Below are 57426 nucleotides of genomic sequence, written 5' to 3'. Positions count from 1 at the left end.
GTGGCGAACTCGGGCCATGGGCTTCTACCTGATTACTCTTCGCTGGTGTGCACTTTGCGGTGCAGGATCGCCTGGAACTCGTCGGCGAAGGTGTAGTAACGGCCGATCAGCACTTCGCTGCGTGCGGCGAAACGGTTGTAGGCGATAACCGCAGGGATTGCCGCGAACAGGCCGATTGCGGTGGCGATCAGGGCTTCGGCGATACCTGGGGCAACCGTGGCCAAAGTGGCCTGCTGGGCGCTGGCCAGGCCGCGGAAGGAGTTCATGATGCCCCACACGGTACCGAACAAGCCGATGTACGGGCTGGTCGAACCGACAGTGGCGAGGAACGGCAGGCTCTGCTCGAGCTTTTCTTCCTCACGCGAGATGGCCACGCGCATGGCCCGGCCAACGCCTTCCATGACCGCGTCCGGGTCTACGCCAGGCTGCTGGCGCAGGCGCGAAAACTCCTTGAAACCTGCGCGGAAGACTTGCTCCACGCCCGAATCAGGGTCCGGGTTACTGCCTGCCTGACGGTACAGCTTGGACAGGTCGATGCCCGACCAGAAGCGCTCCTCGAAGGCATCCAGCGCACGACGACCGGCGCGCAGCATGGTGCTGCGCTGAAAGATCATGATCCATGAGGTGACCGAGGCGGCCACCAGGATCAGCATTACCAGCTGTACCACCACGCTGGCATTGCTGACCAGACTCCACATGGAGGTATGGTCGACGACGTTAGCTTCCACGCTTATTCTCCTGCATTCGATTGAGTACCCGAGCCGTCCGCCACAAAGGCGTCGCGCAGCTTGGGGGGTATGGCTCGGGGTTTGAAAGTGTCGGCGCGCACGGCGGCCACCAGGAACTGCCCCTCGCAGAGCAGCGTTTCATCCTTTTCCCGCCAGACCTGCTGCACGAAGCGCAGGCTGGCACGATTGAGTTCAAGTACTTGCGCGGTGACCCGTAGCTCATCGTCCAGCCGCGCCGGCGCGTGGTAGCGCGCCTCGCTGGAATGGACCACGAACAACAGGTTTTCACCGGCCAGCTGCGACTGGGAAAAGCCCAGGTGCCGCAACCGCTCGGTACGCGCGCGCTCCATGAATTTCAGGTAGTTGACGTAATACACCACGCCGCCCGCATCGGTGTCTTCGTAATAGACGCGACAACGGTGGGCGAACGGTTCGAGCTGATTTTGCGCGCGCATACTCTAGTGCTTACTCCTCAGCTTGCCAATCCGCTGCGGCAACTGTTTTTTCTTCATTAATGTCTTATTGCCAGCGCGCCTGTGGCATGCCAGCGGTAGGACCACAAAAAGCCGGTTTTGATCTGTCATTCATCGCCTGGCTCGGAAAAATCACTACCCTCCCCCAGGCGTCCGGGAACATTCAGGCCAAAGTGCAGGTAGGCATGCCGGGTGACCACACGGCCGCGCGGCGTGCGCATGATGTAACCCTGCTGGATCAGGTAGGGCTCGAGCACGTCCTCGATGGTGTGACGCTCTTCGCTGATGGCTGCCGCAAGGTTGTCCACCCCCACCGGGCCACCGTCGAATTTCTCGATCATGGTCAACAGCAGGCGGCGGTCGGAGTGGTCGAAACCACGCTCGTCGACGTCAAGCAGGTTCAGCGCAAGGTCTGCCACGGCCTTGGTGATCTGGCCCTTGCCGCGCACCTCGGCGTAGTCGCGCACACGGCGCAGCAAGCGGTTGGCGATACGTGGCGTGCCACGGGCACGCCGGGCGATCTCGAAGGCGCCCTGGTCTTCGATGACCAGGCCCAGGATACCGGCGGAACGGCTGACAATGGTCGCCAGGTCCTTGTCGCTGTAGAACTCCAGGCGCTGAACAATGCCGAAACGGTCGCGCAAGGGGTTGGTCAGCATGCCGGCACGGGTGGTGGCCCCCACCAGGGTGAAGGGCGGCAGGTCGAGCTTGATCGAGCGTGCGGCGGGCCCCTCGCCGATCATGATGTCGAGCTGGAAGTCTTCCATTGCCGGGTAGAGCACCTCTTCGACGACCGGCGAAAGCCGGTGAATTTCGTCGATGAACAGCACGTCATGGGGCTCAAGGTTGGTCAGCATCGCCGCCAGGTCGCCCGGGCGCTCGAGAATTGGCCCCGAGGTACTCTTGACCGACACGCCCATTTCCTGGGCGATGATGTTGGCCAGGGTGGTCTTGCCCAGCCCTGGCGGGCCGAAGATCAAGGTATGGTCAAGCGACTCGCTGCGGCCACGCGCGGCCTGGATGAACAGCGCCATCTGCTCGCGCACCACGGGCTGCCCAATGTAGTCGTCCAGGCGCAAGGGGCGGATCGCGCGGTCCTGGACCTCTTCGCGGTCACGCCCACTGGCGGCGATCAGACGGTCGGCTTCGATCACTTGGTAATCATCCCTTTGAGGCTGCGGCGGATCAGCTCTTCACTGCTCAGGCCGGCCTTGTCCTTGATGGCGGACACTGCCTTGCTGGCTTCCTGGGGTTTGTAGCCCAGGGAAACCAATGCACTGACCGCATCGGCCTCGGCTGAGGAGTCGCCGCTGGCCGGTACCGGCCCGTCGGACACCAGGGTGAACATGGCCGGCGAGGTCTCCCAGGCCTTGAAGCGGTCCTTGAGTTCGACCAGCAGGCGTTCGGCGGTCTTCTTGCCAACACCCGGCACGCGCACCAGGGCCGAGGTGTCCTGGGCCTGCACGCAGCGCACCAATTCGTCGGCTTCCAGGCCCGACATCAATGCCAGCGCCAGCTTCGGCCCGACGCCATTGAGGCGAATGAGTTCGCGGAACAGTTCGCGCTCGCGCTTTTCGTGGAAGCCATAGAGCAAGTGGGCGTCTTCACGTACCACCAGGTGGGTGTGCACGGTCACCGTTTCGCCAACCTTCGGCAGGCGATACAGGGTGGTCATGGGCACTTCCAGCTCGTAGCCCACGCCATTGACGTCGATAATCAGGTGCGGCGGTTGTTTTTCCGCCAGGGTGCCGCGCAAACGTCCAATCACGTTCCGATCCTTCCTCTCGGGGAGCCGGTCAAAGACCGCTCAACCCTATCAGCAAATGCGCCGGGTGAACCTGCCACCCGAACAAAATGTGTATCAGCGCATGAAGCGCTTACAGACGCAAGCGCCCACCGCGTCGGCGTGCCGTGGCCAAGCCATGTGGCACCAGGCTGGAGCGGGTATGGGCATGGCACAGGGCGATGGCGAGGGCGTCGGAGGCGTCGATCTGCGGCTTTTGCGTCAGCTTGAGCAGGTGCATGACCATCATCATCACTTGCTCCTTGTTGGCACCGCCCGTGCCCGCGACGGCCTGCTTGACCTGGGTGGCACTGTATTCGGCGATTTCCAGCCCCGCCTCGGCCGCCGCCACGATCGCCGCACCGCGGGCCTGGCCGAGCTTGAGCGCCGAGTCGGGGTTGCGGGCCATGAACACCCGTTCGATGCCCATGGTTACCGGTTCGTGCAGCCTGATGACCTCGCCGACACCGCGAAAGACGATCTGCAGACGTTCATGCAACTCGCCACTGCCCGTGCGGATACAACCCGACGCCACATACTCGCAACCACGGGCCGTTTGGCGAACCACGCCGTAACCGGTGATCCGCGAGCCGGGGTCGATACCAAGAATCAGAGTCATAACGCCTGTCGTATTTAGGGATGCATTTTTGCAAACTGCACCGGCCCTTTCGCGGGGCGAGCCCGCCCCCACAGGTACCCCGCTGGCCTTAAGGATGGCAGGGACCTGTGGGAGCGGGCTCGCCCCGCGAAAGGGCCGGTACAGACGCTGAAAAACTCACATGCCGGGCTTGATCCGCCAGCACACCTTAGCCGAGTTTTTCCATGATCTCGTCAGAAATCTGCGCATTGGAATAGACGTTCTGCACGTCGTCCAGGTCCTCGAGCATGTCGATCAGCTTGAGCACCTTTTCTGCGCCTTCCAGGTCGAGTTCGGCGCTGGTGGTCGGCTGCATGACGATTTCGGCGTCATTGGCATTGAAGCCGGCCTCTTCCAGGGCATTACGCACAGCGTAGAAGCTGTTGAAGGAAGTGAAGACGTCGAACGAGCCATCGTCATTGCTCACCACGTCGTCGGCATCGGCCTCCATCGCGGCTTCCATCAAGGCGTCTTCATCCACCCCCGGCGCGAAGCTGATCTGGCCCTTGCGCTCGAACAGGTAGGCCACCGAGCCATCGGTACCGAGGTTGCCACCACACTTGGTGAAGGCATGACGCACGGCCGCGGCAGTACGGTTGCGGTTGTCGGTCATGGCCTCGACCATGATCGCCACGCCACCTGGGCCGTAACCCTCGTAGCTGAGCTCTTCGACGTTGTCGCTTTCGTTGGTGCCAGCACCACGGGCAACAGCGCGGTCGATGATATCGCGGCTCATGTTGGCGCCAAGGGCCTTGTCCAGCGCCAGACGCAGGCGCGGGTTGGACGCCGGGTCACCGCCGCCCTGCTTGGCTGCAACGGTCAGCTCGCGGATCCACTTGGTGAAGACCTTGCCTCTCTTGGCATCCTGGCGCTCTTTGCGGTGCTTGATGTTCGCCCACTTGGAATGACCAGCCATAACGACTCCAAATTCTTTGAAACACAAACAATGGCGCCCCTGACGGGGCGCAACGACAAAAAAACCTGCGCCGTAACGCAAAGGCGCATCCATGTGGATGCGCCTGGGGCCCGCTTACTCGACCTTGGTCTGTTCGCGCAGGCGGATGTGCAGCTCGCGCAAGGCCTTGGCGTCGACCATGCCTGGGGCCTGGGTCATGACGCAGGCAGCGCTCTGGGTTTTCGGGAAGGCGATCACTTCACGGATCGACTGGGCGCCGGTCATCAGCATGACCAGGCGATCCAGGCCGAAGGCCAGGCCACCGTGAGGCGGGGCGCCGAACTTCAGGGCGTCGAGCAGGAAGCCGAACTTCTCTTCCTGTTCTGCCGCTTCGATACCCAGCAGACGGAACACCGCCTGTTGCATCTCTTTGCGGTGGATACGGATCGAGCCGCCACCCAGTTCGGTGCCGTTCAGCACCATGTCATAAGCACGCGACAGCGCGGTGGCCGGGTTGGCCTCCAGCTCTTGCGGGGAGCACTTCGGTGCAGTGAACGGGTGGTGCAGCGCAGTGAAGCTGCCGTCGTCGTTCTCTTCGAACATCGGGAAGTCGACAACCCACATCGGCGCCCATTCGCAAGTGTGCAGGTTGAAGTCGTTACCCACCTTGATCCGCAGCGCGCCCAGGGCTTCGCTGACGATCTTGGCCTTGTCGGCGCCGAAGAACACGATGTCGCCATCGACTGCGCCCACGCGATCGAGGATCACGTTGAGGTTGGCCTCAGGGATGTTCTTGACGATCGGCGACTGCAGGCCTTCGACGCCTTTGGCGCGCTCGTTGACCTTGATGTACGCCAGGCCCTTGGCACCATAGATGCCGACGAACTTGGTGTACTCGTCGATCTTGCTGCGCGGCATGCTGGCGCCGCCTGGCAGACGCAGGGCGGTAACGCGGCACTTAGGATCGTTGGCCGGGCCTGCGAAGACCTTGAACTCGACGTCCTTGAGCTGATCGGCAACGTCGACCAGTTCCAGCGGGTTACGCAGGTCTGGCTTGTCGGAACCGTAACGGCGCATGGCTTCTTCGAAGGTCATGTGCGGGAATTCACCGAACTCCAGGTCCAGGACTTCCTTGAACAGCTTGCGGATCATGCTCTCGGTGAGGCCCATGATCTCGGCTTCATCGAGGAAGCTGGTCTCGATGTCGATCTGGGTGAATTCCGGCTGGCGGTCAGCACGCAGGTCTTCGTCACGGAAGCATTTGGCGATCTGGTAGTAACGGTCGAAACCGGCAACCATCAGCAACTGCTTGAACAGCTGGGGCGACTGCGGCAGGGCAAAGAAGCTGCCAGCGTGGGTGCGGCTCGGCACCAGGTAGTCACGCGCGCCTTCTGGGGTGGCGCGGGTGAGGATCGGCGTCTCGACGTCAAGGAAGCCGTTCTCGTCGAGGAAGCGACGGATGCTGCTGGTGATGCGCGAACGCAGACGCAGCTTGTCGGCCATTTCCGGACGACGCAGGTCGATGAAGCGGTAGCGCAGGCGGGTTTCCTCGCCGACGTCGGAGTATTCGTTGAGCGGGAACGGCGGCGTTTCGGCCTCGTTGAGCACCTGCAGCTCGTAGCCCAGCACTTCGATGCCACCGGAGGCCATGTTCGGGTTGACCGCGCCTTCCGGACGGCGGCGTACCTTGCCGGTGATCTGCACGACGTACTCGCTGCGCACACGGTCGGCGGCAGCGAAGGTTTCGGCGCGATCAGGGTCGAATACGACCTGGGCCATGCCCTCGCGGTCACGGATGTCGAGGAAGATCACCCCGCCGTGGTCGCGGCGACGATGGACCCAGCCGCAAAGGGTGACTTCCTGGCCGTCCAGGCTCTCGTTCAGTTGGCCGCAATAATGGCTGCGCATCATGATGGTGGTTTCGCTTCTCGTGATTCGTGTATTCGGTGGAGGCCTTGGCCGCCCAGAGGGCTAATACTGCAAGACCCGGTCACAGCATTCAACTCAGTCGGCCTTGTCGCCGCCTGCCAGATTCTTTTTTGCCCCGGTCTTGAAGTCGGTTTCGTACCAACCGGTGCCGCTCAGGCGAAAGCCTGGGACAGACAGCAGCTTCTTCAGTGCCGGCGCCTGACAGGCCGGGCAATCGGTCAGCGGCGCGGCGCTGATCTTCTGCAGCGCTTCCATGCGGTGCTCGCAGGACGCACATTGATAGTCATAAAGGGGCATGGGTGTCTCTCGTCAACCATAACGCTGGCTGCCGGGGCAGCAAAAAGCGGGATTATATATGGTTAGCAAGCACTGCGCAGCCCGCCTGGCGATCAGCGTGCACTCGGCGGGTCGAGCAGCCAGGCGACGCAGATCACGCGGATCAGGCCGCTGAAGTTGCGCACCCCACCCTGGCGCAGATGCACCTCGCGGTCCACATACGACAGCACCGCACTGACCGAACAGCGGTTGGCCTCGGCGATACGCTCCAGAATGCCCCAGTAGACTGCTTCCAGCCGCAGGCAGGTTGAAAACCCATTGAGCCGGACCGAGCGTGACACCGGCCTGACCTGCAGCATGTCGAAATCGGCCTTGAAGGGGTCGACGCATTGCTTGCCTGGCCACCCCCCCCGACCAGCGCCCCGCTTGTCCACCTGCCACATACTCGCCATCGGGCCACTCCATCCATCGACTGTCATTGCCCTGCACCCAGGGCTACGGCAGCCATGAAGCGCCAGCCTGCGCATCCGCAGCAGCGGCAAAACCTTCCCGCAGAAATGCAGAAAGCCCGGTTGCCGTGACGGCAACCGGGCTTTTCAGGCATTTCTGACGCTACGGCGGCTATTTACCGTCAAGCAACACGCGCAGCATCCAGGCAGTCTTTTCGTGCACCTGCATGCGCTGGGTCAGCAAGTCGGCGGTCGGCTCATCGCTGACCTTATCCACCACCGGGAAGATGCTGCGCGCCGTGCGCACGACCGCTTCCTGGCCTTGCACCAACTGACGGATCATCTCATCCGCCACCGGCACGCCCTCCTCCTCCTTGATCGAAGAATGCCGCGCATAAAATGCATAGGACCCCGGTGCCGGGAAGCCCAGGGCTCGAATCCGCTCGGCGATCGAGTCGACCGCCAGGGCCAGCTCGTTGTATTGCTCTTCGAACATCAGGTGCAGGGTGCGAAACGAAGGGCCGGTGACGTTCCAATGAAAATTATGGGTTTTCAGATACAGCACATAGGTATCCGACAACAGGCGCGACAGCCCGTCGACGATGGACTTGCGATCTTCTTCACTGATACCGATATCGATTGCCATGAAGTTCCCCTTTCCATAAGGCTTGATGATCAAGCGGGCCCTTGACACTGTATCAACACTTGGCAAAAGCCGCCTGTGACATGGCGCAACACATCGGCTGCGCAGACCTGCGGTTTGAGTAGCCTGCGCCTTTGCTGTTAAATAGGCAGGGTGCCACCCGTGCGGATTGTCATTGCCGGGTGCATAGGCTGGCCCATCACGTGTTCGCGCTTTACACCTCATGCGCACCGTGTCGCCAGCTCTTCCTGTGATCAGCTTGTCAACTGTGAGCCAACCCCATGTTCAAGATCGTCCATCTGGTGACGGGCGTAGCGGCTTTGCTGCTATCGCTCATGCCCAGCCTGAAAACCGATGCAACACCCTTCCTGCAGCAACCCGATGCGGTCTACCTGGCACTGCTCGGCCTGCTTAACCTGGTATTGGCCCCGGTCGTGCCGCTGTACTACCGAGGTGCACGGCAACAGCTGCAACACTTGGCTTGCGCCTTGCTGGTGGTCGCCGTGGTACTGCAGACACTGACCCTGCTGGCTCGCCCCGAGATGGGCAACCTGGCTGCACTGGTGTGCGCGGTGCTGGCCGTGGCCCTGCACCTGGCCGCAGGTTTCGCCCGCAGCCCCCGCAAGGCCCGCAGCAGCCAGAGCGCCCCACTGGAGGCCGGCAACCGCGATACGGGCACCGTGAAGTGGTTCAATACTTCCAAAGGCTTTGGCTTTATTTCCCGCGATTCGGGCGATGACATCTTCGTGCACTTTCGCGCTATTCGCGGCGAAGGCCACCGTATTCTGGTGGAAGGCCAGCGCGTCGAGTTTTCGGTCATGCACCGTGACAAAGGCCTGCAGGCCGAAGATGTGGTGGCAGTAACCCGTCGCTGACCTTGCCAGCCCTGGTGCAATGCCAGGGCTGCCTGAACTCAATAATGAGGGGGCGGCGCCTCTTCTCCCTCGCTGCCGTACTGCCCTACCATTTCTTCGTAACGCTTGAGCAGTTCGGCCATCTGCAGTTGCAAGCGGTCGATCACACGCCCCTGCTCGACCACCACATCATTCAACGCCTGGAGCGTGTCGTCCTGGAACGCCTGGCGGGTTTCAAGCTCGATAATTCGCGATTCAGGTGACATATCAGGCCTCCCGGTAATCGTTGTCGAGCAGCGTGCGAAGGCGTTGACGAATGGCGTCGACCTGCCCAGGCGCATACTCGCCCGCAGGCACCTTGCCCCACACCGGCGCAGGCCAGGCCACATCGCCATGGCGGCGAACGATGACATGCATGTGCAACTGGCTGACCACGTTACCCAGCGTGGCAACGTTCATCTTGTCAGCCTTGAACTCACCCTTGAGCGCCTGCGACAGGTCCGTGGTTTCCTTGAACAGCTGGGCCTGGTCTTCCTGACTCAAGTCGAACACTTCGCTCACGCCGGCGCGCCTGGGCACCAGGATGAACCAGGGGTAATTGGCATCTTTGCTGAGCAGCAGACGGCACAACGGGAAGTCTCCAAGCACCAGGCAATCCTGCTGCAAACGCGTATCCATCTCAAACACTGCAAAACCTCCAACAGACAAAAACGGGCCCGCCCTACACGGGGCATCGGGCAAGGATACCTTGCTTCGCAGGCGCCGGCATGCAAGCGCTGCCCTGCGCTGCACACTTTAAGTTCATCTATGCCCCCCGCCTGCACAACGGCGGTAACACAGCGCTACTTTTCGCACCAAAATGAGGCCGCAAACGAGCACACCACTACGCTTTTACCCACTCGAATGACACTGCATTAACAGTGGCCGGTAACACATTGACTTTTATGACAGCTTTTGGGTTTCAAACGCCTAACTTATCTGGCACACCATCAGACAAGCTTCAGCCCGTGTTTTCGGTACTTTCCGACCTTCGGCACCCCGATTTGTGAAAATTTCATGAACCGGGGTTAATTTTGTGCACGCTTGTTGCATTCCCTCCACACCAAGTCGGCACGACATCTGCATCAAGGGATGTACGCGACAAATAACAACAGCCGCTTTGGATACACCAGGGAGTTTCCCTAGCCGGAATCTGTAGTTACAGATTCGTTACGGTGACAGGAACGGCGCTGGCGTTGTACGGCTCGGGAATCCGGGACGTGATTTGCGACATGGAATTACCTACAAGCGACATGACCATAAAGATCCCGAAAGGTTCTATATGCCCATATCGCCAACAACAGTCAGCGTGCTATACATTTCCGCCGACATAACAAGAAAGAGCTGCCCCATATAACTAAAAGACTTGGGCGCAGCGGTACTCTTCCTAAAAACCAAAGGAGCAAATCACGATGCGCGTGATGAAGTGGAGCATGATCGCCCTGGCCGTTTCGGCAGGGACCTCGCAATTGGCCTTCGCCTCTGCACAAGACGAGTCCAAGGGTTTCATCGAAGACAGCCAGCTGAACGTCAAAACTCGCATGCTGTACTTCAGCCGTGACTTCCGCAACAACCCAGCCGGCACCCAGAGCCGCGTGGAAGAAACCGGCCTTGGCTTCCTCGGCACTTACGAATCGGGCTTCACCCAGGGCACCGTAGGCTTCGGCGTCGACGCCATCGGCATGCTTGGTCTGAAGCTGGACAGCGGCCGTGGCCGTGCCGGCACCGGCCTGTTCCCACAAGGCTCCGACGGTCGCTCGCAAGATGATTACTCCGAAGGCGGTGGCGCTGTAAAAATGCGCATCTCCAATACCGTGCTGAAGTTCGGCGACCAGTTCACCGCCATGCCAGTATTCGCCACCGACGACAGCCGACTGCTGCCGGAAGTTGCCGAAGGCGGCCTGATCACCAGCAACGAGATCAGCGGCCTGACCTTGAACGCCGGTCACTTCACCGCGATGAATGCCCAGGCTCAGACCTACCACGACAGCCTGAACCTGAGCGAAGCCAACATCTTCGGTGGCACCTACGCCTTTACCGACAGCCTCAGCACCAGCATCTACTACTCGCGCGTCGAAGATCACTTCCGCAAGTGGTACGGCAACGTGAACTGGGCGCTGCCGATCAGCGACAAGCAAGGCCTGGTGTTCGACTTCAACATCTATGACACCAAGTCCATCGGCGACAACCGCACTGGCGCGTTCGTCACCAAGTCCGACGGCAGCAACGAACTCGACAACATCGCAGCCAGCCTGTCCGGCGCCTACAACATCGGCGCCCACACCTTTACCCTGGCCTACCAGAAGGTCAGCGGTGACGGCGACTACGCCTACGGCGTAGACGGCGGCGGTACCGTGTTCCTGGCCAACTCCATCGCCCGTTCCGACTTCAACGCCGAAGACGAGAAGTCCTGGCAGGCGCGCTACGACCTGAACTTCGCCGAGTTCGGCGTACCAGGCCTGACCTTCATGACCCGTTATGCTCGCGGTAGCGGTGCAACCACCCGCACCACCGACAACGGCAAGGAATGGGAACGCGACATCGACGTCAAGTACGTCATGCAGAGCGGCCCAGCGAAAGACCTGAGCTTCCGTGTCCGTCAGGCCACTTACCGTTCCAGCGACGGTGTGTACTACGGTTCGAGCTCGATCGACGAACTGCGTCTGATCGTCGAGTACCCGCTGAGCATCCTGTAAGCCTCGCTTATAGTGCCCCGTACCTGAAAAAGCCCGGCACGATTGCCGGGCTTTTTCTTGGCTGACAATTGCCACGCCCTGGGGCATCCTGTACGCCTTCGTTTCACCCCCGTACAATGCGGGGTCATTTCAACGTCTTAGGCAATCGACACGGCCCACCATGCGCACCAGTCAATATTTGCTCGCCACCCAGAAAGAAACCCCTGCCGACGCAGTGGTCATCAGCCACCAGCTCATGCTGCGCGCCGGCATGATCCGCAAACTGGCCTCGGGCCTGTACACCTGGCTGCCGATGGGCTTGCGAGTAATGCGCAAGGTCGAAGCCGTGGTCCGCGAAGAAATGAACGCCGCCGGCGCCCTGGAAGTGCTGATGCCAAGCATCCAGCCCGCCGAACTGTGGCAGGAATCCGGCCGCTGGGAGCAGTATGGCCCCGAGCTGCTGCGCCTCAAAGACCGCCACAACCGTGATTTCTGCGTTGGCCCGACCCACGAAGAAGTCATCACCGACCTGGCCCGTAACGAGCTGTCCAGCTATAAACAGCTGCCGCTCAACATGTACCAGATCCAGACCAAATTCCGTGACGAGATCCGCCCGCGCTTCGGCCTGATGCGCGGCCGCGAGTTCATCATGAAGGACGCCTACTCCTTCCATGCCGACCAGGCTTCCCTGCAGGAAACCTACGACCGCATGCACCAGGCGTACACCAACATATTTACCCGCCTGGGCCTGGACTTCCGCCCGGTGCAGGCCGATACCGGCTCCATCGGTGGCAGCTATTCGCACGAATTCCACGTGTTGGCCGAGTCCGGCGAAGACGATGTGATCTTCAGCGACAGCTCCGACTACGCCGCCAACATCGAGAAGGCCGAGGCCATCCCGCGTGAAACCGTGCGCCCTGCCCCTGCCGAGGAGCTGCGCCTGGTCGACACCCCGGACGCCAAGACCATCGCGCAACTGGTCGAGCAGTTCGGCCTGCCGATCGAGAAAACCGTCAAGACCTTGATCGTGCGCGGCGCCGAAGAAGGCAAGCTGATCGCCCTGATCGTCCGTGGTGACCACGAGCTCAACGAAATCAAGGCCACCAAACTGGAACAGGTTGCCGACCCGCTGGTCATGGCCACCGAAGCCGAACTGCACGACGCCATTGGCGCCGGCGCAGGTTCGCTCGGCCCGCTGAACCTGCCGCTGGAATGCATCATCGACCGTTCGGTTGCCCTGATGAGCGACTTCGGCATTGGCGCCAACATCGACGACAAGCACTACTTCGGCGTCAACTGGGAACGCGACCTGCCGGTACCGCAAGTCGCCGACCTGCGCAATGTCGTCGAAGGCGACCCGAGCCCGGACGGCCAGGGCACCCTGGTGATCAAGCGCGGCATCGAAGTCGGGCACATCTTCCAGCTCGGCACCAAGTACAGCGAGGCGCTCAAGTGCCAGGTACTGGGCGAGAACGGCAAGCCGGTGGTGCTGTCGATGGGTTGCTACGGCATCGGCGTTTCCCGCGTGGTCGCCGCCGCGATCGAGCAGAGCTACGACGACAAAGGCATCATCTGGAACGATGCCCTGGCGCCATTCCAGATCGCCCTGGTGCCGCTGCGCTACGAAACCGACGTGGTTCGCGAGGCTACCGACAAGCTGTATGCCGAGCTGACCGCCGCCGGTTTTGAAGTGTTGCTGGACGACCGCGACAAGAAGACCAGCCCAGGCATCAAGTTTGCCGACATGGAGCTGATCGGCATCCCGCACCGCATCGTCGTCAGCGACCGCGGGCTGGCCGAAGGTAACCTGGAATACAAGCACCGCACCGAACAGGATGCTCAAGCGCTGCCACTCAATGAAGTGCTGTCGTTCCTGCAGGCCCGCGTTCGCCGCTGATAATCAATGCACGAGTGATCATGTCCAAGCGAAGTACCTTTACCCTGGGGGGCGCCGCACTTAGCGGCGCCCTGCTCATCAGCGGCTGCGCCAACCAGATGTCCCAGCGCAGCGAGCATGAGGAGCGCGTCGAGCGCAAGTTGCTCGAACACAGTCTGCAGATCGATGTCGGCGAGCCGAAGGTGATGGAGCTGCCGCAACGACGTGTGCGCGTGCATGAGCAGAAGCGCTTCGAAGTCACCGAATTCGAAGTCACCCGTCGCTACGACCGCTACACGCCCTACCAGCCCTGGCGGGAGGTCTACGAGATCCCGCTGGGCGCGGTGGCTGTGGTGGCCGGCGTGGGCGCCAACGTGGTCAATGTGTTCGCCTTGGGCAACCTGCCCAAAAGCGTGACCCACGACTGGCTCAGCTATGGCGCGGCGGGGCTCAACCCGTTCATGAACGTGCAGTCCAACGGTCGCGCCCAGCAGAACCTTGCCGGGATCAGCGAAGTGCAGAAGGACCAGCGCGAAGAATCCACCAGCCTGCCCTGGAGCGAGCGCCTGGTCGAGGTCAAGGCCGGCAAGATGACCCACGAGCTGACCACCGACAGAAACGGCGTACTGCGCCTAAACCTGCTCGACAGCCCGTTCTCCGAGCAGAACCTCAACCACATTGGTACCCTGCACTTGCAGGTGGTCGATGAGGACAACGCGGTGCGCGGTGACGCCAGCCTGCTGGTCAGCGCCACCCTGCGCAACAAGCTGCTCGAAGCCCACGAACTGATCTTCGACGACCTGGAAGACGATGATGTCGGCCAGTGGGTACACCGGGTCAAACGCCTGTCCGAACTGGGCCTGGAAGAGGAAGCCAGCGAAATGGAGCAGAGCCTGATCGAGCTGACGCGCAACGATCCGGAACTGCAGCAGGAATTTCTGCAGTCGCTGACCAAGGCAACCGGGCGATTGGTCGCCGACCCTGGCGTGCAGTGAACTGATTCAGGGGCCGCCTTGCGGCCCCTTTCATTTAGGCGGGAACAATTCCAACTGTTCATGCGCCCCGCGCAAGTCCTTCAACCTCACCCCTACCCCCAGCAAGCGCACCGGCTTGCCACCCCGGGCAAACGCCTGCCGCAGTAACTGCCGATAACTTTCCAGGTCTCTGCCAGCCCCTGCCTGTTCCATCGTTGTCTGGCTGAAGTCATGGAACTTGACCTTGACGAAAGGCTTGTCTGGCCGGTAACTGCTGTCCATGCGGGCAATGCGTTCATTAAGGCTGTCGAGCAAGGCTGGAAGACGCTCCAGGCAACTGGCCAGGTCTGGCAGGTCAGTGTCGTAGGTGTTTTCCACGCTGACCGACTGCCTGCGGCTGTCGTTGTGCACGGCGCGGTCATCAATACCCCGCGCCAACCCCCACAACCGCTCACCAAAGCTGCCGAACTCGCGCACCAGCCCCAAGCGCGACCAGTCACGCAGGTCCAGGCAGGTATCGATACCCAGCCGCGCCAGTTTGTCCGCCGTGACCTTGCCAACGCCGTGCAACCTGGCCACCGGCAAAGCCGCGACAAAGGCTTCGACTTCACCCGGGGTTATGACGAACAGCCCGTTGGGCTTGCGCCAGTCACTGGCGATCTTGGCCAGGAACTTGTTGGGTGCAACACCCGCCGACACGGTGATATGCAAGGTACGGGCAACGCGCCGGCGGATATCTTCGGCGATACGCGTGGCGCTGCCGGCATACCACTGGCTATCGCTCACATCCAGGTAGGCTTCATCCAGCGACAACGGCTCGATCAGCTCGGTGTAGTCACGGAAAATGGCGTGAATCTCACGGGATGCCTCGCGATAGGCTTCAAAGCGTGGCTTGACGATCAACAAGTCAGGGCAAAGCTTGAGCGCATGGCGCGATGACATGGCCGAGCGCACACCATAGGCCCGCGCTTCATAATTACAGGTGGCGATCACCCCGCGGTGGTCGGCCGACCCGCCTACGGCCATGGGCCGACCGGCCAGGCGCGGGTCATCACGCATTTCGATTGCGGCATAGAAACAATCGCAGTCGACATGGATGATCTTGCGCAAGGACATGGATGACCGTCAGTACTGTAGATTCATACAGATAATATCGCATGCCTCCTACGCTGCAACAGATTGCACGCCGCTTGCCTCGACAATCGGCCTGAAACCCCCGCCGCGCCTGAGCCGCGTGCTTTGAGCGAGTGCTAAGGGTTTGAACGAAAAAGGTTTTTTAGGAAAAACGCTTGACATAGTTGCGTAAATCCGTAGAATTCGATCTCACAGGCGCGGGATGGAGCAGCCTGGTAGCTCGTCGGGCTCATAACCCGAAGGTCGTCGGTTCAAATCCGGCTCCCGCAACCAGATTCGAGAAAAGGCCACTGTTAACGCAGTGGCCTTTTTCTTTGCCCGTAGAAAAGCCATTGGCAAAAACTGGCGAGAAATCAATTAGTAGCGCTTGACACTGATTCGATTAACTGTAGAATGCGCCCCACAGACGCGGGATGGAGCAGTCTGGTAGCTCGTCGGGCTCATAACCCGAAGGTCGTCGGTTCAAATCCGGCTCCCGCAACCAGCTTTAAGAAAAGGCCACTGTTAACGCAGTGGCCTTTTTCTTTGCATCGAAAATGATGCCGAAGAAAAAAGATCGATAAATCAACAATTAACGCTTTACACAGTTTCAACAAGCTGTAGAATGCGCACCTCTGACGCGGGATGGAGCAGTCTGGTAGCTCGTCGGGCTCATAACCCGAAGGTCGTCGGTTCAAATCCGGCTCCCGCAACCATATTCGTCAGAACAAACCCCGCCTGTGTAACAGCAGCGCGGGGTTTGTTGCTTTACGCCCTCTGCATTTCGTCGCCTGGAAATGCCTTGCCATCAGCCTACCCCCAGGCTTGAGATGTCGCCCTTTGGATGAACTATCTTTAACCCTGCCAGGCAGCTGAAAGCGTCTGTGCCCGGAGTAACATTGGATACGTTTTCCTAAGGGACTTTCACTTGGCCGCACCTCGCCCTCACCTCGCGCTGCCTGCTCGGGGTATTGATTCATGACCTCCCATAACCCCGAACCTCCGGAGCCCCTTGCTTCGGTGCTACCCACGGCCGCGCAGCGCCTGCCCCTGATCGAGCGATTGAGCCGCTATCGTCAACCCATCAGCCTGGCGGTGACGCTGATACTGTTCGCCATGGCCCTGGTTGCCTGCCGCCACCTGCTCAGCGAGCTGGACATCTACGCCTTGCACGATGCCATGCTCAGCGTGCCGACGCAGTCGCTGCTGGGGGCCTTGCTGGCCACGGCTGTCGGGTTCGTGATTCTGCTGGGGTACGAGTGGTCGGCCAGCCGCTATGCCGGGGTAAAACTGCCAGCAGGCAGTTTGATACTGGGCGGCTTCAGCGCCTTCGCCATTGGTAACGCCATCGGCCTGTCGATGCTGTCTGGTGGTTCGGTGCGTTACCGCCTGTATGCCCGCCAAGGCCTGGGGGCTGGCGAAGTCGCGCGGATGACCGTGTTTGCCAGCCTGTCCCTAGGGTGTGCGCTGCCCCCCCTGGCTGCTCTGGCTACTTTGAGCGACCTGCCAGCAGCCTCGACCGCACTGGGCCTTTCGCCGGGGCTGCTGGCCGGCATCGCCGCAGCCGTGCTGGTGCTGGCTGCCGTGCTGGTGCTCGGGCTTTACCGCAAGCGCCTGGCCGAACAGCCCTTGGCCGACAACCTGCTGGTTCAGCTGGGCCGGCGTACCCTGCGCCTGCCAAACGGTCGCCTCGCCTCGCTGCAATTGCTGATCACCGCCCTGGATGTGGCCGCCGCCGCCACCGTACTGTATCTCCTGCTGCCAGAAGCCCCGCCATTTGGCGCTTTCATCCTGGTGTACCTGCTGGCCCTGGCCGCAGGCGTGCTCAGCCATGTGCCAGGGGGCATCGGGGTGTTCGAGGCGATCTTGCTGGCAGCCTTTGCCGACCAGTTGGGCGCCGCGCCACTGGCTGCGGCCCTGCTGCTCTATCGCCTGATCTATGTGGTGTTGCCGCTGCTGCTGGCGTGTGTACTGCTGCTGGCCAACGAAGCCCGGCGTCTGCTGTTCGCGCAACAGGCCATCAAGGTGGCCTCCGGCCTGGCGGCGCCGGTGCTGTCAATTCTGGTGTTTCTGTCCGGGGTGGTGCTGCTGTTCTCGGGGGCCACGCCCGAGATCGACACGCGCCTGGAACACATGGGCTTTCTGGTACCCCACCGCCTGATCGATGCTTCGCACTTCGGCGCCAGCCTGATCGGCGTGCTGTGCCTGCTGCTGGCCCAAGGCTTGCGCCGGCGCCTGTCCGCAGCCTGGCTGCTGACCACCACCTTGCTGCTGGTCGGCGCATTGTTGTCATTGCTCAAGGGCTTCGACTGGGAAGAAGCCTGCCTGTTGACGTTCACCGCCGCGCTGCTGGCCCTGTTCCGCCGTTCGTTCTACCGCCCCAGCCGCCTGCTGGAACTGCCCTTCTCTCCGGTGTTTCTGGTGGCCAGCGCCTGCGTGGTCGGGGCCTCGGTATGGCTGCTGCTGTTCGCCTACCAGGATGTGCCCTACAGCCACCAACTGTGGTGGCAGTTCACCCTGGACGCCGATGCACCGCGGGGCCTGCGCGCCGCCATGGGCAGCGCCGTGCTGCTGGCGGCTGTCGCCCTGACCTGGCTGCTGCGCACCGCACCGCCGGTCATCCACCTGCCTGACGACGCAGAACTGCAACGCGCCAACCGCATCCTGCTGGCATCCGACCAGCCCGATGGCGGCCTGGCCCTGACCGGCGACAAGGCTTTGCTGTTCCACCCGCGCGACAACGCCTTCCTTATGTACGCCCGTCGCGGTCGCAGCCTGGTGGCCTTGTATGACCCGATCGGCCCGGCCCAGGAGCGCGCTGAGATGATCTGGCAATTCCGCGACCTGTGCGACCTGCACCACGCCAGGCCGGTGTTTTATCAGGTCCGCGCGGAGAACCTGCCGTTCTACATGGACATTGGCCTGACCGCGCTCAAACTTGGCGAGGAGGCCCGGGTCGACCTGCGCCGCTTCGACCTCGAAGCCAAGGGCAAGGAGATGAAAGACCTGCGCTACACCTGGAACCGCGGTGGCCGTGACGGCCTCAGCCTGGAAATCCACGAACCCGGTCACGCGCCACTGATAGCGCTCAAGGAAATCTCCGATGCCTGGCTGGGTGGCAAGAACGTGCGCGAGAAAGGCTTCTCGCTCGGGCGCTTCAGCCCCGAGTACCTGCAGCACTTTCGCATCGCCCTGATTCGCTTCCAGGGCCGGCCGGTGGCCTTTGCCAACCTGTTGGAAACCCACGGTCGCGAGCTGGCCAGCCTCGACCTGATGCGGGCCCACCCTGAAGCTCCGAAGCTGACCATGGAGTTCATGATGATAGGGCTCATCCTGCACTACAAAAGCCACGACTATGCCCGCTTCAGCCTGGGCATGGTCCCGCTGTCCGGGCTGCAGCCACGGCGCGGCGCGCCCTTGACCCAGCGCCTGGGTTCAATGGTGTTCCGCCGTGGCGAACAGCTCTACAACTTCCAGGGGCTTCGACGCTTCAAGGACAAATTCCAACCGGACTGGGAACCCCGTTACATGGCCGTGCCTGCGGGGCTCGACCCGCTGGTGGCACTGGCCGACACTGCCGCCCTCATCGCTGGCGGCCTGACTGGATTGGTGAAACGCTGATGATCCGACGCTATTGGCTGTACCTGGCGATTCCCCTGCTGCTGGCCGCCCTGGGCGGTGCCGTGGCCTTCTGGCTATGGACGCGCCCAGCGCCTGAGGCGCACCTCGAACAGCTGTCCCTCAACAACCTCAGCATCACCCGCGTGACCCCGGGCGTGCACGCCAAGGCCCGGGTCGCCATCGGCGTCCCTCAGGACCAGGCTCTGACCGACAAGCAGTTGCTGGACCTGAGCCAGGCTGGGGAAGCGCAACTGGTGCAGGTTATCCTGCCACCCAACGACTGCACCCAGCAGCAACAAGCGCTGGACCTGGCAGCGACCCAGCTGTCCGAAAGACCGACCCTGGTAGCCGGTATCGGCCCAGGCGCGGCGCAGGCCTGGCGCTGGCTGGCGGCACAGACCGACGACAAGGCGCGGGCCATTTCCGTGGACTTCAGCCTGGAGCAACCCGGCTGCCAGGCCGCGCTACCCAAAGCGGCGGCCCATGGCCACTGGAACGTCGCCTGGAACGACAACCCGGATGACGCCAGCGCAGCCTTCGTGCGCGACCAGGCCAACGCCGAAACCAGCATCAGCGATTACGACATCCACTTGCCGCAGGTGCTCAAGTCACAGCTGACCCAAGCCCTGGTCGGCCACGACGGCAACGCCCTGGCCATTCCAGTAGTCGAGGTGCCGGCAGGGCAATCCACCGACACCGTCACCCTGTTCCTCTCCGGGGATGGCGGCTGGCGCGACCTGGACCGCGACGTGGCCGGAGAAATGGCCAAGCTAGGCTATCCGGTGGTCGGCATCGACACGCTGCGTTATTACTGGCAACACAAGACCCCCGAGCAGAGCGCCGCAGACCTGTCGGAACTGATGCAGCACTATCGCCAGAAATGGGGCACCAAGCGCTTTGTATTGACCGGCTACTCGTTTGGCGCCGACGTGCTGCCAGCGATCTACAACCGCTTGCCGGCCGAGGACCAGCAGCGTATCGATGCGGTGATGCTACTGGCCTTCGCCCGTAGCGGCAGCTTCGAGATCGAGGTGGAAGGCTGGCTGGGCAAGGAAGGCCAGGAGGCGCCAACCGGGCCGGAAATGGCCCGGCTGCCGGCGTCCAAAGTGGTGTGTGTGTATGGCGTGGAAGAGACCGACGAGAGCGGTTGCACCGAGAAGACGGCGGTGGGCGAGCGCCTGAAGCTGCCGGGCGGGCACCACTTCGACGAGAACTACCCGGCCCTGGCCAAGCGCCTGATCGGTGAGATCGAGACGCGCCAGGGCAAGTCGAGCGTGGCCGAGCAGAATTGAGCCACGCCTAACCCACTACGCAGATCAGGCACCCATTCAGATCTCGACCTGGGTGCCCAACTCGATCACCCGGTTCAACGGCAGATTGAAGAACCGCAGGTTACCGTTGGCATTTTTGAGCAAGAACGCAAACAGGTTGCCACGCCAGCGCGACATACCCTCCAGCCGCGAAGCAATCACCGTTTCGCGGCTGAGGAAGTAGGTGGTGCGCATCGGGCTGAAATCCAGGTCATCCAGATGGCACAACTTCAGGGCCGCCGGCACGTCCGGCTCGTCCATGAAGCCAAAATGCAACAGCACACGGAAGAACCCGTCGCCATAGGCTTCCACCTCGAAACGCTCCTGCTCCGGCACCCGTGGCCGGTCTTCGCTGACCACCGTCAGCAGCACCACCTGGCTGTGCAGCACCTGGTTGTGCAACATGTTGTGCAGCAGCGCATGGGGCACGGCGTCCGGCCGTGCAGTCAGGAACACGGCAGTACCTTCAACCCGGTGCGGCGGCTGTATGCGGATGCTGCTGATGAACACCGGCAGCGGCAGCGCCCCTTCATCGATGCGCTCGACGAGGATCTGCTTGCCGCGCTTCCAGGTACTCATCAGCAGATACAGCACACCACCTGCCAGTACCGGGAACGCCCCGCCCTGCACGATCTTGGGCACGTTGGCGGCGAAGAACAGCCCGTCGACGAAGAGAAAGCCCAGCAGAATCGGCACTGCCAGCACCGGCGGCCACTTCCATAGCAGCAACATCACCACCGACACCAGAATCGTGGTCATCAACATGGTGCCGGTGACCGCCACACCGTAGGCCGCCGCCAGGGCACCGGAAGATTCGAAACCGATGACCAGCAACACCACACCAACCATCAGCGTCCAGTTCACCGCACCGATGTAGATCTGCCCCTGCTCATCGCTGGACGTATGCTGGATGTGCATGCGCGGAATGTAGCCCAGCTGGATGGCCTGGCGGGTCAGGGAGAACGCCCCGGAAATCACGGCTTGCGAAGCGATCACCGTGGCCATGGTCGCCAGCCCCACCAGCGGCAACAGCGCCCAGGAAGGTGCCAGCAGGTAGAAGGGGTTGCGCGCCGCCTCCGGGTTCTGCAGCAGTATTGCGCCCTGGCCGAAATAGTTGAGCACCAGCGCCGGCAACACCAGGGCAAACCACGCGCGAGCGATGGGTTTACGGCCGAAGTGGCCCATGTCGGCGTACAGCGCCTCGGCACCGGTCAGCGCCAGCACCACGGCGCCGAGAATGGCCACGCCCATGCCGGGGTGGACGATGAAGAAGTTCACCGCCCAGCCTGGGTTGAACGCCCTGAGCACTTCCGGGCTCTGCGAGATGCCGTGCACCCCCAATGCCCCGAGCACCACGAACCAGGCCACCATGATCGGGCCGAACAGCTTGCCGATCTTCTCGGTGCCATGCTTCTGCACCAGAAACAGCGCCACCAGCACCACCAGCGAAATAGGTACCACCCAGTGATCGATGCCGTCGAAGGCCAGGCCCATGCCCTCGACAGCCGACAGCACCGACACGGCCGGGGTGATCATGCTGTCGCCATAGAACAGCGAAGCGCCGATCAACCCGCAGATGACTATCACGCTACGCAGCCGCGGGTGGGCCGCAGTGGCCCGCCGCGCCAGCGCGGTTAGCGCCATGGTGCCGCCCTCGCCCTGGTTGTCGGCGCGCAGGATGAACATCACGTATTTGAACGAGACCACCCACAGCAGCGACCAGAGGATCAGCGACAGGATCCCCAGCACGCCATCATGGTTGACCGGCACGCCATAGCCACCGGTAAAGACTTCTTTGAGCGTATACAACGGGCTGGTGCCGATATCGCCATAGACCACCCCGACTGCCGCCACGAGCAGGCCCAGCGACCGTGTCGCGCCCTGCTTCCCCGCGTGCCCGCCTTCGGCATGACTGCTTGCCTGAACCATCGACCACTCCCGCAGACGGCCCTCTCGGCCGATAGAATTCACCCCCACGCCAGGGCATGGCAGATGCCCGGACGCAACGGCGCGAAGCATAGCGCAGCGTTCGTCGCATTTCTGCTAGTCAAGTGACCTTGCGCTCGCTAGAATTGCGCACTTTTTGATCAGAGGCGCCAATAAGCGCCCGTCAAGATCGCCCCCGTTTCCGGCCGGGCGACCTGCATTCAATACCGAGGTTAGTCATGTCCACCACTCCCGCCACTCCCAAGGTAGGTTTCGTAAGCCTGGGTTGCCCAAAAGCCCTGGTCGATTCCGAGCGCATTCTGACCCAGCTGCGCATGGAAGGTTATGAAGTCGTGCCTACCTACGAGGACGCCGACGTGGTGGTGGTCAACACCTGCGGCTTCATCGACAGCGCCAAGGCCGAGTCGCTTGAAGTGATCGGTGAAGCCATCAAGGAAAACGGCAAGGTCATCGTCACCGGCTGCATGGGTGTCGAGGAAGGCAGCATCCGCGATGTGCACCCAAGCGTGTTGTCGGTGACCGGCCCCCAGCAGTACGAGCAAGTGGTCAACGCCGTGCACCAGGTAGTGCCACCGCGCCAGGACCACAACCCGCTGATCGACCTGGTGCCGCCGCAGGGCGTCAAGCTGACGCCGCGCCACTATGCCTACCTGAAGATTTCCGAAGGCTGCAACCACAGCTGCAGCTTCTGCATCATCCCGTCGATGCGCGGCAAGCTGGTCAGCCGCCCGGTTGGCGAAGTGCTGAGCGAGGCCGAGCGCCTGGTCAAGGCCGGCGTCAAGGAGATCCTGGTGATTTCCCAGGACACCAGCGCCTACGGTGTCGACGTCAAGTACAAGACCGACTTCTGGAACGGCCGCCCGGTCAAGACCCGTATGCTCGAGCTGTGCGAGGCGCTGAGCAGCCTGGGCGCCTGGGTGCGCCTGCACTATGTATACCCGTACCCGAACGTCGACGACGTGATCCCGCTGATGGCCGCCGGCAAGATCCTGCCGTACCTGGACATCCCGTTCCAGCACGCCAGCCCCAAGGTGCTCAAGGCGATGAAGCGCCCGGCCTTCGAAGACCGTACCCTAGCGCGCATCAAGAACTGGCGCGAGCAGTGCCCTGAGCTGGTGATCCGCTCGACCTTCATCGTCGGCTTCCCCGGCGAAACCGAAGAAGACTTCCAGTACCTGCTCGACTGGCTGACCGAAGCCCAGCTCGACCGCGTCGGCTGCTTCCAGTACTCGCCTGTCGAAGGTGCCCCGGCCAATGACCTGGGCCTTGATGAAGTACCGGATGAGGTCAAGCAGGACCGTTGGGACCGCTTCATGGCCCATCAGCAGGCCATCAGCAGCGCCCGCCTGCAACTGCGCATCGGCAAGGAGATCGAAGTGCTGATCGACGAAGTCGAAGAGCAAGGTTCGGTGGGCCGTAGCTTCTTCGACGCGCCGGAAATCGACGGCAGCGTGTTCATCGATGGCGACCACGGCTTCAAGCCAGGCGACAAAGTGCGTTGCCGGGTGGTGGATGCCGACGAATACGACATGTGGGCTGAGCCTGTCTGATCGGCGTATAGGTGTGAAATGCCCGGGGCTGCGTTTGCAGCCCCAACATCCGCCAGGCCCCCTCTGGTTTTTACATCTATGTTTTCCTCAATCCCCTAGAGGAATACACGGATGCGCCAGGTATCGACGCTACAAACCCCTCATCTTAGCGACTACCCCGAGCTGACCCAGGTCTGGGAGGACTCGGTGCGCGCGACCCATGACTTCCTGCCTGATGCCTATATCGTCCTGCTTCGCGAGCATGTACTGCGCCATTACCTGGACGCAGTGATGCTGATCTGCAGCAAGGACAGCCAGCAACGCATACAGGGCTTTGCCGGCGTGTCCAACAGGCAGGTCGACATGCTGTTCGTCGCGCCCGCCTGCCGTGGCATGGGCATTGGCAAGCGGCTGCTGCGCTACGCCATCGACGAACTCAATGCCGAACGCCTGGACGTCAACGAGCAGAACCCGCAGGCGCTGGGGTTTTATCTGCACGAAGGCTTCGAGGTGGTCGGCCGCTCGCAGACCGATGGGCTGGGGCAGCCCTACCCCTTGCTGCACCTGCGGCTGATCCGCACAGGGGCCTGAGCCGCCTGCCGTGTTGTCTCGCCAAAACGGCGTAAATGACACAGATTCCGAGCCCCTCGACCGCTCAGGCAGGTACAATGGCGGCCTTTCCCTGCCTTTGCGAATCACCGTCATGTCTGAGCCCGTCCGCCTGTCCAAACGCCTTATCGAGCAGTTCGGCTGCTCCCGCCGCGAAGCCGAGCTGTATATCGAAGGCGGCTGGGTCACGGTCGATGGCGTGGTGGTCGAGCAGCCGCAGTTCAAGGTCGACGGCCAGCAGGTCGCGCTGCTACCTGGCGCGCGTGCCGACAGCCTTGAGCCCGTCACCCTGCTGCTCAACCAGCCTGCTGGCCTGGACACCGAGTCGGCGCGTATCAGCATGACCATGGACAGCCTCAGCGAGGCGCACCGTGAAGGCGTACGGCCATTGCATGGGCATTTCACCAAGCTGTCCTGCATTGCCCCGCTGGAGCGCGGCGCCAGCGGCCTGCAGGTGTTCACCCAGGATTGGCGGGTTGCCCGCAAGATCGACGCCGACCTGCGGCGCCTGGAGCAGGAATACATCATCGAAGTAAGCGGCGAAGCCACGCCACAGGCGCTGGAGCGCCTGGCCCGCGGCATCATGCGCAACGACCGTGAACTGCCCAAGGCCAAAGCCAGCTGGCAGAACGAAACCCACCTGCGCCTGGCCTTGAAAAACCCGCAACCGGGGCAGATCTCCGAGCTGTGCGCCAGCCTGCGCCTGCAGATCATCAGCATGCGCCGCATTCGGCTGGGCGGTGTGTCCATGGGCAAGCTGCCACTGGCACAGTGGCGTTACATGGCCGCCAGCGAACGTTTCTAAGCAATACCGCCGCGCCAGATGGCGTGGCTCTGAACAGGATTGGAGTCAAATGAACCACAACGATGTACTGCGCAGCCTGCGCTACATGCTCAAGATCAATGATGCCAAGATGGTGGGCATCATCAAGCTGTCTGGCCTGGAGGTCAGCGCCGAGGCCTTGGCCAGCTACGTCAAGAAAGAAGAAGAGCCCGGCTTCGTGCGCTGCCCTGACCCGGTCATGGCGCACTTTCTGGATGGCCTGGTGATTCACCGTCGCGGCAAGGACGACAGCCGCCCGGCCCAGCCGGTGGAGCTGCCGGTGACCAACAACACCATCCTGAAAAAACTGCGGGTAGCGTTCGAACTCAAGGAAGAAGACCTGCATGTCATCCTCAATTCGGTCAAATTCCCGGTCTCCAAACCCGAACTCAGCGCCTTGTTCCGCAAAGTCGGCCATGACAACTACCGCCCGTGCGGCGACCAGTTGCTGCGCAACTTCCTCAAGGGCCTGACCCTGCGCGTGCGCGGCTGAGTGGCCATGCAGCATACGGTTTCACCGGTCGGCATCGTCCGCTCGTGCTTCAAGGAAAAGTTCGCCATCCCGCGCCAGCCGCAGTTGGCACCGGCGGCGCGTGGTGTGCTGGAGTTGCTGCCGCCGTTCGACCAGGGTGATGCAGTGGCGGGGCTGGAACAGGTCAGCCATGTGTGGTTGTTGTTTCTGTTTCACCAGGCCCTGGAAGACAAACCACGCCTGAAAGTGCGACCACCCCGCCTTGGCGGCAACAAGAGCATGGGGGTGTTCGCCACCCGCGCCACCCACAGGCCCAACGGTATCGGCCAGTCGGTGGTACGCCTGGAGGGCGTTGAGCCTGGGCGCCTGCTGCTGTCCGGGATCGACTTGCTCGATGGCACCCCAGTGCTGGATATCAAGCCCTACGTACCGTACGCCGACAGTGTTGCCGGCGCCAGCAACCTGATGGCCAGCGAAGCGCCTGACGCAATCGCCGTGCAGTGGCACGACAATGCCCTGCCCCAGGCCCGCGCGCATGCACTGCGCCTGGGTGAGCCGCTGGTGGAACTGATCGAGCAGTGCCTGGGGCAAGACCCGCGGCCGGCGTATCAGGTGCCACCTGCGGAGCGGGTGTACGGGGTGAAGTTCTGGGATGTGCAGGTGCGCTGGCATTATCCGCAGCCCACGCTGATCCGGGTGCTGGAAGTGGTCCAGGACTGTTGATCGACCCACGACGAAAAAGGCGACCCGAAGGTCGCCTTTTTCATTTCAGTTGCGCGATCAGCGAGCCGGGCCTTCGGCCACGCCGAGGTCGTCGGTCGGGCGGGTATCTTCCAGCGGGGCGCCACCGGAAGCCAGTTCCGAGGCCAGCTTGTCGTTGTCCATTTCGTTGACCCACTTGGCCACGACCACGGTAGCGACAGCGTTGCCAACCAGGTTGGTCAGGGCGCGGGCTTCGGACATGAAGCGGTCGATGCCGAGGATCAGCGCCAGGCCGGCAACCGGCAGGTGGCCAACTGCAGACAACGTAGCGGCCAGTACGATGAAGCCCGAACCGGTTACACCAGCAGCGCCTTTGGAGGCCACCAGCAGCACCAGCAGCAGGGTGATCTGGTGGGTGATGTCCATGGTGGTGTCAGTCGCCTGGGCGATGAACACAGCGGCCATGGTCAGGTAGATCGAAGTACCGTCGAGGTTGAACGAGTAACCGGTCGGGATAACCAGGCCAACCACGGATTTCTTCGCACCCAGGCGCTCCATCTTGGCCAGCATGCGGGGCAAGGCGGACTCGGAGGAGGACGTGCCCAGCACGATCATCAGCTCTTCACGGATGTAGCGGATCAGCTTGATGACGCTGAAGCCGTGGGCGCGGCAGATACCACCGAGCACCACCAGGACGAACAGCAGGCAGGTCACGTAGAAGCAGGCCATCAGGTAGCCCAGCTGCACCAGCGAACCCACGCCGTACTGGCCGATGGTGAAGGCCATGGCACCGAAGGCACCGACCGGGGCCAGCTTCATGATCATGTTGATGATGTTGAACATGACATGGGCGAAGCGGTCGATCAGGTCCAGCACCGGCTTGCCGTAGCTGCCCAGGCGATGCAGGGCGAAACCGAAGATCACCGAGAACATCAGCACTTGCAGGATGTCGCCGTTGGCGAAGGCACCGACCACGGTGTTGGGGATGATATTGAGCAGGAAGCCAACGGTGGTCTGCTGCGCGCCGGCGGCGGCATAAGCGGCCACGCTGCTGGCGTTCAGGGTGGTGACGTCGATGTGCATGCCAGCGCCCGGCTTGACCACGTTGACGACGACGAGGCCGATGATCAGGGCGATGGTGGAGACGATTTCAAAGTACAGGAGCGCGTAGCCGCCGGTCTTGCCTACCGACTTCATGCTCTGCATGCCAGCGATGCCACTGACCACGGTGCAGAAGATGATGGGGGCGATGACCATCTTGATCAGTTTGACGAAGCCGTCACCCAGCGGTTTGAGGGCGACACCGGTTTCAGGATAGAAGTGGCCGAGCAGGATGCCGATGGTGATGGCGACCAACACCTGGATATACAGGGATTTGTACAGCGGCTGACGTGTCGTCATGGCTAATTTCCTCAAGTGTGCCGGTTTTCACCCTTCCCAGGGTGAGGGCACCTGAATCGCTAACCCTCCTGCACTTGGAGGGATTTGTCGTTGTGTTCGAGTTGCCTTTGCAGGCCTCTGCCAGGATCAATAGCAAGGGCAATGCCAAAATGCCCATGAAGGGTGCAAAGGCACTGTTTGCTAGGGGTCACTGCCCAACGACAGGGCGAAAATGCTGAGGAAGGCTGGCGGATATCCGCCCGGTGGCGGATTTTGTACAGGGGACGATGGCGGGAATCCGCCCGCTATGGGTTCCCCCGCGAAAGGGCTGCCCCTGGCCGCACGTCAATCCAGCCTGAAGGTGACCCGGAACGCCGCGCCGCCCAGTGGCGAATCCCCCAGGCTCAAGCTGGCGTCATAGCTGTCGACGATATCCTTGACCACCGCCAGGCCGATGCCCTGCCCCGGGTGTTGGCTGTCCAGCCGCTCGCCGCGCTCAAGAATGCGCTCGCGCTGATCGGCCGGCACCCCGGGCCCATCGTCTTCGATGCACAGGGTCAGTTGGCCTGGCGCTTGTTCCAGGCTCACCCGCACCTGGCCCAGGCTCAACCGGTAGGCGTTCTCCAGCAGGTTGCCGAGCAGTTCCAATAAGGCGCCCTGCTCCATCGGCACCTGCGCGGCCTCGGGTATTTCCAGCAGCACGCTGACGCGCTTGTCCCGATAGACCTTGTCCAGCGTGCTGCACAAGCTGTCGAGCAACGGTTTGAGGTGCACGCTGTGGCGCACCAGGCCGCTCTTGCGCAAACTGGCGCGCTGCAGTTGATAGTCGATCTGCTGGCTCATGCGCTCGATCTGGCTTTGCAGCACCCGCGCCTGCTCGCGCTCACCACTGCGCTGGCGCAGGCTCTCGCCCACCCCCTGCAACACCGCCAGCGGTGTCTTGAGGCTATGCGCCAGGTCATCCAGGGAATCTCGGTAGCGCTGGCGTTGCTCGCGCTCGCTGTGCAACAGGCGGTTCAACGAACCGGTCAGGCGCAGCAGTTCACGCGGGTGCTCGCGGCTCAACCCATCACGCGCGCCAGCCTCGACCTCGTCCAGCTCCCGGCTCAGCCGCCGCAGCGAACGCAGGCCCCAGGTCAGGCCAGCCCACAGCAGTACCAGCAGCGCCAGCAGGGCTGCGCCAAAGCCCAGGTAGAGCTTTTCACGCAGGCCATCGAGGGTGTGCTGGTACTCGCGCACCGGTTGCAGCGCAACGATGCTGTAGGCCGCACTCTGGCCGCCGAGCAGTTTTATTTCGACGTCATAGACGAAGAACTCTTCGCCATCGCCTTGGTGGATGCGGGCGAATTCGTTGCCACGCCCGTCGTAGCGTGGCCGGTAGTTGACGTTCTGGTCTGCAGTGGCCCGCGACTGCCACACCAGATGGCCTTCACGGTCGAAGATATAGCCAAGCAGGCCGGTGTACGGCAGGTTGTAGCGTTCGTCCGGCAACAGTGTCGGCATCTGCAACTGGCCGTGTTCGATGCGTGCTGCGGAGATCAACGTGGTCACATCCGAGGCCAGGCGTTGCTCGATGGATTCCTGCAGGGCAAGGCTGAAGGCCTTCTGCAAGGCAGGCAGCAGCGCCAGCATGAACAGCAGCGCCAGCACTGCGGCCGCCAGCATCAGGCGCACCCGCAGGGAACGGATCATCGGCAGCGCTCGGTGAACAGGTAACCCAGGCCACGTACCGTATCGATGGGCTTGAAGCCTCGTTCGCCCTCGAGCTTGCGACGCAGGCGCCCGACCAGCACTTCGATGACATTGGGGTCACGCTCCTCATCGCCCGGGTACAGCTGCTCCATCAGGCGGTCCTTGGCCACCACCTGCTGGTGATGGCGCATGAGGTATTCGAGGATGCGGTATTCGTAGGCGGTCAGGGCCAGGGGCTGATCGTCCAGGGTCGCCTGCTTGCGGTTGAGGTCGAGTACCAGTGGCCCGGCGGCGATGGTCGACTGGGTGAAACCGCTGGAGCGGCGCAGCAGGGCGTTGAGGCGCGCTTCGAGCTCTTCGAACTGGAAGGGCTTGACCAGGTAGTCGTCGGCACCGGCGGCCAGGCCTTCGACCTTGTCCTGCCAGTTGCCACGGGCGGTGAGGATGAGAATGGGGAAGGTCTTGTCCTGGCTGCGCAGGCGACCAATGAGTTCGAGGCCGCTCATGCCCGGCAGCCCCAGGTCGATCACGGCCAGGTCAAAGTGGTACTGCTCGGCCTGGTACAGCGCTTCTTCGGCATCGGCCACCGCCTCGACCACATGGCCGCTTTCGCCCAGGCGCGTGTAGAGGTGATGGCGAAGCAGGGCTTCGTCCTCGACCACCAGCAGTTTCATGTGCAGCTCCTTTTTTATGGCCTGTACTGCCCTGTGCGCGGGTTTACCCGCGCACAGGGCAGTCCAGGATAACAACTACCTCAGAACTTGTAGTTGGCCGACAGATACGTCTGTGCACTGCTGGTCAGGCGCAGGGTGCCGTCCTTGGGCCCACCGCTTTGGCCGACTTCGGTCGCGGCATTGGTGCGCAGGTAACGGTAGCCCAGTTCCACCGACGCCTTGTCGGTAATCTCCTGGATCACACCGGCCTGCAGGCCGACCGCGTAGCCGTAGTCGGTATCACGGCTGGCACCTGGCGAATCCTGGGTCAGCTTGGTCATGCCCAGGCTGCCACCGCCGAACAGCTTGGTGGTGTCGCCCACCGGCAGGAACAGGTCATAGCTGCCCAGCAGGTTTTCCTGGCGCAGCTTGAGGCCGCTGTGGTCGCCCGAGACGTTGTCGTAGGTCATGTAGTAGCGACCCTGGTCATTGATTTTGCCCAGACGCACCCCCCAGGTGTCGTCCTTGCCGATGATGCCGTCGGCGTTCAGGTTGTCGGTGTTGCGCTGCAGCAGGCCGGACTTGCGGACTTTGTCGCTGGTCTGGCCGTAGGTCAGGCTGGCGAAATTGTCATCGGCGGCCTGGACGGTGGTGATGCCAGCGGCGCAAACGGCCATGGCAGCGAGCAGGGTGTTGAAGGATTTCATGGCTTCGTACTCCAGTTGGATGCGCTGTTTCGGTCTGGAAGCTAGAGTAAGGAGGGCACCCTGAACCGTGACTGAACCCTGGCTGAACCGCGGCTGAACGAACCGTTTGCGATGAACAAGGAGTAGTGAACATGCGTGCCCTGCTGGCCTTGACCCTGATGTGCAGCGCCGCCCTTGCCCAGGCGCAAGTGGTGACCCGCGATATCCCCTACCAGGACGACGAAGGCAAGCGCTTTGTCGGCTACTACGCCTATGACGATGCGCTGGACGACAAGCGCCCGGGCATCGTCGTGGTGCATGAATGGTGGGGCCTGAACGACTATGCCAAGCGCCGCGCCCGCGACCTGGCGGCCCTGGGCTATAAAGCGCTGGCCATCGACATGTACGGCGATGGCAAGCACACCGAGCATTCGCAGGATGCCCAGGCATTCATGGCCGAGGCAATGAAAGACCCGGCAGCGGCGGCCGCGCGCTTCGACGCAGGCCTTGAGTTGCTGAAAAAGCAGCCCAACGTGAACAAGCACCAATTGGGCGCCGTGGGTTACTGCTTTGGCGGCAAGGTGGTGCTCGATGCGGCGCGCCGGGGTGAGAAGCTGGACGGCGTGGTGAGTTTCCATGGGGCATTGGCCACACAGACCCCGGCCAAGCCCGGCGTGGTCAGGGCCGACATACTGGTCGAGCACGGCGCGGCAGACAGCATGGTGACCGAGGAGCAGGTTGCAGCGTTCAAGGCGGAAATGGACGCAGCCAAGGTCAATTACCAGTTCGTCAGTATTCCTGAGGCCAAGCATGGGTTTACCAACCCGGATGCCGACCGCTTGAGCCATGGCGAGCATGGCGGGCCGGACATTGGTTACAACAAAGCGGCTGATGAAAGCTCGTGGAAGGATATGCAGGCGTTCTTCAAGAAGGCGTTCCAGTAATGATCGCTGGGGGCGCAAGCGCCCCCGACGCGCCCACCTCCCCTACAGCCGCTACGGCTGGCACAATACCCCCCATGAACACACTCCCCACCTGCTGCGCCCCGCTTCAGCACCACTGGCCCCTGCCCCGCCCGCTGCCAGGTGCGGTGCTGGTCAGTTGCGCCTTCGACCCCGCCCGCCTGGCTGCCGACGACTTCCAGCGTGCCGGCATCGTCCCCAGCGCGAGCCTGCAACGCTCGGTGGCCAAGCGCCAGGCCGAGTACCTGGCCGGCCGTGTCTGCGCCCGTGCCGCGCTGCAACGCCTGGACGGCCGCAACTACGTGCCAGCCAGCCATGAAGACCGCTCGCCCATCTGGCCCGCCGGCATTCACGGCTCGATCACCCACGGCAAAGGCTGGGCCGCCGCCGTGGTCGCCGGCCAGGGCAGTTGCCGCGGCCTGGGCCTGGACCAGGAAGCGCTGCTGGACGACGAACGTGCCGAGCGCCTGCTGGCCGAAATCCTCACGCCCGCCGAAATAGAGCGCCTGGACCGCCGCCAGCTCGGCCTGACAGTGACCCTGACCTTCTCGCTCAAGGAAAGCCTGTTCAAGACCCTCTACCCGCTGACCCGCCAGCGTTTCTATTTCGAGCACGCCGAGGTGCTGGAATGGTCGGCCGCGGGCCTGGCCCGTCTGCGCCTGCTCACCGACCTATCGGCCGAGTGGCAGCAGGGCACCGAGCTGCAAGGCCAGTTCTGCCTTCAGGACGGCCACCTGCTCAGCCTGATCAGCGTCTGAGCCCTACAGCGGCGCCTGTGCCCGCGGCCAGCTCAGGCTGAAGCAGGCACCGCCGAGGGTTTCGCTGCGCCCTACCGTGGCCCGGCCTGCGTGCCAGTAGATGATCCGCCGAACGATCGACAGGCCCAGGCCATGCCCGCCCGACGCACGGGTGCGGCTGTCGTCGAGCCGGGTGAAGGGCGTGAAGATGCGGTCCCAGACCCCTTCCGGGATACCCGGGCCGTCGTCTTCCACGTCGACCCGGCAGCGTTGCTGGCCCAACTGGTAGCTCAGGCGCACCTCGGCCTCGGCATGGCGCATGGCATTGCTCACCAGGTTTTGCAGGGCCCGGTGCAGGTAGCGCGGCTCGGCTTCGACCCAGGCGCCATCGCTTTCATCCCCCTGGCATGCGCCGCGCACCACCTTGATTTCAGCGCGCAGCGGCGCCAGCTCCTCGATTACCCGGTCCAGCAACGCATCCAGGTCGACCCGCTGGAATTTCAGGGCCGGTGCGCCTTGCTCAAGGCGTGCGTAGGTCAGCATTTCATCGACCAGCTTGTCCAGGTCCTGGATGTCGCCATCCATGCCAGCCAAGTGTTTGGCACGGGCCTGCTCAGTGCTCGCGGTCTCTATCATCTCCAGGCCAAAACGCAGCCGCGCCACCGGCGTGCGCAGCTCGTGGGACACCGCCCGCACCAGCTCGCGCTGCATGGTCAGCGAGCGCTGCAAATGTTCGGCCATGCCGTTGAATGCCGCAGCCAGGCGCCCGACCGAGTCGGCATCGCCAGCCGGTACCCGCGTGTCGAGGCTGCCCTGGGCAATACGCGTGGCGGCAACCTCCAACCCCGACACACGCCGCTCCAGCTGACGCACCAGCAGGTACACCACCAGCCCGATCAGGCACAGCCCAAGGAAGGCGATCAAGATCAGCAGTTGCGGCGGATAGGGGTTCAACTGATGCAACGGCCCGATTTCCAGCACCCAGGGCGAGCCCGACAGCCCGGCGAATACCCGGATCGAATCGCCATCCTTGCCCAGGGCCATGACCGTGTCGCCCTCCTCGACCCGGCGCCGCTGGTCGTCATCCAGGCCAACCCGCTCCAGGCGCTGCAGGGCAATGTCAAAACCAAAGCCCTTGCTCTGCTTGAGCTGCGCCAGGCGTTGCTGCTGCTCGGTAACCGGGTAACGCACCAGTTCGTCGGCCAACAGATAAAGGGTGGCCCGCGCCAGTTGCTCGCTGACCTGCTTCACTTGGGCCACCAGCAGCACCTCCTCGCGGCCAACCTTGCGCAGCACCTGGGCGGCGTGCGGGCCGGTCTTCTCGACCACCACCAGGCCACGGTACAGGCGGGCACGCTGGCCGCCATCGAGGGTACGCGCCGACATCGGCTGCAGCGCCAGCGGCACCCCGAGCAGGCGCTCCCACATCAGCAGCGAGCGCTTGCGTTCGGTTTCGTTCTGCCCGGCCAGGTTGTCAGCCATCAGGCTGAAGGTACCCTGGGCCAGGCCCTCGCGGTGCTGGGCGGCGCGCACTTCGTTGACCAGGTGCAGGCTGAGCACGCCGAGCAGCGCCACCAGCACCAGCACGGCGAGCATGCCGCCATAGATGCGCAGAAAGATCGAGTTGTTCATGGCGCCTCGCCGACGAACAGGTAGCCCTTGCTGCGCAGGGTCTTGATCAGGCGTGGGTGGACCGGGTCGTCACCGATCTTGGGGCGAATCTTGGAGATGCGCACATCGATGGAGCGGTCCTGGCCGTCGTAGCCGACACCGCGCAGGGCGGTGAACAGTTGCTCGCGCGACAGCACCCGGCCGGCGTTGCTGGCCAGCAACCAGAGCAGGTCGAATTCGGCGCCGGTCAGGTCTATCAGCTGCTCGCCCAGCCGGGCTTCGCGCAGGCGGTTGTCGATGCGCAGCGCACCAAAGGCCAGGGCCTGGCGCTTGCTTTCCGGCGCCTCGCTGCGCCGCAGCAGGGCCTGGATACGGGCCAGCAGCAAGCGCGGGCGCACAGGTTTGCAGACATAGTCGTCGGCGCCCAGGTCCAGCCCCTGCACCTGGTCGAGCTCGTCGCTGCGGGCGGTGAGCATGAGGATCGCGCCCGCGTACTGGCTGCGTACCCGGCGGCAGATGCTCAGGCCGTCTTCACCGGGCAGCATGAGGTCGAGCACCACCAGGTCGGGCTGGCTGTCGACGATTCGCCGCACGGCGCGGCCACCATCGCCCTCGACGGCCACATCGAAGCCGTTGGCCTGCAGGTATTCGGCCGTGAGTTCGGCCAGGCGCTGGTCGTCTTCAACGATGAGGATGCGCGGTGCGGGTTGGTCCATTGCCTGTGCCTTTGCAATTGTTGTTGTTCTGTGGCCGATACTACGTGCCGCCCCGGGTACTGCCAACCGGCCAGCGGTGCCGCACAAGCCACTGGACTGAACCGTTTTTTGTGGTAGGGTTCGCGCCCTCAAAATTCTGCCTTGGGGCAGCGAGCGAAAGAAAAATACTGCAAACCACTTGGCACAAGGCCTACAGGCCATACCCACAAAGTACGCACAACTTATCCACAGGCGCTCGCCTTGCAAAGACCCCAATACCGCATTATCTTGTATCCCGATCGCAGCGAACCACTAGATGTTGGGGTTCGTGCAAAATCACACACAAAAGTCAACCCGGCAAATTATTCGATTTTACGGTTGAACTTCAGGTGATCTGACCAGCCATACCGCTCCAGCGGAGTACTGAACTGCAACAGCTTTTGGGCTCAGCCCAAAGCCTTTGACTTCGGCCAGGGAGCGGCAAGCTATTGCCCCTTATTCCTGAGTCTGTCCCGAAGTCGGTACGCCCGAGCGGGCGGATGCGCGCGCATGACGCATCCCCCGCCAGGTGATCGAGCAAGTGGACGGAACGGTGGGCGCTCAAAAGGCGCCTGTACAATATAGAAACTGTGGAGACACCCACCCATGCAAACCGACACAACTCGCGAGAACCCGCAGGCCCAGGTGCCGCAGGCCGCCGATGCCAACCAGGATCTGGCTGCCACCGCGCCCGGCCAACTGCGCGTGATCAAGCGTAACGGCACTGTCGTCCCCTACACCGACGACAAGATCACCGTGGCCATCACCAAGGCGTTCCTCGCAGTTGAAGGCGGCACCGCCGCCGCCTCGTCGCGCATCCACGACACCGTCGCGCGCCTGACCGAGCAAGTCACCGCCACGTTCAAGCGTCGCATGCCATCGGGTGGCACCATCCACATCGAAGAAATCCAGGACCAGGTCGAACTGGCCCTGATGCGTGCCGGTGAGCAGAAAGTCGCCCGCGACTACGTGATCTACCGCGACCAGCGCGCGAAAGAGCGCGCCACCCGCGCCAACACCGACGCTGTGGTCGAGCCGCACCCAAGCATCCGCATCACCCTGGCCGACGGCAGCATGGCGCCGCTCGACATGGCGCGCCTGAACACCATCATCAGCGAAGCCTGCGAAGGCCTGGCCGAAGTCGATGGCGACCTGATCCAGCGCGAAACCCTGAAGAACCTGTACGACGGCGTGGCCATCAAGGACGTCAACACCGCCCTGGTGATGACCGCCCGTACCCTGGTCGAGCGTGAGCCGAACTACTCGTTCGTCACCGCCCGCCTGCTGATGGACACCCTGCGTGCCGAAGGCCTGGGCTTCCTCAGCGTTGCCGACAGCGCCACCCACCACGAGATGGCCGAGCTGTACGCCAAGGCCCTGCCCGCCTACATCGCCAAAGGTATCGAGTTCGAACTGCTGAACCCGGCCCTGGCCGACTTCGACCTGGAAAAACTGGGCAAGGCGATCAACCACGAGCGCGACCAGCAATTCACCTACCTGGGCCTGCAGACCCTGTACGACCGCTACTTCATCCACAAGGATGGCGTGCGCTTCGAGCTGCCACAGGTGTTCTTCATGCGCGTGGCCATGGGCCTGGCGCTGGAAGAGAAAGAAAAAGAAGCCCGTGCGATCGAGTTCTACAACCTGTTGTCGTCCTTCGACTACATGGCCTCGACCCCGACCCTGTTCAACGCCGGTACCCTGCGCCCGCAGCTGTCCAGCTGCTACCTGACCACCGTGCCGGACGACCTGTCGGGCATCTACCACGCGATCCACGACAACGCCATGCTGTCGAAATTCGCCGGTGGCCTGGGCAACGACTGGACCCCTGTGCGTGCACTGGGCTCCTACATCAAGGGCACCAACGGTAAATCCCAGGGCGTCGTACCCTTCCTGAAAGTGGTCAACGACACCGCCGTTGCGGTCAACCAGGGCGGCAAGCGCAAGGGCGCTGTCTGTGCCTACCTGGAAACCTGGCACCTGGACATCGAAGAATTCATCGAGCTGCGCAAGAACACCGGTGATGACCGTCGTCGTACCCACGACATGAACACCGCCAACTGGATCCCTGACCTGTTCATGAAGCGCGTCTTCGATGACGGCAAGTGGACCCTGTTCTCGCCGTCGGAAGTGCCAGACCTGCACGACCTGACCGGCAAGGCCTTCGAAGAGCGCTACGAGTACTACGAAGCCCTGACCGAGTACAACAAGATCAAGGTGTTCAAGACCATTCAGGCCAAAGACCTGTGGCGCAAGATGCTGTCGATGCTGTTCGAGACCGGCCACCCATGGCTGACCTTCAAGGACCCGTGCAACCTGCGTTCGCCGCAGCAGCACGTGGGCGTGGTCCACAGCTCGAACCTGTGCACCGAGATCACCCTGAACACCAACAAGGACGAGATCGCGGTCTGCAACCTGGGCTCGATCAACCTGCCGAACCACATTGTCGATGGCAAGCTGGACACCGCCAAGCTGCAACGCACCGTGAATACCGCCGTGCGCATGCTCGACAACGTGATCGACATCAACTACTACTCGGTGCCGCAAGCGCGTAACTCGAACCTCAAGCACCGCCCGGTCGGCCTGGGCATCATGGGCTTCCAGGACGCACTGTACCTGCAGCACATCGCCTACGGCTCCGACGCTGCCGTCGAGTTCGCCGACAAGTCGATGGAAGCGGTCAGCTACTATGCGATCCAGGCTTCCTGCGACCTGGCCGACGAGCGTGGCGCCTACGAGACCTTCCAAGGTTCGCTGTGGTCCAAGGGCATCCTGCCGCTGGATTCGCAACAGATCCTGATCGAAGCCCGTGGCCAGAAGTACATCGATGTCGACCTGAACGAGACCCTGGACTGGGCACCGGTGCGTGCTCGCGTACAAAAAGGTATTCGTAACTCGAACATCATGGCCATCGCGCCGACCGCGACCATCGCCAACATCACCGGCGTATCGCAGTCCATCGAGCCGACCTACCAGAACCTGTACGTGAAATCGAACCTGTCGGGCGAATTCACCGTGATCAACCCGTACCTGGTCCGCGACCTGAAGGCCCGCGGCCTGTGGGACTCGGTCATGATCAACGACCTGAAGTACTACGACGGTTCGGTGCAGCAGATCGAGCGTATTCCCCAAGAGCTCAAAGACCTGTACGCCACTGCGTTCGAAGTCGAGACCAAGTGGATCGTCGATGCCGCCTCGCGTCGCCAGAAGTGGATCGACCAGGCTCAGTCGCTGAACCTGTACATTGCCGGCGCTTCGGGCAAGAAGCTGGACGTGACCTACCGCATGGCCTGGTACCGTGGTCTGAAAACTACCTACTACCTCCGTGCCCTGGCCGCGACCAGCACCGAGAAGTCGACCATCAACACCGGCAAGCTCAACGCCGTTTCCAGCGGCGGCGACAGCGCCCCGGTCCAGGCTGCCGGCCCGGCACCAGTGCCGAAAGCTTGCGCGATCGACGAGCCTGACTGCGAAGCCTGCCAGTAAGGCCTGATGCCGCAAAAGGGGTGCCCACGGGTGCCCCTTTGCGGCATTTTTGTATCTGCGCAGTGGCCGGCTGAACGCGGTTCTGTAGGAGCGGCCTTGTGTCGCGAAAGGGCTGCGCAGCGGCCCCAGGATATTAGCGTCGCCGCGGGTATCGATGGGGCCGCTACGCAGCCCTTTCGCGACACAAGGCCGCTCCTACAAGAATCGCGCCAGACACAACATAATGTGCCGCTAAAATTAAAACACACAACATGTAGTGACATGCGCTTTTTACCGCTACACTTCCACCCCGTAAATACCGACACAAGCCTCGTGAACGGACGCACCTAAAACCGGTCGAAAAAGTTACCCCCGACCGCCAGACACGCGCCCCGATCGAAGACGAATTCCGGTATACTGCGCCCCCTCTGAAAAGGGCACCCATTCAAGTCCCTGGCCCCTCCCCGAGGCCTGGCCAGGCACACGTCAGATGTAACGAGAGTCAGCCTCTCGAGCTGTCCATTCGCCGTAACGGCCTTGCGTCAGGCATCACATTCTTAAAATCCAACCGGTTGCCTCAGGGCAACCCTCAAGCAGGAGCCAAACCATGCTGAGCTGGGACGAATTCGACAACGAAGACGGCGAAGTAGCCGCCAAAGGCAACACCCCTGCGCAGGCCAACGCCGCCGCCACCCTCGACAAGCTCGACAGCGCCGGCGGTGCCGCCGCCCTGGAAGCCCGTGCTGCTACCGCTTCTGACTCCGAAGCCGTAAAACGCGCCAAGGCCGCCCTCGACGCCCTCGACGTTGCTGAAGGCCTGGCCGAGCTGGAAGGCTCCGCTGCCCGCGTTGCGGTCGACGAAAAGCGCATGATCAACTGCCGCGCCGACCTCAACCAGCTGGTACCGTTCAAGTACGACTGGGCCTGGCAGAAGTACCTCGACGGCTGCGCCAACCACTGGATGCCGCAAGAGGTCAACATGACCGCCGACATCGCCCTGTGGAAGAGCCAGGACGGCCTGACCGAAGACGAGCGCCGCATCGTCATGCGCAACCTGGGCTTCTTCTCCACCGCCGACTCCCTGGTTGCCAACAACCTGGCCCTGGCCGTGTACCGCCTGATCACCAACCCGGAGTGCCGCCAGTACATCCTGCGCCAGGCCTTCGAAGAGGCGATCCACACCCACGCCTACCAGTACTGCATCGAGTCGCTGGGCATGGATGAAGGCGAGATCTTCAACATGTACCACGAGATCCCGTCGGTCGCGAAAAAAGCCGCCTGGGGCCTGAAGTACACCCGCGCCATCTCCGACCCGGAATTCAACACCGGCACCCCGGAAACCGACAAAGAGCTGCTGCGCAACCTGATCGCCTACTACTGCGTACTGGAAGGCATCTTCTTCTACTGCGGCTTCACCCAGATCCTGTCGATGGGCCGCCGCAACAAGATGACCGGCGTTGCCGAGCAGTTCCAGTACATCCTGCGTGACGAGTCGATGCACCTGAACTTCGGTATCGACGTGATCAACCAGATCAAGATCGAGAACCCGCACCTGTGGGATGCCTCGATGAAGGAAGAAGCGACCCAGATGATCCTGCAAGGGACCCAACTGGAGATCGAATACGCCCGCGATACCATGCCGCGTGGCGTACTGGGCATGAACGCCGCGATGATGGAGGACTACCTCAAGTTCATCGCCAACCGTCGCCTGACCCAGATTGGCCTGAAGGAAGAGTACCCAGGCACCACCAACCCGTTCCCATGGATGAGCGAGATCATGGACTTGAAGAAGGAGAAGAACTTCTTTGAGACGCGTGTGATCGAGTATCAGACTGGCGGGGCTTTGAGCTGGGATTGATTGTCCGGGCTGAGAAACAAGAAGGCTGCCAATTGGCAGCCTTTTTTTTGGGCTGTACGTTAGTGATCAATCAATCCCGTGCCTTGGTAACAGTACTGTGTGCTGCCGCCTTGGCGGGTAAATCATGTCTTCGGTGTGTACCCAGGGCATGCCCACTCCCACAGGATATGCGCCGGGCTGAACAAACCAGGTGGGCCAGCTCGCATTCAAGCCAGCGCCATCCGGTATTCGATCACCCCGGGCTTCTCAGCGATCCAGTCGTACAGCCGCTGTGCGGTCTGGTTGGTTTCCTGGGTATGCCAGTAGAGCCGGTCACAGCCCTTCTCCTGCGCCTGGCCCTGCACAAACTCGATCAACTGCTTGCCCACCTTCTTGCCCCGTGTGCTCGGGCAAACGAACAGGTCTTCCAGGTAGCAGAAGTCATTACGCCCCCAGGTCGAGCGATGGAACACATAATGGACGAAGCCGAGCACCCGCTCACCGTCCGTGGCCACGGCGCAGTGCACGGGCTCGGCCGGGTCGAAGAAACGGGCCCAGGTCAGTTCGGTCGTGGCCTTGCTCAGCTCTACTTTGTAGAACGCCTGATACTGCTCCCAATACGCGCTCCATTGCTGCAAATCGCTCTGCTTCAACTCGCGAACCGAAACCAATGTTTGTGCAACTGTCATGGTGAACCCCTCTCAATGTGGGAATGGTCGGAAAACAGGTGCATTTATAGCGATAGAATGGCCTGAATAGCCCCGCCACTTTTCGCAAGTGAAGCAGACCAATGTTCAAACATGCACAGTTGCAATCGGTGAAAGCCTGGATGAGTGACCCCGCCCATGGGGCGTTGTCGCTGCACGTACGGATCCAGAGGGCGATTCGCCAATTGATCCTTGAGGGCGCATTGCCGGTCGGCAAGTCGCTGCCGGCTTCACGCCCGCTGGCGCTTTCCCTGGGCGTCTCGCGGGATACCGTCGAGGCGGCATACAGCCAGTTGCATGCAGAGGGCTTCATCGAGCGCCGGGTGGGCAGCGGAAGCTTCGTGTCGCAACGCGCGCGGCACCTGCCGCGGCGCAAGCGCCAACGTGAGGTGCTCTGCGATGAGCCAGCTCACCTGAGCCGCAGAGCAATGGCCGTGCTGCACAGCGGGGGCGTGAACAACTTCCAGGGGCCGCGCCCCTTCGCACCGGGGGTTGCCGAGACCCGGCAGTTTCCCCTCACAACCTGGGAGAAGCTGGAGCGCCAGGTTTACAAGGAATATGGCACCCAGGCGCTGGAGCACAGTGCGCCACAAGGCATGCCTGCGCTGCGCAGCGCGATCGCTGACTACCTCAACCTCGAACGGGGGGCTCAGGCGACTGCCGATCGGGTGCTGATCCTCACCAGCTCGCAGCAGGCACTTGGCCTGTGCGCCCAAGTGCTCATGGATGCCGGCGATCAGGTGCTGGTCGAAGACCCGCTCTACCAAGGCACCCGCAAAGCCATCGCCGCCGCAGGCCTGGCAGGCGTGCCCGTGCCGGTGGATGAAAACGGCATGCGGGTAGAGGACATGGCGCGGCTGGCCGTCAATGCCAGGGCGGTTTTTCTTACGCCCTCCCACCAATACCCCACCGGCGCGACCTTGTCGCTGGACAGGCGCCTGCAGGCGATCGAATGGGCCCGGCAGCAGCGAGCCTGGATCATCGAAGACGACTACGACAGCGAGTTCCACTACGAAGGCCGGCCGACTGCCTGTGTGCAGGGCCTGGACGCGCATGACCGCACGCTCTACATCGGTACCTTCACCAAGTCGCTGTTTGCCGGCCTGCGTATCGGCTACCTGCTGTTGCCCCCCTCGCTCGTCGCCCCGATGACCAGCGCACGTACGCTGCAGGACGGGCATAACGCGTCCATTGCGCAACTGACCTTGGCAAGGTTCATGGAGGGCGGGCATTACACGGCTCATGTGCGGGCCATGCGGGCGCTGTATGCCGAGAGACGGGACGTGCTGGCTGAACTCGTGCACAAGCATCTGGGGGCGTTTCTAGCGCCGTGCATCCCGGCCGGCGGGCTGCAGATGCCCTGCCGTTTCGTGCAGGGTTTGCCTGAAGAGGCGGTGGTCAAGGCGGCGCGCGCGGTAGGGATTGATCTGCTGGGGCTCGGCAGTTTGTATGCGACGCCGCGCAATGATACCGGCCTGTTGATGGGGTTCGCGGCGCAGACGCCAGCCGAGATGCGGGTAGCGGTGGAGGCGCTGGCGAAGGTGTTTGCGCGGGTGAAATAGGGGCTGGCTGCCGCCGCCTTCGGGTGCCGTTTTCTCAAGGCATACACCCGCCAGCCTATTCGCGATCCCCGTCGAGAACCTGCACCAAAACCAAAGTCATAGTACCTCTACAAAGCCATCGCACCACAAAGCGTTGACATCCCCCTCCCCACTTGCTAAAAATCGCCCAAGTTGTACGACAACGCATAACAAAAACAACAATCAGTGGAAAATCCCATGTCGACACACCTCGCGCACTACCCTCGCCGCTCGCCTGTCCCGTTTTCACCCCCTAGGCCCTGACCGGTCCATTACCCACCCGCCCTCGCCGCAGGCCGCTTGCGCGTGCCCGGTGGACGGGCTGCCACACCCTTTTGTGGAGCACAACAATAATGAAAATCTGCCAAACCCTCCCCTTTGCCCTGCTGGGCGCCGGCATGCTCGGGAGCCTGCCGGGCACCAGCGTGGCGGCGGGCTTCATCGAAGACTCCAAGGCCACGCTCGGCCTGCGCAACTTCTACATCAACCGCAACTTCACCAACCCCAGCAACCCGCAAAGCAAGGCCGAGGAATGGACGCAGAGCTTCATCCTCGATGCCCGCTCGGGGTTCACCGAGGGGCCGGTGGGGTTCGGTGTGGATGTGCTGGGGCTGTGGTCGGTCAAGCTCGATGGCGGTGGCGGCACCTACGGCACCGCGCTGCTGCCGCGCCACGACGATGGGCAGCCGGCCGATGATTACGGGCGGCTGGCGGTGGCAGGCAAGGCGCGCATCTCGAAGACCGAGCTGAAGATCGGGGAATGGATGCCGGTGCTGCCGATTCTGCGTTCCGACGATGGCCGTTCGCTGCCGCAGACGTTCCGCGGGGGGCAGGTCACCTCCAACGAGATCGCCGGGCTGACGCTGTATGGCGGGCAGTTCCGTGGCAACAGCCCGCGCAACGACGCGAGCATGGAGGACATGAGCTACGGCGGTGGGCTTTCGGACCGCTTCAACTTCGTCGGCGGCGAATACAAGTTCAACCAGGACCGCACGCTGGTCGGGCTATGGAATGCAGTGCTCAAGGACGTCTACCAGCAGCAGTACCTGCAGTTGAGCCACAGCCAGCCAGTGGGTGACTGGACCCTGGGTGCCAACCTGGGCTACTTCCATGGCGATGAAGACGGCTCCGAACGTGCCGGGCAGCTGGACAACAAGACCTATTCGGGGATGTTCTCGGCCAAGTACGGCGGCAACACCTTCTGGGTCGGCCTGCAGAAGGTCGATGGCGATACCTGGATGCGGGTCAACGGCACCAGCGGCGGGACGCTGGCCAACGACAGCTACAACTCAAGCTTCGATAACGCCAATGAGCGGTCGTGGCAGGTGCGGCACGACTTCAACTTCGTCACCGTCGGGGTGCCTGGGCTGACATTGATGAACCGCTACATCAGCGGGCAGGATGTGCACACAGGGGCGGTTACCGATGGCAAGGAATGGGTGCGCGAGACGGAGCTGGCCTATGTGATCCAGAGCGGGGCGTTCAAGGACTTGAGTGTGAAGTGGCGTAACTCGAGTATTCGCCGGGATTACAGCAACAACGAGTTCGATGAGAACCGGTTGATCTTCAACTACCCCCTGTCGCTGTTGTAACCCAGGCTTCCCTGTAGGAGCGGCCTTGCGTCGCGAAAGGCCCGCAAAGCGGGCCCAGCAATGGCGGGGCCGGTAGAGTTCCGGGGCCGCTGCGCAGCCCTTTCGCGACGCAAGGCCGCTCCTACAGTTGACCACCTAACCAGGCGAAAGCCGCACACGCCTCATTGACAACAGCCAACGCCACTGCCAATAATCAACGCAGTCATACGACAACCTACAACAACTAACAATGAGCCGGCCATGACCACTACCCCCCTCAATCGCCTGCTGCTCACCGGAGCCGCAGGCGGCCTGGGCAAGGTCCTTCGCGAACGCCTGCAAGGTTACGCCGAGGTCCTGCGCCTTTCCGATATCAGCCCGATGGCGCCCGCCGCGGGCCCGCATGAAGAAGTCGTGACCTGCGACCTCGCCGACAAAGCCGCTGTGCATGCACTGGTCGAAGGCGTAGACGCCATCATCCACTTCGGCGGCGTGTCCACCGAGCATTCGTTCGAAGACATCCTAGGCCCCAACATCTGCGGCGTGTTCCACGTCTACGAGGCGGCGCGCAAGCATGGGGTCAAGCGCATCATCTTCGCCAGCTCCAACCACACTATCGGCTTCTACCGCCAGGACGAGCGCATCGACGCCCACGCCCCGCGCCGCCCCGACAGTTACTACGGGCTGTCCAAGTGCTATGGCGAGGATGTCGCCAGCTTCTACTTCGACCGCTATGGCATCGAGACCGTGAGCATCCGCATCGGCTCGTCGTTCCCGCAACCGCAGAACCCGCGCATGTTGTGCACCTGGCTCAGCTACGACGACCTGGTGCAACTGATCGAACGCGGGCTGTTCACGCCCGACGTCGGCCACACCGTCGTCTATGGCGCCTCCGACAACCGCACCGTGTGGTGGGACAACCGCCATGCCGCGCACCTGGGCTATGAGCCCAAAGACACCTCCGAGGTGTTCCGTGAAGCGGTTGAAGCGCAACCGGCGCCTGCCGCCGATGACCCGAGCATGGTCTATCAGGGCGGCGCCTTCGCCGTGGCCGGACCGTTCAACTGACCCCAGCGCGCCAGGAGACACGGCCATGAATTGCGAACTGATCGTCGACGCCCGCAACGGTACCGGCGAGAGCCCTGTGTGGCACCCCACCGAACAAGCCCTGTACTGGGTCGATATCCCCGCCCGCCAGCTACATCGCTGGCAGCCCGACGGTGCCCACCACACCTGGCAAGGTGACGAAATGCTGGCCTGCATCGCACGCACCGAACAGGGCTGGGTTGCAGGAATGGAAAGCGGCATCTTCGCGCTCGAAACCCAGGCCGATGGCAGCCTCGACAGCCGTTTGCTCAGTCGCGTCGAACATGCCATGGGCGGCATGCGTTTCAACGATGGCCGCTGCGACCGCCAAGGCCGTTTCTGGGCCGGCACCATGCTGATGGACATGCCCCAGGGCGCCCCGGTCGGGGCGCTGTACCGGCATGACGGCGAAGGGCAGTTGCACCTGCAGCAGGACGGCATGATCGTGCCCAATGGCCTGGCCTTCAGCCCCGATGGCACGCGCATGTACCTCTCGGACTCGCACCCCAACGTGCAGAAGATCTGGGTCTTCGACTACGACATCGACAGCGGCACGCCCCACAACAAACGCCTGTTCGTCGACATGCAGGCCTTCCCCGGGCGCCCAGACGGCGCCGCCATCGACCAGGATGGCTGCTACTGGATCTGCGGCAACGACGCCGGCCAGATCCACCGCTTCACCCCCGATGGCCGCCTCGACCGCTCACTGAACCTACCGGTGAAGAAACCCGCGATGTGCGCCTTTGGCGGCGCCAACCTGGACACCCTGTTCGTCACCTCGATCCGCCCTGCGGGCATCGACCTCTCCGACCAGCCGCTGGCCGGTGGGGTATTTGCCTTCGAACTCGGCGTCAAAGGCCTGGAGGAGCCCCCCTACCGAGGCTGAACAACCGCACTGCCAACAACCCTCGCACAAACGAAACCGGATAATAAAAACCACGGAGTTTCATCATGACCTTCAAACGCAAGCTGCTCCTTGCCGTACTCCCCTTCGCCTTCAGCCTGTCGATGCCGGCCTCCGCGCTGGACATCAAGTTCGCCGAAATCCACCCGGCCGGCTACCCGACCGTGGTCGCTGAACAGAACATGGGCAAGAAGCTCGAAGCCGCCAGCAATGGCGAAATCACCTTCAAGATGTTCGCCGGCGGGGTACTCGGCTCCGAGAAGGAAGTGATCGAGCAGGCGCAGATCGGTGCCGTGCAGATGACTCGGGTCAGCCTGGGTATCGTCGGCCCGGTGGTGCCGGATGTGAACGTGTTCAACATGCCGTTCGTGTTCCGCGACCATGAGCACATGCGCAAGATCATCGACGGCGACATCGGCCAAGAGATCCTCGACAAGATCACCAACTCCGAATTCAACCTGGTAGCCCTGGCCTGGATGGATGGCGGCTCGCGCAGCATCTACACGAAAAAACCGGTACGCAGCCTGGAAGACCTCAAGGGCATGAAGATCCGCGTGCAGGGCAACCCGTTGTTCATCGACATGATGAACGCCATGGGTGGCAACGGCATCGCCATGGACACCGGCGAGATCTTCAGCGCCCTGCAGACGGGCGTGATCGACGGCGCCGAAAACAACCCGCCGACCCTGCTCGAACACAACCACTTCCAGAGCGCCAAATACTACACCCTTACCGGCCACCTGATTTTGCCGGAGCCGGTGGTGATGTCCAAGACCACCTGGAACAAACTCACCGCCGAACAGCAAACACTGGTGAAGAAGGTCGCGCGTGAGGCGCAGATGGAAGAACGTGCGCTGTGGGACGCCAAGTCCTCCGCCAGCGAAGAGAAGCTCAAGGCTGCAGGTGTCGAGTTCATCACCGTCGACAAGAAACCGTTCTTCGAGGCCACTGCTTCGGTGCGCGAGAAGTACGGCGCGCCGTACGCCGACCTGATGAAGCGTATCGACGCCGTCCAGTAATACCGCCCCTTCCAAGACGACCTCGGCAGTGCGGCGGCCGCCGCACTGCCGCTTTGGTGATGCCTATGAAATCGCTTTTCCTGAGCGTGAACGACACGCTGTACCGCAGTTGCATCTGGATCGCGGGCCTGTCGATCCTGGCCATGACGCTGATCATTCCGTGGGGCATCTTCGCCCGCTACGTGCTGGGCACCGGCTCCAGCTGGCCAGAGCCAGTCTCGATCCTGCTGATGGTGGTGTTCACTTTCGTCGGTGCCGCCGCCAGCTACCGCGCCGGGGCGCATATGGCGGTGGGGATGATCACCGACCGTTTGCCACCGCTGCAGCGCCAGCTGGTCGCGCTGCTGGTGCAACTGCTGATGATCGTGGTGTGCGTGTTCATGACCTACTACGGCACCAGGCTGTGCATCACCACCTGGAACCAGTCGCTGGCCTCGCTGCCCGGTGTGCGGGTGGGCATGACCTACGCGCCGATCCCGATCGGTGGCGTGCTGACGCTGGTGTTCGTGCTGGAAAAACTCCTGCTGGGCGATCAAAGCAACCGCAAGGTGGTGCGCTTTGACCTGGTCGAAGAAAACGAAGGAGCTGCGTAAATGGATGCGTTCATTCTGTTGGGCAGTTTCATCGCGCTGATCCTGATCGGCATGCCGGTGGCCTATGCGCTGGGCCTATCGGCATTGATCGGCGCCTGGTGGATCGACATCCCGCTGCAGGCGATGATGATCCAGGTCGCCAGTGGGGTTAACAAGTTTTCGCTGCTGGCGATTCCGTTCTTCGTGCTGGCCGGCGCGATCATGGCCGAAGGCGGCATGTCACGCCGGCTGGTGGCGTTCGCCGGGGTGCTGGTAGGCTTCGTGCGCGGCGGGCTGTCGCTGGTCAACATCATGGCCTCGACGTTCTTTGGCGCAATCTCTGGCTCTTCCGTAGCCGACACCGCGTCGGTAGGTTCGGTGCTGATCCCGGAAATGGAGCGCAAGGGCTACCCGCGTGAGTTCTCTACCGCAGTGACCGTCAGTGGCTCGGTGCAGGCGCTGCTGACCCCGCCCAGCCACAACTCGGTGCTGTACTCGCTGGCCGCCGGCGGCACGGTGTCGATCGCCTCGCTGTTCATGGCCGGGGTCATGCCCGGGCTGTTGCTGAGCGCAGTGATGATGGGGCTGTGCCTGATCTTCGCGAAGAAACGCAACTACCCCAAAGGCGAAGTGATCCCGCTGCGCCAGGCATTGAAGATCGCCGGTGAGGCGCTGTGGGGGTTGATGGCGATGGTCATCATCCTCGGCGGTATTCTGTCGGGCGTGTTCACCGCGACAGAGTCGGCAGCCGTGGCGGTGGTCTGGTCGTTCTTCGTGACCATGTTCATCTACCGCGACTACAAGTGGCGTGACCTGCCCAAGCTGATGCACCGCACGGTACGCACCATCTCGATCGTGATGATCTTGATCGGCTTTGCCGCAAGCTTTGGCTACGTGATGACGCTGATGCAGATCCCCTCGAAGATCACCACAGCGTTCCTGACCCTGTCGGACAACCGCTATGTGATCCTCATGTGCATCAACTTCATGCTGTTGCTGCTGGGCACGGTGATGGACATGGCGCCGCTGATCCTGATCCTCACCCCGATCCTGCTGCCGGTGATTACCGGCATCGGCGTGGACCCGGTGCACTTCGGCATGATCATGCTGGTGAACCTGGGCATTGGGCTGATCACACCACCGGTGGGTGCGGTGCTGTTCGTGGGGGCGGCCATCGGCAAGGTGAGCATCGAGGCCACGATAAAGGCGCTGCTGCCGTTCTACCTGGCGCTGTTCATGGTGTTGATGGCCGTGACCTACATCCCGGCCATCTCGCTGTGGCTGCCGAGCGTCGTGCTGTAAATGCCAATGGGGCTGCGCTGCAGCCCCGTTCTCTGCAAATGGATCCTGCACATGGCTGTTCCCTCTTCTGTCGCAACCCTCTTTCCGCGCAAGCTGGCAATTGCACTGCTGGCGCTGCTGGCGTGCGCGTTCGCCGCCAACCACATCGCCGCGCGCATCGCGTTCGATGACGGCACCGGCGTGCTGCTGGCGATCCTCTGCCGCTCAGGCATTACCTTCCTGGTCCTGGCTGGCCTGCTGTTGTGGCAGCGCCAGGCACTCGGCATGCCGGCGGGCACACGGCGCTGGCAATTGCTGCTCGGCCTGCTGATTGCCACGCAGAGCCTGTGCCTGTATTCGGCGGTGGCGCGCATTCCGGTGGCACTGGCGCTGCTGGTGGGCAATACCTTCCCGATGTTGCTGGCACTGCTCAGCTGGGCGCTGGGCGGTGCGCGCCCGACCGGCCGTACCGTGCTGTTCATGGGCCTGATCCTTTGTGGCCTGGTGCTGGCGCTGGATGTGCCGGCACGGCTGGCCGACAGTGGCGATGCCAACCCGCACTGGGCCCTGGGTGTCAGCCTGGCATTCTGCGCTGCATGTGTCTTCGCCTGCGCCTTGTGGATCACCGATCACAAACTGGCAGCCGTGCGCGGCCCGGTACGCAGCCTGCTGACCTTGCTGATCGTGTTCTCCAGCATGCTGGTCGCCGGCGTCAGCGGGGTGATGCCTTCGGGGTTGTCGATGCCTGCCAGCGCCAGCGGCTGGGCGGCCTTGGCCAGCCTGGTGGTGCTGTATGGCGTGGCCTTTACCCTGCTGTTTGTCTGTGTGCCACGGCTGAACATGGCGCAGAACGCGCCGGTGATGAATATCGAGCCGATCGCCACCTTGCTGCTGGGCTGGGCGTTGCTCGATCAACGCCTGAGCACCCTGCAGTTGATCGGCGGGGCCGTGGTGGTGTGCGGCATCGTGCTGCTGACCTACCGCCGGGCGAGCTGACCACACACTTTCGAAGGAGCCACTGATGGCTGTGACCGAACTGCACCTGCAAGACCACCTGACCCGATTGAGCCTAACGCCCGACCTGGGCGCCAGCCTGATCAACTGGCAGGTGAAGGCGACCGGGCAGGCGCTACTGCGCCACTCCGACCCCGCCGCGCTGGCCAGCGGTACGCCGCGGCAGCTGGCCTGCTACCCGTTGGCGCCGTGGTCCAACCGGATTGCCGAAGGGGGCTTCGCACGGCCCGAGGGCTGGCTGGCCTTGCCGCCCAACACCGCCTACGACCCTTACCCGATTCATGGCAGCGCCTGGCAGCAGGCCTGGCATGTGGACCACCACAGCGAGCGCCGCGCCCGGCTGTCGCTCGACAGTACGCAGCCATTTGCCTACCGGGCGACGCTGGATGTACACCTGCATGAGGGTTGCCTGAACCTTGACTTGCATGTGACCCACCTGGACGAAGCTGCCACCTGGTACGGACTGGGGCTGCACCCTTACTTCCCCCGCTACCCCGACACCCGGCTACGGGCAGCGGCGCAGCATGTGTGGCTGGCGGAAGACGGCCGGCTGCCGTCACACCTGGCAGAGGTGCCTGCAGACTGGTGCTTCGAGGCGCCGGGCGCGTTGCCAGCGACGGGTGTCGATCATGCGTTTGGGGGTTGGCCTGGCAGTTGCGTGATCGAACAGCCCAGCGCGGGCTATTCGCTGGCCTGCACGGCCAGTGGCTGTGAGCACTTTTTGTTGTTCTGCCCACCGGGCAAGGCGTTCTTCTGCTTTGAACCGGTCAGCCACCCGATCAATGCGCACCACCTGCCCGGGCGACCAGGCTTGCGCTTGCTGCAACAGGGTGAAGAAATGAGCCTGGGCTTCAGGATGCAATACCAGGCCTTGTAACCGGTTTGCCTGCAGCGGGCTGTAACCAATCTGCGTCACCAGGATGCCGAACACCAAGGTGAACACCATGCTCTGCTAGCCCGTGGCCAAGGCAGCACCGGCACTTCCGGCAGAGAAATGGCTAGTTGTACGACCTCAATCCAATCCTTGAGCCCGCAGTTCATGGGCCAGCATGTCGATGAATGCCCTCACCTTGGCCGATCCGTATTTGCTCTCACGGTGCAACACATGAATCGGCCAGGGCGCCTCCTCGTACTCGGCAAGAATCACCTGCAATTGCCCACTCGCCACCTCGTCCGCCACCTGGTAAGACAACAACCGTGCAATCCCCAACCCACCGCTGGCTGCGGCAATCGCCCCGTCATTGCTGGTCACCGTCAGCCGGGGCTTCATGCGCACCAAGGTCGGTTCATCGGTGACGCCGAAGCGCCAACCCGCCCGGGGTGAAAGGTTGGTGGTGCCGATTACCGCATGGTCCGGCAAATCCGAGGGGTGCTGCGGTACGCCGTGGCGCGCCAGGTAGTCGGGCGAGGCGCAGAGCATGCGCCGCACCCTGCCCACCCGCAGTGCCTTCAGCCCCGAGTCTGGTAGCGGGCCGATGCGCACGGCCACGTCCATGCCCTCCTCGACCATGTTGACGATGCGGTCGAGAAAGTAGGCAGATACATCCACTTCGGGGTACTGCTGCAAGTACCGTACGATGCACGGCATGACGAACTTCTTGCCGAACAGGATCGGCGCGGTGACGGCCAGGTCGCCCTTGGGCGTGGCGTTGATGCCAGCGGCCGCCTCGTTGGCTTCGAGGATGCTGGCAAGTATGTGGCGGGTGTCTTCCAAGTAGCGGCCTCCCGCCTCGGTCAGGCGCACGCTGCGCGTGGTGCGCAGCAGCAGCTTGACACCCAACTGCTCTTCCAGTGCACTGACGGCACGCGTCACCGCCGCAGGCGAGATGTCCAGCCGGCGGGCGGCGGCGGCGAAGCTTTCCAGCTCGCCGACCGCGACGAATACCTTCATCAGGTGGATGTGGTCCATGCCAGCTCCTGGGCGTCGGGGGTTGGGGGATTATCGGGTATCAGCAGGTTTTGTGCTGCTGCAAGAGCCCTTGCAGACCGCATCAAAGTTCCAGCACCAGGGCCTGCCCGCCCTCCCCCACGTTGGCAGGCACTGCACAGCAGATCAACACAGTGCCCTCATCAGGCATTTCCGCTGGTGGGTTGGTGTAATGCACCTGGCCGCTCACTACCCGGGTCTTGCAGGTGCCACACGAACCGCCCCGGCAACTGAAGTCCGGCGACAGCCCGCGCGCTTCGGCAAGTTCGAGCAAGGTCCCGCTGCCCGGTGCCCAGCGCGCCTCCTTGGCCGAGCTGGCAAAGTACACCGGCACGGGTGCGCTGGCAGCCGGCGGCTGATGCAGCACAGGCTGGTCGTCATCGGTGTGCCGCCTGAGCGTCGAGGGCCCGAAGGCTTCGGCATGGATGCGGGCGTCGGGCACGTTCACGGTACGCAGCCCTTCGTACAGGTCCTGGGTAAAACGGGCGGGGCCGCACAGGTAGAAGTCATAGTCATCCAGCGTCAGCGTGGCCTTCACCTGCTCGATGCCCAACCGGCCAGCATGTTCGTAGTCGCGGCCCAGCACAGCCTCTGCTTCAGGCTGGCTGAGGCAGCGGTACAGGCCCAACAGCGCGCCAGCCTGCCGCTGCAGGCTGGCCAGCTCTTGCTGGAACGGTAAATCCGCCAGGCTGCGGGCACCGTGAAACAGGTGAATACGCCGTGCCTGACGCTTGGCCAATTGCTCGCGCAACATGGCGATGAGTGGGGTGATGCCCACGCCCGCGCCGATCAGTACGATCGGCCGTTCGCTTTGCTCATTCAGGGTAAAACTGCCCATGGGCAGCCGCACGTCAAGCAGATCCCCCACGGCGATGCGTTCATGCAGATAGCGCGAGGCCGGGCCCTGGGCCTTGACGCTGATGCGCAGGTAGTCGTCCGACGGCGCGCTGGAGACGCTGTAAGTGCGAACCAGCGGGGCGTCACTGCCCAGCGCGATACGCACAGGGATATGCTGCCCCGGCGCAAACTGCACGGGTGCATCTGCCGCCAGGTAGAAGGAGCGTATATCTCGGCTCTCCTGCTCCAGGCGCACCACGCGCCACGCCAGCCACTGGCGCTGGCGCTCGCGCTGCTGCAGGCGCGCGTCGGCCTCTGCCCAGGTACCGGTCATCAGACTGGTCGGCGCGTATTCCTGGAACGCCCAGCGCAACGACACCGCTGCCGGGCGCCACACCACCTGCTCGACCTCCAGGGTCCACAGCCGCTCGGCCCCCTCGAAGGCGGTGATGGCAGGGCTGTCCAGTATCACCTCGGCACGCCCGGACAACTGCAGTACATTGCCCGTGGCAAAGTCGATGAACAGCAAGCCAGCCATGGGGTTGACCAGCAAGTTGCCCAGCGTGTTGAAGTGCAGGTTGCCAGCGTAGTCGGGAATGCTCAGGCGGTTGCCTTCGACCTTGACGAACCCTGGCCGGCCGCCGCGGTGGGACACGTCCACCGAACGCTGGCCGTCTTCGTGGTCCACGTAGCTTGCGACGAAGAAGGTATCGGCCAGCTCGATCATGGCAACGGCGCGGGCATCGAGTGCTGTCGCATCGAAGCGACCTTGTGCGGGCTCATCGATACGGGTGTAGTCGCGCCGTTGAATGTACTGCGGGCAGTTGCCGAACGACTGCTCCACGGTTACTTGCAGCTGGCCGTTGGTTGCCTGGCTGATCATGCCGTTGATGCGGTTGCGCCGGCGGGTATGCAGTTCGATGCCCAGCAACCCGATCGCCTGCCCGCCCGCCAGGCCTTGTGTGGCAGGGTCATCTGCGTTCAGGTACGCATCGATCATCAGCTGCCGCGGGTGGGACGAGCTGACGAAGCCTTCCGGGCCTTCGAGCAGCGTCGCCCACGGTTTGCCATAGGCATCCACGCTGCCCGCCACCATGAACGGCAGTTGCTGATAGAACGCGCGATGCTGATCGGGCATGTGGTCGCGGATTACCTTCTGCCCGAACACCTCCATGCGCTCCGACACACCGACCTTTTCCTGCAGGGTCTTCTCACCGCTGTGCCAAGGTGACGAGCGATGGCCTGGTAGCTGATGCATGGTGGCATTCCTCGGAAGGGTTGGGGCTTAAACGGTGGCTTGCAGGCCCGCCGCAGTGCGTGGCATCGGCACGAAACCTGGCAACGCCTCGACCCGCGCCAGCCAACTGCGCACGTTGGCGTAAGGCTCCAGCGAGACATTGCCTTCCGGTGCGTGGGCGATATAGGAATAGTTGGCGACGTCGGCGATGGTGGGCGTGCTGCCAGCCAGGAAGGGGGACTTGGCCAGTTCGGCGTCAATCACCTTGAGCAGGGTATGGGCACGACCGATGACTTCATCGGTGTTGAACGAAGCACCGAACACGGTGACCAGGCGAGCGGCGGCCGGGCCGAACGCCAAGGGCCCTGCTGCAACCGATAACCAGTGTTGCACGCGGGCTGCGGCTGCGGGTTCCTCGGGCAACCAGGTGCCGTTGTCGTACTGCTTGGCCAGGTACACCAGGATGGCATTCGAGTCGGCGACGACCGTGCCGTTGTCATCGATGACGGGGACTTGGCCGAACGGGTTGAGGGCAAGGAACTCGGGCTGCTTATGCGCACCCTTGGCCAGGTCGACGAAGACCAGCTCGGTGGGCAGGTTCAGCAGCGAGAGCATCAGCTCAATGCGGTGGGCGTGGCCGGACTTGGGGAAGTTGTAGAGTTTGATTGGGCTCGACATGGGCTTGGCTCCTGGACAGCACCGGAATGGGCTGATGGAGGCCATGTTGAACTGATTCGACAGGCAACAGAATTAGCGCGGGAGGGAAACGATAATTTCGATCAGCGAAACAATCGGGGTAGAAGCGACATCAGGCCGCTTCTACAGGGGATGCGGTCGCTTCAATGACGCTGACGATGGAAACGGTACAACGCGCGTGCCGCGTCGATTACATGGGGGACACAGGCTTGAATGTCGTCCTCGCTCATTTGGTCGAGCAACTCGAAATTGTCTTCCAGGCCGTGCAGCGAGATCGCTTTGAGCAGGGGATCCTGCTCCGCAGGCAACTCGCTCCAGCCTGCGACCTGGGTGCCGCGCATGTAACCGAAGCACCACTCCTCCATGATGATCACTCCGTCTTCACCTTCTTCGAATACCGGCTCGAAGTGATCGACGTTGTCAGCGAGCTCTTCCGCCACCTGGCTGGCATAACGCAACATCAGCGCCGTGTAGGCCTCTTCGTGCGCAGGCTTCTTGAAATTTGGCACCTTGCCACCTGCAACGGCAGGTAACCATTGTTCGGGGTGGACAGTGACCGGCGAGCTGGCAAGGGCGGTGAAAAAGCCATTGAGCTCGGCCAGGTTGATCACCGAATAATCGTTGCCGTAAGTGATCAGCAGGTCTTCAAGGCGGTGGAGTTCTTTTTCGCTGAGGGCGCGGAGCATGTGGGGATCCTAGGGTGAAGATTTGGCCTGCACCCTAGCATATGAGGAAATGGATCGAAGTATTTGTTGCCTGCCGCAAAGCATTCGCGGGCAAGCCCGCGCTCACATGGAATACACCGCCCTTGGGCAAGTTGTAATCCTGTGAGCGTGAGCTTGCCCGCGAACAGGCGGTCAAGCTTTATACCGCCAGCGCGCGCTCACGCAGCTCGCTGTTGAGGATGCGGTCGTTCTCGCTGTAGTCGACCGGGCAGTCGATCACGTGCACACCTGGGGTCTTGATGCAGTGCTCGAGCAGCGGCAGCAAGCCTTCGGCGCTATCCACGCGGTGGCCATTGGCACCGTAGGCTTCGGCGTATTTGACGAAGTCCGGGTTACCGTAGTCCAGGCCGAAATCGGTGAAGCCCATGTTCGCCTGCTTCCAGCGGATCATGCCGTAGCCGTCGTCACGCAGAATCACCACGGTAACGTGCATGCCCAGACGGACTGCAGTTTCCAGCTCCTGGCTGTTCATCATGAAGCCGCCGTCGCCGCACACCGAGATCACCGGGCGGTCCGGGTACACCAGATGCGCTGCCATGGCCGACGGCAGGCCAGCGCCCATGGTCGCCAGGGCGTTGTCGAGCAGCACGGTGTTGGGCTTGTGCGCCTTGTAGTTGCGGGCGAACCAGATTTTGTAGATGCCGTTGTCCAAAGCCACGATGCCTTCGGAAGGCAGTACGCGACGGATGTCGGCCACCAGGCGCTGCGGGTAGATCGGGAAGCGGTCGTCGTCGCCGCCTTCGGCGATTTGGGCTTCGTTGGCTTCACGGATGGCCATCAGGCGGGTGAAGTCCCAGTGCGAGGTGTCGCCCAGGCCTTCGGCGATCTGCCAGACGGCGTTGGCGATGTCGCCGATCACTTCAACCTGTGGGAAGTACACGGCATCGACTTCGGCGGAGCGGAAGCTGATGTGAATGACTTCAGTGCCGCCACGGACCATGAAGAACGGCGGCTTTTCGATCACATCGTGGCCGATGTTGATGATCAGGTCGGCGGCTTCGATCGCACGGTGCACGAAGTCACCGGACGACAGCGCAGCGTTACCCAGGAAGCGCGGGCTGCGCTCGTCAACCACGCCCTTGCCCAGCTGAGTGGTGACGAATGGGATACCGGTCTTGTCGATCAATTGCTTGAGGACCTTGGCGGTCATCTTGCGGTTGGCACCGGCGCCGATCACCAGGATCGGGCTGCGCGCGGTGCGCAGTTTCTCGATGGCGGCTTCGATGGCCACATGTTCGGCCAGCGGACGACGGTGCAGGCTGCGCGGGATCGGCATGGCATCGGTCTGCTCGGCAGCGATGTCTTCCGGCAGTTCCAGGTGCACGGCACCGGGCTTTTCCTCTTCGGCCAGGCGGAACGCTTCACGCATGCGCGAAGGGATGTTGTCGGCCGAGGCGAACTGGTGGGTGTACTTGGTGATGGGGTCCATCATGCCGCACACGTCGATGATCTGGAAGCGGCCCTGTTTGGACTTCTTGATCGGCTTCTGGCCGGTAATCATCATCATCGGCATGCCGCCGAGGTAGGCGTAGGCACTGGCGGTGACCAGGTTGGTCGCGCCGGGGCCGAGGGTCGACAGGCTGACGCCGGTCTTGCCGGTCAGGCGGCCATAGGTAGCGGCCATGAAGCCCGCGGATTGCTCGTGACGGGTCAGTACCAGCTTGATCTTCGACTTGCGCAGGGATTCCAGCAGGTCGAGGTTCTCCTCACCGGGAATGCCGAACACATACTCGACACCTTCGTTTTCCAGGCATTGCACAACGACATCGGCGGCCTTGGCCATCTTGCTCTCTACCTCAAGTGATAGGACGGTGAAAGTCCATAAATGCGCAGCACGGCACGCTGGCATCGCTCTATCCGGGCGCGAGGTTGCCCCGAACCTAAGTCTTGACGCAGGCTAGGCAGGGCAAAGTCACGTGTACGAACAGGATTAATTGTCGCACCCTTGAGCGCAGTTGAAGAGGTACAGGACGGACAAAACATCTTTGCCGGGGGACAGGGCTATAGCTATAAAAACGCCAGAAAGACAAAACCCCTACCTGCTTGCGCAGATAGGGGTTTTGCGAAATGAATCTTGACGATGACCTACTCTCACATGGGGAGACCCCACACTACCATCGGCGATGCATCGTTTCACTACTGAGTTCGGGATGGGA

General features: G+C 62.6%; 51 protein-coding genes and 3 tRNA genes (1 of these 54 only partly in view). 27 read left to right on the top strand and 27 right to left on the bottom strand.

The window, feature by feature from the left end; all coding sequences use genetic code 11:
* The 11 genes from tolR to HU770_RS23070 form a co-directional block, all read right to left on the bottom strand.
* Positions 1-18 carry the 5' end (the start) of a protein TolR gene (gene tolR, locus HU770_RS23120; RefSeq protein WP_012273765.1) on the bottom strand. The gene continues 435 nt to the left of window position 1, outside the view, so only the first 18 of its 453 coding nucleotides appear in the window; the start codon lies at positions 16-18; its stop codon lies beyond the left edge, outside the window.
* Positions 19-32: 14 nt separating this feature from the next.
* Positions 33-728: a protein TolQ gene (gene tolQ, locus HU770_RS23115; protein WP_008090219.1), complete on the bottom strand. Its 696-nt coding sequence runs from the start codon at positions 726-728 to the stop codon at positions 33-35.
* 2 nt (positions 729-730) lie between these two features.
* Positions 731-1183, bottom strand: coding sequence for a tol-pal system-associated acyl-CoA thioesterase (gene ybgC, locus HU770_RS23110; RefSeq protein ID WP_186658330.1), 453 nt, complete (start codon positions 1181-1183; stop codon positions 731-733).
* A 125-nt stretch (positions 1184-1308) separates the two neighbouring features.
* Positions 1309-2355 carry a Holliday junction branch migration DNA helicase RuvB gene (gene ruvB / locus HU770_RS23105; RefSeq protein ID WP_033699844.1) on the bottom strand — a complete coding sequence of 349 codons (1047 nt, stop codon included), beginning with the start codon at positions 2353-2355 and terminating at the stop codon, positions 1309-1311.
* Positions 2352-2969, bottom strand: coding sequence for a Holliday junction branch migration protein RuvA (gene ruvA, locus HU770_RS23100; RefSeq protein WP_033699845.1), 618 nt, complete (start codon positions 2967-2969; stop codon positions 2352-2354). Before ruvA ends, ruvB begins: the two co-directional genes overlap by 4 nt.
* A 109-nt stretch (positions 2970-3078) precedes the next feature.
* Positions 3079-3603: a crossover junction endodeoxyribonuclease RuvC gene (gene ruvC, locus HU770_RS23095; protein ID WP_033699846.1), complete on the bottom strand. Its 525-nt coding sequence runs from the start codon at positions 3601-3603 to the stop codon at positions 3079-3081.
* Between the two features lie 187 nt (positions 3604-3790).
* Positions 3791-4537, bottom strand: coding sequence for a YebC/PmpR family DNA-binding transcriptional regulator (locus tag HU770_RS23090; RefSeq protein ID WP_186658314.1), 747 nt, complete (start codon positions 4535-4537; stop codon positions 3791-3793).
* A 114-nt stretch (positions 4538-4651) separates the two neighbouring features.
* Positions 4652-6427 (bottom strand): aspartate--tRNA ligase, encoded by a 1776-nt coding sequence (gene aspS, locus HU770_RS23085; protein ID WP_033699848.1) that lies wholly within the window; start codon positions 6425-6427, stop codon positions 4652-4654.
* Between the two features lie 93 nt (positions 6428-6520).
* Positions 6521-6742, bottom strand: coding sequence for a zinc ribbon domain-containing protein (locus HU770_RS23080; RefSeq protein ID WP_033699849.1), 222 nt, complete (start codon positions 6740-6742; stop codon positions 6521-6523).
* A gap of 92 nt (positions 6743-6834) precedes the next feature.
* The gene (locus HU770_RS23075) at positions 6835-7164 is read right to left on the bottom strand and encodes a ribbon-helix-helix domain-containing protein (RefSeq protein ID WP_186658518.1); all 330 of its coding nucleotides are present in this window, start codon (positions 7162-7164) and stop codon (positions 6835-6837) included.
* A 178-nt stretch (positions 7165-7342) separates the two neighbouring features.
* Positions 7343-7816 carry a Dps family protein gene (locus HU770_RS23070; protein ID WP_033699851.1) on the bottom strand — a complete coding sequence of 158 codons (474 nt, stop codon included), beginning with the start codon at positions 7814-7816 and terminating at the stop codon, positions 7343-7345.
* 278 nt (positions 7817-8094) lie between these two features.
* On the opposite strand from HU770_RS23070, the gene HU770_RS27300 reads away from it, so the two are divergent.
* Positions 8095-8688, top strand: coding sequence for a cold-shock protein (locus HU770_RS27300; protein ID WP_186658308.1), 594 nt, complete (start codon positions 8095-8097; stop codon positions 8686-8688).
* A gap of 38 nt (positions 8689-8726) precedes the next feature.
* On the opposite strand, the gene HU770_RS23060 is transcribed toward HU770_RS27300, so the two are convergent.
* Entirely contained in the window at positions 8727-8933 is a 207-nt protein-coding gene (locus HU770_RS23060; RefSeq protein ID WP_186658305.1) for a SlyX family protein, read from the bottom strand.
* A gap of 1 nt (position 8934) precedes the next feature.
* Entirely contained in the window at positions 8935-9354 is a 420-nt protein-coding gene (locus tag HU770_RS23055) for an HIT domain-containing protein (RefSeq protein ID WP_186665711.1), read from the bottom strand.
* Between the two features lie 764 nt (positions 9355-10118).
* On the opposite strand from HU770_RS23055, the gene HU770_RS23050 reads away from it, so the two are divergent.
* The 3 genes from HU770_RS23050 to HU770_RS23040 all read left to right on the top strand — a co-directional run bounded on the left by HU770_RS23050 (position 10119) and on the right by HU770_RS23040 (position 14252).
* Complete coding sequence (locus tag HU770_RS23050) at positions 10119-11402, top strand: OprD family porin (protein ID WP_033699857.1); 1284 nt, start codon at positions 10119-10121, stop codon at positions 11400-11402.
* A gap of 160 nt (positions 11403-11562) precedes the next feature.
* The gene (locus HU770_RS23045; RefSeq protein WP_033699858.1) at positions 11563-13278 is read left to right on the top strand and encodes a proline--tRNA ligase; all 1716 of its coding nucleotides are present in this window, start codon (positions 11563-11565) and stop codon (positions 13276-13278) included.
* Between the two features lie 20 nt (positions 13279-13298).
* Positions 13299-14252: a hypothetical protein gene (locus HU770_RS23040; protein ID WP_186658299.1), complete on the top strand. Its 954-nt coding sequence runs from the start codon at positions 13299-13301 to the stop codon at positions 14250-14252.
* A gap of 30 nt (positions 14253-14282) precedes the next feature.
* Here the strand turns inward: HU770_RS23040 and dinB are convergent, their stop codons facing one another.
* Complete coding sequence (gene dinB, locus HU770_RS23035) at positions 14283-15341, bottom strand: DNA polymerase IV (protein ID WP_186658513.1); 1059 nt, start codon at positions 15339-15341, stop codon at positions 14283-14285.
* 220 nt (positions 15342-15561) lie between these two features.
* Here dinB and HU770_RS23030 point away from each other — a divergent pair.
* The 5 genes from HU770_RS23030 to HU770_RS23010 all read left to right on the top strand — a co-directional run bounded on the left by HU770_RS23030 (position 15562) and on the right by HU770_RS23010 (position 20257).
* Positions 15562-15638: transfer RNA gene (locus HU770_RS23030), tRNA-Met, on the top strand.
* Between the two features lie 134 nt (positions 15639-15772).
* Positions 15773-15849: transfer RNA gene (locus HU770_RS23025), tRNA-Met, on the top strand.
* Between the two features lie 134 nt (positions 15850-15983).
* Positions 15984-16060 (top strand) — tRNA-Met (locus HU770_RS23020).
* Positions 16061-16322: 262 nt separating this feature from the next.
* Positions 16323-18965 (top strand): bifunctional lysylphosphatidylglycerol flippase/synthetase MprF, encoded by a 2643-nt coding sequence (gene mprF / locus HU770_RS23015; protein ID WP_186665709.1) that lies wholly within the window; start codon positions 16323-16325, stop codon positions 18963-18965.
* On the top strand, positions 18965-20257 hold the full coding sequence (locus tag HU770_RS23010; RefSeq protein ID WP_186665707.1) for a virulence factor family protein: 1293 nt from the start codon (positions 18965-18967) through the stop codon (positions 20255-20257). The genes mprF and HU770_RS23010 overlap by 1 nt, the downstream gene beginning before the upstream one ends.
* Positions 20258-20293: 36 nt before the next feature.
* Here the strand turns inward: HU770_RS23010 and HU770_RS23005 are convergent, their stop codons facing one another.
* Positions 20294-22204, bottom strand: a complete 1911-nt coding sequence (locus HU770_RS23005) for a potassium transporter Kup (protein ID WP_186665705.1) — start codon at positions 22202-22204, stop codon at positions 20294-20296.
* 236 nt (positions 22205-22440) lie between these two features.
* Here HU770_RS23005 and rimO point away from each other — a divergent pair, with 236 nt between their 5' ends.
* The 5 genes from rimO to tsaA all read left to right on the top strand — a co-directional run bounded on the left by rimO (position 22441) and on the right by tsaA (position 26378).
* The gene (rimO, locus tag HU770_RS23000) at positions 22441-23772 is read left to right on the top strand and encodes a 30S ribosomal protein S12 methylthiotransferase RimO (protein ID WP_033699866.1); all 1332 of its coding nucleotides are present in this window, start codon (positions 22441-22443) and stop codon (positions 23770-23772) included.
* A 111-nt stretch (positions 23773-23883) separates the two neighbouring features.
* Positions 23884-24342, top strand: coding sequence for a GNAT family N-acetyltransferase (locus HU770_RS22995; RefSeq protein ID WP_033699869.1), 459 nt, complete (start codon positions 23884-23886; stop codon positions 24340-24342).
* Between the two features lie 112 nt (positions 24343-24454).
* Positions 24455-25165, top strand: coding sequence for an rRNA pseudouridine synthase (locus HU770_RS22990; RefSeq protein WP_033699870.1), 711 nt, complete (start codon positions 24455-24457; stop codon positions 25163-25165).
* 49 nt (positions 25166-25214) lie between these two features.
* Positions 25215-25676, top strand: coding sequence for a DUF1456 family protein (locus tag HU770_RS22985; RefSeq protein WP_186658291.1), 462 nt, complete (start codon positions 25215-25217; stop codon positions 25674-25676).
* 6 nt (positions 25677-25682) lie between these two features.
* Positions 25683-26378: a tRNA (N6-threonylcarbamoyladenosine(37)-N6)-methyltransferase TrmO gene (gene tsaA / locus HU770_RS22980; RefSeq protein ID WP_047583258.1), complete on the top strand. Its 696-nt coding sequence runs from the start codon at positions 25683-25685 to the stop codon at positions 26376-26378.
* Between the two features lie 57 nt (positions 26379-26435).
* On the opposite strand, the gene HU770_RS22975 is transcribed toward tsaA, so the two are convergent.
* The 4 genes from HU770_RS22975 to HU770_RS22960 all read right to left on the bottom strand — a co-directional run bounded on the left by HU770_RS22975 (position 26436) and on the right by HU770_RS22960 (position 30789).
* Entirely contained in the window at positions 26436-27758 is a 1323-nt protein-coding gene (locus tag HU770_RS22975) for a dicarboxylate/amino acid:cation symporter (RefSeq protein WP_186658288.1), read from the bottom strand.
* A gap of 324 nt (positions 27759-28082) precedes the next feature.
* A complete protein-coding gene (locus HU770_RS22970) occupies positions 28083-29429 on the bottom strand; it encodes an ATP-binding protein (protein WP_033699876.1) in 1347 nt (448 codons plus the stop codon).
* Positions 29426-30103: a response regulator gene (locus HU770_RS22965; RefSeq protein ID WP_033699878.1), complete on the bottom strand. Its 678-nt coding sequence runs from the start codon at positions 30101-30103 to the stop codon at positions 29426-29428. The genes HU770_RS22970 and HU770_RS22965 overlap by 4 nt, the downstream gene beginning before the upstream one ends.
* A gap of 80 nt (positions 30104-30183) precedes the next feature.
* Entirely contained in the window at positions 30184-30789 is a 606-nt protein-coding gene (locus HU770_RS22960) for an outer membrane beta-barrel protein (protein ID WP_033699880.1), read from the bottom strand.
* Between the two features lie 131 nt (positions 30790-30920).
* Between HU770_RS22960 and HU770_RS22955 the strand changes: the two genes are divergently transcribed.
* A complete protein-coding gene (locus tag HU770_RS22955) occupies positions 30921-31712 on the top strand; it encodes a dienelactone hydrolase family protein (RefSeq protein WP_186665703.1) in 792 nt (263 codons plus the stop codon).
* Between the two features lie 74 nt (positions 31713-31786).
* Positions 31787-32488, top strand: a complete 702-nt coding sequence (locus HU770_RS22950) for a 4'-phosphopantetheinyl transferase superfamily protein (protein WP_186665701.1) — start codon at positions 31787-31789, stop codon at positions 32486-32488.
* A gap of 3 nt (positions 32489-32491) precedes the next feature.
* On the opposite strand, the gene HU770_RS22945 is transcribed toward HU770_RS22950, so the two are convergent.
* Positions 32492-34099 (bottom strand): ATP-binding protein, encoded by a 1608-nt coding sequence (locus HU770_RS22945; RefSeq protein ID WP_186658285.1) that lies wholly within the window; start codon positions 34097-34099, stop codon positions 32492-32494.
* Positions 34096-34794 (bottom strand): response regulator transcription factor, encoded by a 699-nt coding sequence (locus tag HU770_RS22940; RefSeq protein WP_186658282.1) that lies wholly within the window; start codon positions 34792-34794, stop codon positions 34096-34098. The genes HU770_RS22945 and HU770_RS22940 overlap by 4 nt, the downstream gene beginning before the upstream one ends.
* 624 nt (positions 34795-35418) lie before the next feature.
* Here HU770_RS22940 and HU770_RS22935 point away from each other — a divergent pair.
* On the top strand, positions 35419-38298 hold the full coding sequence (locus tag HU770_RS22935) for a ribonucleoside-diphosphate reductase subunit alpha (protein WP_033699885.1): 2880 nt from the start codon (positions 35419-35421) through the stop codon (positions 38296-38298).
* 586 nt (positions 38299-38884) lie between these two features.
* Entirely contained in the window at positions 38885-40135 is a 1251-nt protein-coding gene (locus HU770_RS22930; protein WP_033699886.1) for a ribonucleotide-diphosphate reductase subunit beta, read from the top strand.
* A 206-nt stretch (positions 40136-40341) separates the two neighbouring features.
* On the opposite strand, the gene HU770_RS22925 is transcribed toward HU770_RS22930, so the two are convergent.
* Positions 40342-40803 carry a GNAT family N-acetyltransferase gene (locus HU770_RS22925; RefSeq protein ID WP_033699887.1) on the bottom strand — a complete coding sequence of 154 codons (462 nt, stop codon included), beginning with the start codon at positions 40801-40803 and terminating at the stop codon, positions 40342-40344.
* 101 nt (positions 40804-40904) lie between these two features.
* On the opposite strand from HU770_RS22925, the gene HU770_RS22920 reads away from it, so the two are divergent.
* The 9 genes from HU770_RS22920 (at position 40905) to HU770_RS22880 (ending at position 50725) form a co-directional block, all read left to right on the top strand.
* Entirely contained in the window at positions 40905-42383 is a 1479-nt protein-coding gene (locus HU770_RS22920) for a PLP-dependent aminotransferase family protein (protein WP_186665693.1), read from the top strand.
* A gap of 371 nt (positions 42384-42754) precedes the next feature.
* Entirely contained in the window at positions 42755-43993 is a 1239-nt protein-coding gene (locus tag HU770_RS22915) for an OprD family porin (protein ID WP_095065189.1), read from the top strand.
* Between the two features lie 240 nt (positions 43994-44233).
* Positions 44234-45040 carry an NAD(P)-dependent oxidoreductase gene (locus tag HU770_RS22910; RefSeq protein ID WP_033699892.1) on the top strand — a complete coding sequence of 269 codons (807 nt, stop codon included), beginning with the start codon at positions 44234-44236 and terminating at the stop codon, positions 45038-45040.
* 25 nt (positions 45041-45065) lie between these two features.
* Entirely contained in the window at positions 45066-45944 is an 879-nt protein-coding gene (locus tag HU770_RS22905) for an SMP-30/gluconolactonase/LRE family protein (protein WP_186665691.1), read from the top strand.
* 65 nt (positions 45945-46009) lie between these two features.
* On the top strand, positions 46010-46981 hold the full coding sequence (locus HU770_RS22900; RefSeq protein WP_033699894.1) for a TRAP transporter substrate-binding protein: 972 nt from the start codon (positions 46010-46012) through the stop codon (positions 46979-46981).
* A 65-nt stretch (positions 46982-47046) separates the two neighbouring features.
* Positions 47047-47574, top strand: coding sequence for a TRAP transporter small permease (locus HU770_RS22895; protein ID WP_186665689.1), 528 nt, complete (start codon positions 47047-47049; stop codon positions 47572-47574).
* The gene (locus HU770_RS22890) at positions 47575-48855 is read left to right on the top strand and encodes a TRAP transporter large permease (protein WP_186658253.1); all 1281 of its coding nucleotides are present in this window, start codon (positions 47575-47577) and stop codon (positions 48853-48855) included.
* A 51-nt stretch (positions 48856-48906) separates the two neighbouring features.
* Positions 48907-49830: a DMT family transporter gene (locus HU770_RS22885; protein ID WP_186665687.1), complete on the top strand. Its 924-nt coding sequence runs from the start codon at positions 48907-48909 to the stop codon at positions 49828-49830.
* A gap of 25 nt (positions 49831-49855) precedes the next feature.
* Positions 49856-50725, top strand: a complete 870-nt coding sequence (locus HU770_RS22880; protein WP_186665685.1) for an aldose 1-epimerase — start codon at positions 49856-49858, stop codon at positions 50723-50725.
* 135 nt (positions 50726-50860) lie between these two features.
* Here HU770_RS22880 and HU770_RS22875 read toward each other — a convergent pair whose 3' ends face one another.
* From HU770_RS22875 to HU770_RS22855, 5 genes are all read right to left on the bottom strand, one after another.
* Positions 50861-51757 carry a LysR family transcriptional regulator gene (locus tag HU770_RS22875; RefSeq protein WP_033699904.1) on the bottom strand — a complete coding sequence of 299 codons (897 nt, stop codon included), beginning with the start codon at positions 51755-51757 and terminating at the stop codon, positions 50861-50863.
* Positions 51758-51839: 82 nt separating this feature from the next.
* Positions 51840-53870 (bottom strand): pyridoxamine 5'-phosphate oxidase family protein, encoded by a 2031-nt coding sequence (locus HU770_RS22870; protein WP_186665683.1) that lies wholly within the window; start codon positions 53868-53870, stop codon positions 51840-51842.
* A 27-nt stretch (positions 53871-53897) separates the two neighbouring features.
* A complete protein-coding gene (locus HU770_RS22865; protein WP_186658231.1) occupies positions 53898-54527 on the bottom strand; it encodes a glutathione S-transferase in 630 nt (209 codons plus the stop codon).
* A gap of 161 nt (positions 54528-54688) precedes the next feature.
* Positions 54689-55231: a UPF0149 family protein gene (locus HU770_RS22860; protein ID WP_186658228.1), complete on the bottom strand. Its 543-nt coding sequence runs from the start codon at positions 55229-55231 to the stop codon at positions 54689-54691.
* 178 nt (positions 55232-55409) lie between these two features.
* On the bottom strand, positions 55410-57053 hold the full coding sequence (locus HU770_RS22855; RefSeq protein WP_033699916.1) for an acetolactate synthase large subunit: 1644 nt from the start codon (positions 57051-57053) through the stop codon (positions 55410-55412).
* Between the last annotated feature and the right edge of the window lie 373 nt (positions 57054-57426).

The sequence above is a fragment of the Pseudomonas sp. SWRI68 genome (assembly GCF_014269165.1).
In the GTDB taxonomy this organism is placed as follows: Bacteria; Pseudomonadota; Gammaproteobacteria; order Pseudomonadales; family Pseudomonadaceae; genus Aquipseudomonas; species Aquipseudomonas capeferrum.
The sequence above is the reverse complement of the archived record's forward strand: the minus strand, read 5'-3'. Positions and strand labels throughout refer to the sequence as shown.

Bases quoted from the DNA above. Each gene is read 5' to 3' on its own strand.
- HU770_RS22945 (WP_186658285.1), bottom strand. From the start codon at position 34,099: ATGAACAACTCGATCTTTCTGCGCATCTATGGCGGCATGCTCGCCGTG.
- HU770_RS23040 (WP_186658299.1), top strand. From the start codon at position 13,299: ATGTCCAAGCGAAGTACCTTTACCCTGGGGGGCGCCGCACTTAGCGGC.
- HU770_RS23080 (WP_033699849.1), bottom strand. From the start codon at position 6,742: ATGCCCCTTTATGACTATCAATGTGCGTCCTGCGAGCACCGCATGGAA.
- HU770_RS22965 (WP_033699878.1), bottom strand. From the start codon at position 30,103: ATGAAACTGCTGGTGGTCGAGGACGAAGCCCTGCTTCGCCATCACCTC.
- HU770_RS22920 (WP_186665693.1), top strand. From the start codon at position 40,905: ATGTTCAAACATGCACAGTTGCAATCGGTGAAAGCCTGGATGAGTGAC.
- HU770_RS22880 (WP_186665685.1), top strand. From the start codon at position 49,856: ATGGCTGTGACCGAACTGCACCTGCAAGACCACCTGACCCGATTGAGC.
- HU770_RS27300 (WP_186658308.1), top strand. From the start codon at position 8,095: ATGTTCAAGATCGTCCATCTGGTGACGGGCGTAGCGGCTTTGCTGCTA.
- HU770_RS22890 (WP_186658253.1), top strand. From the start codon at position 47,575: ATGGATGCGTTCATTCTGTTGGGCAGTTTCATCGCGCTGATCCTGATC.
- HU770_RS22985 (WP_186658291.1), top strand. From the start codon at position 25,215: ATGAACCACAACGATGTACTGCGCAGCCTGCGCTACATGCTCAAGATC.
- ybgC (WP_186658330.1), bottom strand. From the start codon at position 1,183: ATGCGCGCGCAAAATCAGCTCGAACCGTTCGCCCACCGTTGTCGCGTC.
- HU770_RS22865 (WP_186658231.1), bottom strand. From the start codon at position 54,527: ATGTCGAGCCCAATCAAACTCTACAACTTCCCCAAGTCCGGCCACGCC.
- HU770_RS23075 (WP_186658518.1), bottom strand. From the start codon at position 7,164: ATGTGGCAGGTGGACAAGCGGGGCGCTGGTCGGGGGGGGTGGCCAGGC.
- HU770_RS22900 (WP_033699894.1), top strand. From the start codon at position 46,010: ATGACCTTCAAACGCAAGCTGCTCCTTGCCGTACTCCCCTTCGCCTTC.
- HU770_RS23050 (WP_033699857.1), top strand. From the start codon at position 10,119: ATGCGCGTGATGAAGTGGAGCATGATCGCCCTGGCCGTTTCGGCAGGG.
- HU770_RS22975 (WP_186658288.1), bottom strand. From the start codon at position 27,758: ATGACGACACGTCAGCCGCTGTACAAATCCCTGTATATCCAGGTGTTG.
- tsaA (WP_047583258.1), top strand. From the start codon at position 25,683: ATGCAGCATACGGTTTCACCGGTCGGCATCGTCCGCTCGTGCTTCAAG.
- HU770_RS22905 (WP_186665691.1), top strand. From the start codon at position 45,066: ATGAATTGCGAACTGATCGTCGACGCCCGCAACGGTACCGGCGAGAGC.
- HU770_RS22915 (WP_095065189.1), top strand. From the start codon at position 42,755: ATGAAAATCTGCCAAACCCTCCCCTTTGCCCTGCTGGGCGCCGGCATG.
- HU770_RS22995 (WP_033699869.1), top strand. From the start codon at position 23,884: ATGCGCCAGGTATCGACGCTACAAACCCCTCATCTTAGCGACTACCCC.
- HU770_RS22885 (WP_186665687.1), top strand. From the start codon at position 48,907: ATGGCTGTTCCCTCTTCTGTCGCAACCCTCTTTCCGCGCAAGCTGGCA.
- HU770_RS22950 (WP_186665701.1), top strand. From the start codon at position 31,787: ATGAACACACTCCCCACCTGCTGCGCCCCGCTTCAGCACCACTGGCCC.
- rimO (WP_033699866.1), top strand. From the start codon at position 22,441: ATGTCCACCACTCCCGCCACTCCCAAGGTAGGTTTCGTAAGCCTGGGT.
- HU770_RS23070 (WP_033699851.1), bottom strand. From the start codon at position 7,816: ATGGCAATCGATATCGGTATCAGTGAAGAAGATCGCAAGTCCATCGTC.
- HU770_RS23090 (WP_186658314.1), bottom strand. From the start codon at position 4,537: ATGGCTGGTCATTCCAAGTGGGCGAACATCAAGCACCGCAAAGAGCGC.
- HU770_RS23045 (WP_033699858.1), top strand. From the start codon at position 11,563: ATGCGCACCAGTCAATATTTGCTCGCCACCCAGAAAGAAACCCCTGCC.
- HU770_RS22870 (WP_186665683.1), bottom strand. From the start codon at position 53,870: ATGCATCAGCTACCAGGCCATCGCTCGTCACCTTGGCACAGCGGTGAG.
- HU770_RS22940 (WP_186658282.1), bottom strand. From the start codon at position 34,794: ATGGACCAACCCGCACCGCGCATCCTCATCGTTGAAGACGACCAGCGC.
- HU770_RS22875 (WP_033699904.1), bottom strand. From the start codon at position 51,757: ATGGACCACATCCACCTGATGAAGGTATTCGTCGCGGTCGGCGAGCTG.
- ruvC (WP_033699846.1), bottom strand. From the start codon at position 3,603: ATGACTCTGATTCTTGGTATCGACCCCGGCTCGCGGATCACCGGTTAC.
- HU770_RS23060 (WP_186658305.1), bottom strand. From the start codon at position 8,933: ATGTCACCTGAATCGCGAATTATCGAGCTTGAAACCCGCCAGGCGTTC.
- HU770_RS22925 (WP_033699887.1), bottom strand. From the start codon at position 40,803: ATGACAGTTGCACAAACATTGGTTTCGGTTCGCGAGTTGAAGCAGAGC.
- HU770_RS22910 (WP_033699892.1), top strand. From the start codon at position 44,234: ATGACCACTACCCCCCTCAATCGCCTGCTGCTCACCGGAGCCGCAGGC.
- HU770_RS22935 (WP_033699885.1), top strand. From the start codon at position 35,419: ATGCAAACCGACACAACTCGCGAGAACCCGCAGGCCCAGGTGCCGCAG.
- HU770_RS23005 (WP_186665705.1), bottom strand. From the start codon at position 22,204: ATGGTTCAGGCAAGCAGTCATGCCGAAGGCGGGCACGCGGGGAAGCAG.
- mprF (WP_186665709.1), top strand. From the start codon at position 16,323: ATGACCTCCCATAACCCCGAACCTCCGGAGCCCCTTGCTTCGGTGCTA.
- HU770_RS22860 (WP_186658228.1), bottom strand. From the start codon at position 55,231: ATGCTCCGCGCCCTCAGCGAAAAAGAACTCCACCGCCTTGAAGACCTG.
- HU770_RS23010 (WP_186665707.1), top strand. From the start codon at position 18,965: ATGATCCGACGCTATTGGCTGTACCTGGCGATTCCCCTGCTGCTGGCC.
- aspS (WP_033699848.1), bottom strand. From the start codon at position 6,427: ATGATGCGCAGCCATTATTGCGGCCAACTGAACGAGAGCCTGGACGGC.
- HU770_RS22895 (WP_186665689.1), top strand. From the start codon at position 47,047: ATGAAATCGCTTTTCCTGAGCGTGAACGACACGCTGTACCGCAGTTGC.
- HU770_RS22855 (WP_033699916.1), bottom strand. From the start codon at position 57,053: ATGGCCAAGGCCGCCGATGTCGTTGTGCAATGCCTGGAAAACGAAGGT.
- HU770_RS22930 (WP_033699886.1), top strand. From the start codon at position 38,885: ATGCTGAGCTGGGACGAATTCGACAACGAAGACGGCGAAGTAGCCGCC.
- HU770_RS22970 (WP_033699876.1), bottom strand. From the start codon at position 29,429: ATGATCCGTTCCCTGCGGGTGCGCCTGATGCTGGCGGCCGCAGTGCTG.
- HU770_RS22990 (WP_033699870.1), top strand. From the start codon at position 24,455: ATGTCTGAGCCCGTCCGCCTGTCCAAACGCCTTATCGAGCAGTTCGGC.
- HU770_RS22955 (WP_186665703.1), top strand. From the start codon at position 30,921: ATGCGTGCCCTGCTGGCCTTGACCCTGATGTGCAGCGCCGCCCTTGCC.
- HU770_RS22960 (WP_033699880.1), bottom strand. From the start codon at position 30,789: ATGAAATCCTTCAACACCCTGCTCGCTGCCATGGCCGTTTGCGCCGCT.